Origin of the sequence: Variovorax sp. 770b2 (genome assembly GCF_900115685.1) — a bacterium.
Taxonomy (GTDB): domain Bacteria; phylum Pseudomonadota; class Gammaproteobacteria; order Burkholderiales; family Burkholderiaceae_C; genus Variovorax.
Window position 1 is genome coordinate 1 of sequence record NZ_FOXJ01000012.1, and the last position, 56,936, is coordinate 56,936.

Consider the following 56,936-nt stretch of genomic DNA (forward strand, 5'->3'; position numbering starts at 1 on the left):
AGCTGCTCGAGCTGCGCGGCCGCGGTGCAGCCGCTGCGCGCTGCGCTTGCCTTCCTGATCAGGCGTGTCGTTGCACGCGGTGGCGCTCGCCGCGCGGCGGTGTGGTCCGCGATCGGCCGCCCCGTCCGGGCTCCCGCTCCCCTGACTCCTCTCGCTTCTTTCCGGTGACTTTGCTGCGCGCTGTCCCGAGACCGGCTGCGCCTGCAAGGGGGTGTTCATAACGCGGCCGCGTTACGAATTCTTCCTCCCTTGCTCTCCTGCCATCGCTTCGCTCCCGTTCACCGGGCGACAGGACTCAGGGGAACGGCGGCAGGGCTGAAAGGCAGGCCGATTGCGATCCACACCCTCATTGAGGGGCTTCTGGATCTTGGGGCCCGGCAGTTTTTGAAACACCACAGGAGGAATGAAATGAACGCACTCGCAAAGATGATCGCCCCGAACACCGCCGCAATATCGGTCGCGCTTTCGACGGGACGGGACGTATCCATGACACTGGATCGTCTGTACATCGCCGACGACAACATGACGACCAGACGCGATCCGGATTGGGTTCGCTCTCTGGCCGCGATGATCGAGGCGCAAGGGCTGATGCATCGGCTGTCGATCACGATGGATGCGGAGGGTCGGGGCGCTGTTCATGCGGGCGGTAACCGCTTGCTTGCGCTGCAGTGGCTTCAAGGCCAAGGCAAGCTGGCCGAGGATGAGCCAGTCGAATGCAAGGAGTACGAGGATGCCGAGCGTGCTGTTGCGCTCAGCCTTACGGAAAACCTCGGGCGCATCCAGCACCACCCGGCCGATGAGTTCATCGCGTTTGCCAAGCTCGCCAAGCAAGGCAGGTCGGTTGCGCAGATCGCCACGGCGATGGGGGTTTCGACGCTGACCGTGGAGCGCCGTCTTGCGCTGGGCAAGCTGGCTCCGCGATTCATCACGCTTCTGCGCGATGGCGGAGCGACTCTCGACCAGTTGAAGGCCTTGAGCCTGAGCGATGACCACAAGCAGCAGATCGCCGTGTGGGACTCCTTGGGGGAGCACGGGCGGAGCGCGTATTGCATCAAGGAGCGGATCGTGCGGGCTGCGGTCAGCGCGACAAGCAGGTTCGGGCGGTTCGTCGGCGTCGAAGCCTATGTGGCTGCGGGTGGCGTGATGCGCGAAGACCTGTTTGCGAACGACGGCGAGTGCTGGCTACACGACGGTGCCCTTGTACAGCGGCTCGCCGACGAGAAGCTGGCCGAAGCTGTGGCCGGGGAAAAGGCTGCTGGCTGGTTGTGGGTGGAGGCAAAGCCGACAGTGGCTTACTTCGAACCGGATCGTTTCGAGCGGGAGCGCGCGAAGTCGCGCAAGCCGAGCGCAGAGGAAGCGATGTGGATCCAGACGTGGACCACGCTGCACGACGACGCGCGCGAGATGGTTCGCGCTCTGGATGCCGAGTGGCGCAAGACGCCGAGCGGCTCTTCCGAAGAAACCGAAGCTGCGCGGCGGATGAACGATGCGCAGGTCGATGCGAAGAACGTCGCAGAGATTCTTTCTGCGCTGCATGCTTCTCTCGCTCAATGGTCCGCGAAGCAGCTTGCGAGTCGCGGCGTCGTGGTGTCGGTCAGCGCGGCCGGTGATATCGAGTACGCGCGCGGCCTGATGCGCCCCGAGGACAGGAAGGCGATCGAGAAAGCGAAGATCGCGGCCCTCAAGGAATCCGGCAAGCCGATTCCTGCGAGCTTGCAGGCGAGCGCCAATGCAAGTGAGGATGGCCGTGCGGATGGACGTACGAATGGACGCGCGGATGGACGTGTAAAGGGCGAACGTGCGGCAATCTCCGAACGCCTGATGCTTGACCTGAGCGCGCACCGGACAGCGGCGATGCAGGCCTCGTTGGTGGACAACTCGCATGTGGCGCTTGCACTGGTGGTGCATACGATGGCGGTGCCGGTTTTTTCGTCGCAGTCGTACTTGCAGACGCCCTTGAAGCTCCGAATGGATTTGACCAGGCACTCCGCTTTGACCAGCCGTGCGTCCGAGTACGACGCCTGCCCTGCCGCTGTCGCGCTGGCTGTAGCGTTGGAGCAATGGGGTGATCGGGTGCCCGGTGGCGAACCCGTCGTGATCTTCCGGTGGCTGCTGGCTCAGGACACGGGGGTGCTGCTCGATCTGCTGGCGTTCTGTGCGGCGAGCGGTCTGGACGCGATGCATGGCCGTGAGCGCCCCGGCTACGACATGAGCGATGCGTTGGCCGATGCGCTCGAACTCGATATGGCCGACTGGTGGACTCCGACGCCTGCCAAGTTCCTCGAAAGTGTCTCGAAGGATCAACTAGTCCAAGCAGTGACGCAGGCCGAGAGCGCCGAGGCCTCAAAGCCGATGGTCACGATGAAGAAGGCCGATGCGGTGGCCTTTGCTGCGGCCAAGCTGGAGGGCAAGCGGTGGCTTCCTGCGCCACTCGCGCGCAAGGCTGCACCAGCGCAAGTGGGTAGCGAAGAGGAGGAAGAGAACGACGAGCAAAGGGAAGAGGAACAGAAGACAGGGGACGGCAACGAAAAGTGAGGCAGCGAGGGCGGCGTACGCCGCCATCCTCCCCTCTCGTCCCCCTCCTCTCTTTCTCGTCATGAATCAGGTGCGCTTCATCTTCACCGACGAACTGCATGCCATCGCCTACTGGGCAACCGAAGAGTTCAGGAAGTATGCGGTCGACGTGCGGGCCGGCCCCGCCCGCCGGCCGATGACCGTCCGCACGCTCTATGTGCGCGCGAGAACGCCTGAGAGCGCCGTCGAGTGCGCAAAGCGTGCAGACTGGTTGCGCAAGCGCGGCGCGCGATACAGCGCCCGGCTCGCCGGTCCGCGCGAACTCGGGTGCGTGGCCACTGGCCATCTGCAACCCAGGTGTTGAGAGCTTGCAGCTACGATTGGGCCAACAGACTCATGCGGCAATGACACAGTCCACTTACAAACATACGAAACCCTGCGAATCGTGCCCTTGGCGCATCGACAAGGGCGCTGCGGACATTCCGGGCTTCAGTCTGCCCTTGGCGGAAAGACTCGCGGCGACCTGTCCGGATGAACGAGGCTTTGGTCCCGACTACGGTGCCCCCATGTTCGCCTGCCACCACTCGAAAGAGAACGGAGAGATTCCGTGCGCGGGCTGGCTGGCCGCGGTGGGTGAGCGACATCCAAATGTGCGAATCGCAGTGATGGAGGGTCGAATCAATCCTCGGGCGCTGGATCGCGCTCCCGACGCTCCCCAGCTTCATGAGAACTATCGGGAAGTCCTGGCCAAGTTGCGAGGTCAGTGAGTCAGCTTCGGAGCCCGTGCCATCGATTTCCGGTTCGACGACTCCTGGATTCGATCGACAGCTACAAGGAAAACAGATGGATATGTCGAGTGTCCCGAAGGCCACGAGCAAGGAGGAAGCGGCAATGGCATTGGAGGCGCATCAGTGCCTCGTCGCTGCGCTCGAGCATTCGAAGGCCGGTTACCTTCAAATCACCGTCGAGGACGGCACACGAAGGTCACCTCTCAAGATACCTGCCCGGGCGCTTCGTATCCTTGCCGATGTCTTGGATGCAATGGCGGCTGAACAAGAGCCTCCTTTTACGGAGCCGCAGGCGTGCAGCCTGACAACGGAGGAAGCTGCGATTCAAATGGAAGTCGCTCGACCTTTTGCTGGCAAAAAGCGAAGTCTCGAGACATCAGACGCACCTCCCCGTCACGCGGCACAAGAATCATCGAAGCAAGCCCTCGACGAACTCGTGAAGCTCTCCCAAAACGCAGGAATGGAACTCTAACGGGCGGCCGGTTCGACACTTTGTTGACGGGCAAGTGATTGCCGTCCTCTTTCAGCGCGCAGCGATCGTACTGATGCCCGCGCCCAACGCTGCGCACCTTCGCTATCCGCGCGAGCTGCAGCGCGCTCGAAGGTCGCTCGTATAGCTTTTGTAAGTCCCGATGCCGACCAAGGCGGCGGCAGTTGGTCCTGACATCGAAAGCGGGCAAGGATATGGACGCCTCGATTGTTAGGGTCGGTGACGTCGCCTGGCCGCCCTTGACGGCGCAACTCGGCCTGAACCTCTTCCACGAGTGCCGCGGGAACGGGCATTCCGAGTACCTTTCGAGGCACATCATCCAGCACGAGCGACCACTCATCATCGCCATGCGATTGCAATTTTCGATGTAAATGCTCACACCGAAGGTGTGTCAGCCGGGCAAGACCGAGTTCACTGAAGCGGAGCCATCGCATGGCCCGAGCCAATCGTCGGCCGTGCGCAGTGGCCATCTCGTCCTCCAGCAGGGCTTCCAGCAGGGCCCAGTCTGATGGTGAGATGCTGCCAGACCGGACTGCCTTCGGGGCCGAAGGCCGAAACCGACGAACAGTTTGCGCCGCGAACGGATTGATCTTGAGGTAAGCGTGTCGGACCCAGAACGCAAACAGGCCATGAAGGACTGTCATGGCTTGGACGATAGCCGCTGGTGCCAGCGGGCCCTCAAACGGCCGCCACCGCGGCGACCAGCGTTGAGCATGACGAGGTCCGCACCAATCAGCTGGCGGCGCACCGAGAAAGTCCCGGTACGCCTGCACGTCATCTTCATGCAGTGACGATATTGCCTTGCGACGCACGAGCACCGTCCAGAGCAGGAGGCGCTCCGCTTCCTTGCGGTAGGAGCGACTCGTGGACGCAGAACGCGGAGCGCCATCAGCGCCGCCCGTTGCTGCGTCAAGCCAGGCATCGACAGCCTCGCGGTCGCTTCGGGCAGTAAGAAGGCATTCGCCCTCCCCTTGCTCCGGCAGTCGGGGCCCCCCTGCCAGTGCGGGCGGCACTTCGAATTTCTCGTACGGTCTCAATGCCGTCCCGGACTTCACGACCTTCTCCAGCAAGTGTGCGGGCACTCGTTTGCGCTGAAGAAAGACGTGAGCGCCCACATCCATTTTTATCTCCTTTGCGTGGAGCTTGAGCCATTCAAGTACACGGACACTTTTACGGACTCCAACGCCTGGGACATGCAGCCACCACCGATCGCCATGCGCGTTGACATGCTCGACCAATTGCCCGACGTCCTTCAGGCCCGCACGTGCCATCCGGCGCGCGATGGATTCGTCCAGCCAGGACGACAAGGGGTCTGCGGCGGTCGGCGCCTGTACAACGTGTTGCTCGAGCCATCGAAGCGCTTCGAGCTGCTTGGCTACGAGCCGTTGTCTGCGACCACCTCGGCGACCCGAACTGCTTTGGCTCGAGGCGGAAGCCATGGCAGCTTGGTAGGCTTCAATCTGCTCGTCTTCCGAAAAGTCTTCCAAGCCATGCAACACGGCGAAGTCTTCCAGCGACGGGGGCGCCGAAACGTCTTTGACCAGCGCCGGTTCAAGAAGGATCAGACGGGCCAGGCCAGGTCGCTTTGCCTGCCTGGCGGCGACAGCGAACGCGTCTCGAATCCATTCGATCGTCCGCCGGACCGTTCGTGCATCACGGTGCTCACCCTCCGCGCGCATGTAGCGGTCCCAGCTGTCCTGTGCGTCAATGCCTTGCACGACGGCTCGCATGAACGCAAAGTGCCCGTGGTGCAAGTGGCGCTGAGCAGGCCGCTTCATCGCGCGCGGCGCTCCTTCATGGACAAGATGCACCTGAATTGGCATGCCTGCTGCGGCCGGGCTCGGACCCCACATCGAGGCACAAGAAGGTGGACTTGACGTTCAAAGGGGAGCATTGATCAAGTAGGCGATGCTAGGAAGGGAAGAGGTTGGTCCGACTTCTTCATTCTAGAGTTGCTTCAAATAATCATCCATGCGATTTTCTGATGAACTCGGACATGCTGAAGACGTCACCTGAATAATTAACGATATAAATCAATGACTTAGCGTCGTAATTCGGAGTTCGATTGAGGATGAACTTTCAGGGCCAAGCGATGTTCTCCGCGCTACGGCCGCTTCCCTCAGCTTCAAAGGAATGCCGCTACGCCGGCTCGATTCTCAAGCTCGCCGGCACCTTTCTGACGAGCTAAATGGCTGACGCTTGCGGACCAGGCTAGGCAGCGCGCCCACGTGGGAACTTTCTTGAGCGAGGCGAGGCTGACTGCAACGTCTGGGCCTGCGCCCATCTGGCTGTGCCGCCGTCGCCAAGTTCGACTAGACCGTGCCCGGTGCTCGGCCGCAAATCCCCCCGACGACACATCTTCGTTGAGCTGGTCGCCGACTGATCCAGTTCGACGTGCTCACTCTCCTCCGCACGAGGCGGTTTCGTGCGGCGAAGACATCATGTTGAATCGTGGCTCAGTGGGCGTTCGGCTCTTCAGTGGAGGAGTTCCCAGTCGGATTCCGCCTTTGAGAAACTTCAGCGGGTGTCGTAGGCAAAAGCAGCAGCCTTTAGGATGCAGTCCAGGAATACGAGGACCCGGACGCTTTGTGTTCGGCGTGCTTCTGTTTGGGGGGTGGTTCGGAACCACCCCCCAGCGCCGGTGCTAGAGTTCGTTTTTATTATCTGGATGGATCGACATGGCGTGGGCGCTAGAGAGTCACCAAAAAAAATGGAGCCGGTGTCTCTCCTTCTCCAGAAAGGTTCAAAGCCGCGGCGCCGTGCAGTTAGATAGGGCCGGAGAAACCGGGGCTTAGCTTGTTTGCGACCAATCCACTCCGATAGATCTTCGCGAAGATGGGGCCGGGTGGCATGCAAATGCAAAATCCTCAGAAGAAGGTCCGTATCCAAGGATCACCCGCTGAGGGGATTGCCTCCGACGAGCCCGCTGATAGTTAAAGAAGAGCGGTAGCCGCAACCTGGTCGATCCGATCGGGCCAACGGCAGACCCGCTTGGCCAAGCTAAGAGCTCAAAAACGCCGCTTTGGCGTCTCCGGACTGCATCGGGCTGTTCGAGCACCAGCGCGCAAAATTTGGGGCGAGGGCTCCGGTCGGCCCCCTACCTTCTATCCGCACCTTGACTCCCGACCAAGACAGGGGATGCATCGAACGCAGCTTTTGACCGCGTCAATCTGAAAAAAAGGGGGGTGGTTCGGAACCACCCCCCCTACTCTGTAGCCGATCCGGGCTCTACCGCCTAAAGCCCCGACATGAATTCCTGCAGCAACTGCTGAAGCTTTTTTCGCTTGGCATCTGCCAATGGAAGATGGATGCGAATGCTCGCGCGGCCATCCGCATCGAAAGTCAAGGTCGCGGCTTTTTTCCCAGCCACCTGCAGGGCATAAGGATGGGCCTGCACTTGTACGCCCTCCTGTCCGGACACCAGCGCAAGCAGCGCGTCCTTAGCCTGAAGTCGCGGACTCCTGGCAGCCAGCTCTTGGGCCCTCGCCAAAACGCCCTGCGCATCTGCTTCCAGCGCTCGATTGAGGACTGGCGCCCAGCGCAATTGAATCTCAAGGGGCGAACGAAATGCGCCGACCACAGCATCTGGCAAGCGCGCCAGTGCCAGTGATTTGCCGACATTGCTATGGTCGATTCCGAGGGCAGACGCGAGCTGCTTGTTGGAAGTGAATAGCCCGAGATCCAGAGCGCGGACGTACATCATCCCCTGCTCCCAAGGCGACAAATCCTGCCGCTCACGGTTTTCGCGCTCCATCTCGACGAACAGCGAGCGATCGTCGAGGTTGTCGACAACCGCAAGTACGGGAACGCCCAACTGACGACATGCTTCATGTCTTCGGTGACCGAAGACGATCTCATAAAGCACACCCTCGCCGGCTGGCTTGCTGCACGGTCTGATCTTGATCGGCTGAACGTTTCCGCCGGCCTCCTGGATCTCACGCTTGAGTCGGTCGAAGTCGTCACCATCGAAGCTGCTTTTGTGGCGATTCGCGTAGCGGCTTGGCGCAATGGTCGCGGGATCCAACAGGCGTGCGGCCTTGGCCCCATCCCAGCTCCGGAGATCCTGAACGACTTCGCCCAGTTCCGCCTCCAACGCGGGCACTCGCGAGGCGGCCAACCGCAGTTCCTCGTTCTCTCGCAGAAGATCAGACCGCGCATCATTGGCAAACGCCATCATCGCGCCTGGCGCAGTTTTCGGCTGCTTCGTGTCCGGGGACAGACCCGTCCCACTCGTCAGTGAAGCAAAGTCGATCTTGGATGCTTTGTCGCGCAAGCCCATATCAATCTCCTGAAGACAGCGAAACGCTTTCGGCCAACTGACGTTCCCAGACCGCCTCGATCTGTTGCTCGACCAATTCGCACATGCGATCGTAGGCATCGCGTGCACGGGCGAACGTCTTCGAGTTCACTGAGCCTCGAGGCAGGTCATACACCGTCCCGAACTCAGCGCTAGCTGTCGCAGCCACCGCCGTCTTCGGAATCTCGATAGGCAAGACTTTGTCACCGTAGCCCTCGAGCACCCATTGCCGGACCACCGAGCTGGCGGCATCGGATGCCTCGACGCGCGACAGAAGCACGTCGATGAACTCGAAGCTCTTGTTCTTGCCGCGGCTGCGAATGAGTTGGTTGCAAAGATCCGAGAACAGATCCCAGAACTGCGCGGAGCTCGCGAAGTCCAGCGCCGAAGGCGGCAACGGCATGATCACGCCATCAGCCGCCATAAGCGCGTTGATCGTCACATAGCTCAAGGAAGGTGGCGTATCGATCACGATGACGTCATAGGCTTCGCGCATAGCGTCCAGGCCTCGATCCAGCACGCGCCAGAACTCAAAGCCCGGATCCTTGGCCTGGCGCGCAGGCAGGATGAACTCGGCGCCATAAAGCAGGGGAGCGGCGCAGACGAGATCGATGTTGGGCCAATACGTTGGGCGGATCGCGTACGAGAGATTGTCTTCATCGCCGGCGAACAACGGCATGGCCGTGTTCTCCGGGTCTACCTCTGCATCGGGCAGTACACCGAACAGCGTGGTCGCCGAGCCTTGGGGATCAAGGTCCAGAAGAAGGACCCGATGGCCCCGCATTGAGAGCCCTTGCGCCAACGTCACGGCCGACGTCGTCTTCGCGACCCCGCCTTTGAAGTTGGCGACTGTAATCGTGATCCCTGCTGCGCCTTTGGGCCGGATGTGTGACGCTCTGAGGTCTCGGGACCAGGTCTGTGCTTCGGCCATAGTCCATTCGCGGCGATTTCCCTGGATATTGCCGGACGGCAGGTCACCGCGCGTTAGGCGGTATGCGATCTTTGATTTGTCGACGCCGCACAGCTCGGCCAACTGCGCACTGCTGAGAGAGGGGGCCAACTTGACTGCCGTCGGCGCCAGCATCGCGGTCCGGATGTGCTCCATCATGCCGGCGATGCGTTGTGCCTGTATCTCGATATCCTCCAGAGACTGCCGTTTAATTGTTTGTTTGATGTCCACGCGAAGAACCCTCGGAAGTTTTACTGTCGCGCGATTATGCCCACCGCCTGCGAAAAATCGAAGAATTCTTAAAACACGTCAGAAGTGACGCTTCTCTTTGGAGGGTTTGTGGATAACTTCTCCGAGTTAAAGAGAATATCTAATACCTTAAAGAAGTTAGGCGTCTGCCTCAGCGCAAAAAACTCCTTTTGCGACAAAGAGTTAGCCCAAAATCTTTAAGTACGGCGTCCGCGCTTTAACCGGATGCGTCCGTGGTTTGCTCGCATGCGTCCGCCGCTTGCTCGGAAAGTGTCTGTGCTTTGATGAACACCTCGCGCGCCTGTGCATAACTCTGATCACTAGACGTCGGCCCCACATTCAGCTCCGCAAACGGCAACCGTCCGTGATCTAACCAGCGGTTTCGCACTGACCCAGCACCTCGATATGACATGGTGTCTGTAATTTACTCGGGATCGTTCGTTCATCAGCGCCATATGTGTCCGTGCTTTACTCGCATTCAGCCGAGCACTCAGGCCAAAGTGTCCGTGGTTTACGCGCCCTAGACCGCTCATAAATCACAGCGAGGTTGAAATCTGGTGTCCAAGCATCTATGGACATATGATTGATGCATGCCGGTACCCGCAGCCAATCCCCCGATCGCAACGCCACGCCCCAGCGTGGGCGATGCACTGGAGTTGCGCAAGCCGCACGAAATGATCGTCATGGTGCCTCGTTCGGCGAGGGTGACGTTGACGGCCCGCCGCATCTATACGGTGCTGCTCCAGGTTTCTCAGGCTCGCCTGGGATCAATGGAGGCCATGCCCCTCGCAGATTTCATGTTCGAAGCGCCGCTGGCCGCGGTACTCCGTACGACTGGGTCCGATGGCGCTGACCGCACCGCCGCTAAACGCTATCTGGGGGAGATGCGAAGCCTGGAGGTGGACTGGGAGTCCACCGCGCCCGGCGACGGGGTGAAATGGCGCGGCTTTTCGATGTTGTCCGAAGTGGCGCTGGAGGTCCGCCGTGGCGAGACTTGGGTGAGCTGGTCATTTCCTCCCTCCATCATGACCGCGCTGCGCGATCCGTCGCGATGGGCGCGCATCGAACTGGACGTCTTGGCCCGGCTGAGCACGTATGCAGCCATCGCGCTTTACGAAATCTGCGTGCGCTATCGCGACAACCCCGGTGGCGTCACCAGTCGCAAACCCGTTGGCTGGTGGACCGATGCGCTGAGCAATATGCCTGGCGGCGACAAACGCGAATGGCGGAAGTTCAAGAACGAGCGCGTCAAGGAGGCGGTCGCAGAGATCAACCAGGAAACGGACCTCGAGATCGAGCTTATCGAGCATCGGCAGGGCAGGGTGGTGAGTGAGGTTCAGTTCGCCGTTCGCCGTCGGGCCAAGACCACGAACCCCGCAGGTCACGAAAAGCCGGTGGATGCCAACTTGGTGCTGCGCTGCGAGACACTCGGGATCCGCGAGATCAAGCTGGACGGCCTGATCAAGGAGTTCGGGGAAGATAGAGTGCGCGATCAACTCGATACACTGGAGCGACGCGCCGCAAAGAACTCCTTGCGTGCGGTCGATAACGCGTACTCGTACCTTCGATCCCTGTTGCGCAACGAGCGTGACCCTCAGGGCGAAGCCGCACCGGAGCCGGCCCCACCGGAAATTGCCCCGGCAACTCCTTCGCTTCCTGTTGCTGCGTCGGCAGAAGACTTGGCCGGGGAGCGGATCAGGGCGATGCGCAAAGAAATCGAAGCTCTAGACCCAGCGGAGCGGCAGGTCTGGGTAGATCGGGCCCTACAGTCGTTGGCATCGAAAAAGCTGCTGACCGCCATCGTCAGCCGCCGCGCTTCGCAGGGCGACGTGCTGCATGGGATGCTGGGTTCGATGGTGGTGCAGACGTATGCAGCTGCGACCTACGGTCCCGATTGGAATGCACAGGTAAGACCCAGCTCGCCTGTCTAAATGTCATCGCCGGCTCAGCCGTTCCGGCGAAGTCTGTATCGCAATAAGCGATACGAGGTCACGTTGACGAAGCGGCTACGGTGGCTTGAAGCACTATGGCGGCAATCACGACTGCCACGCCCGAAATGTTTTGATTCGAGCTTTCTTGCCCAGGCAGTTGTGATCTTGTTCCCGTTACCGGAACAAGGAGCGGAGCGGGGAGACGGCGAGCACGATCCGGCCGCTTTCTCGATGACTCCACGGAGCTCCTCGGTCTTCAGAGCAAATCGCACAAGGACCTCGCTGGACTGCACGGCCCAAGCGTCTGCGGTCGCAAGCATGCGTGCCGCCGGCAGGCGCATGAACTCGCTGGCTGAAAGGCCCGGATACGGCCCGATCCGACACCATATCTTCGGCTGGATATCGACGACGCCGGCCTGCGCTCGCATAAATCCGCTCCAGTCGTCAAACACTTCGGGCGTGTAGCGAATATCGAGCAAAGTCTTGCGATCGATGATCTCAGGTGCTGCGGGCCATCTGCTCCGGAGGACGGAAACACGCTTTCCACTTCCTTGGGCCTAGGACTCTCATCGAAGGACGCCTTAAACGCCGCTGCTGTGGCGCTGTGAGCTGCCGCCGCTACGAAAACGAAGCATCCCCAGTATGCGGCGAACACATCTTGATGTCACGAGAGGTGTCGTTGGTACGTATACGCTAGTGCGCTCCGACGGACACCATGACCTGCATCGGGCCGGCTTTCTCGAAAAACATCGTCATCTCGTAGCTGCGGCCCCATTGCAGCGGCACCTTCAGGTTGCGCAGCACCATGTGCGGACGGTCCTTGCCGAAGTCCAGCTTGTCGGCCGGCGCGAAGTCGATGCTCTTGATCGCCTTGGCCGAGGGCGCGTCGCTGCTGCGGAAATCCACCATCTCGGCGTAGGGCGTGCTGACGCGCACCAGCCGGTCCTTGCTGCGCACGCTTTCCATGGTGAAGTAGATCGGCGCGGACGCCAGCTGGCCTTCCTCTGTGGCATCGGCCCAGGGATGGATCAGCGTGAAGTCCAGGCCGTAGTACTCGTGCGTCGACGCGGCGATCGGCGAGAGCACAAGCGTCAGCAGGAGGACGCGCCGCATGGCGGAAGCGATGCGAAAGAAGCGCGGAGTAGGTGTCATGGGATCGGGAATGAAAGAAGAGAGGAGGCTCTCGACGCCTCAGTTCGAGAACGACATCGCATAGCCCCAGGCATCGAGCCGGTGCGGCATGGCGTTGAAGGCGAGCGTGCTGCGTGTCGCGCCGCGGTTCACCGGCACCTCGTGCAGCAGGTAGCTCGGAAACAGCAGCAGGTCGCCCGCGGACGGCGTCGGGCCGATCCATCGTTCGGCGTTGAAGGGCCCGGTGGCGCTGCGCGGGTTGGCGTTGCTGAACACGTAGTCGCGCCCGCCCAGGCTTCGGACGAAGGCCGTGTTGCTCGCCGGCTCGCAGTCGCTTAGGTACAGGATGCCCGACGCAAAGCTGTTGGCGTGGTTGTGCACCGCCTGCTGGCCCCCGGCCTGCATCACGTTGAGCCACATCTCCTTCAGGCGCCACTGCAGCGCCTCGCCAAAGAGCAGCGTGCCGAATTCGCGCAACGGCGCATCCAGGCGCTGCGCCACGTCGCGCAGCAGCGGCGCGTCCTCCGGCGACAGCAGGCGGCTGTGCGCGAGCGCCTCGGAGCGGTGGTTCGCCTGCGAGAGGTCCTCGCCGAGCTGCGCGAGCACCTCGGTGACCAGCGCTGCGTCCAGGCATCCCTCGACACGCATCACCGGCGTCGGAAAGAGCTCGAAGACCTGCGCGCGCGGCGGCGTCTGTGTGGGCTCGGTCATGGCGCCGGTCAGCCCGCGATCGCGACGATGCGCGAGATCGTCCAGAAGCTGGCCAGCGCGCCGATGCCGTAGAGCGCCGGCCGCTTCACGGCGAGCGCGAACGCATGGCGCCGCAGCAGCACGACGAGGCCCCAGGCCAGCGCCACCACCAGCAGCTGTCCGGCTTCCACGCCGAGGTTGAAGCTCAGCAGCGCCAGCGGAATGTTCTGCTGCGGCAGGCCGATGTCCTTCAGTGCGCCTGCAAAGCCCAGGCCGTGGATCAGCCCGAACAGGAAGGCGACGAGCGCGGGCCAGCGGCGGCTCCAGGTCTGCCGGCCGTGCAGCGCCTCGGCGGCGACCAGCACGATCGACAGCGCGATGGTCGCCTCCACTGGCGGCGAGCGCAGCGTGAGCCAGCCCAGCGCGCTGGCCGCGAGCGTGAAGCTGTGCGCCAGCGTGAAGGCCGAGATCGTGCCGATGAGCCGCTTGTTCAGCCCGACCAAGAAGAGCAGGCCGATGACGAACAGCAGGTGGTCGATGCCGCTCAGGATATGCTCCACGCCCAGGATGCCATACACCTTGGCCAGCTCCAGGCTGCCGCGTTCGTCGCGCGCGCCGCCGAAGAGCTGCACGGCGGGTTGCGAGCCGCTGAGCGTGTGCACGCTCTGCCGGCCGTCGCGCCAGTAGATGCGCACGAGCGCGGCCGAATACGCCTTGCCCACGCCATCGACCGACAGCGTGCCCGCCATCGGCCCCGCGCACTGCACGGTCTGCGCGTCGCCCACGCAGCCTTGCGGCCAGGTCGGCGTGAGTTCCTCGGAGACGGGCCGGCTCTTGCCCGGCGCGCCCCATGCCCAGACGAACTGGCCCGTGGTGGCCTCGCGCATCGTCATCTCGGCGATGCTCATCTCGTGCGCGCCGGCACCGGCCGCGTGCCAGCCGACGGCCAGCGCGAACAGCGCGCGCAGCGCCAGGCGCCAGAGCGCTGTTGCCGTTGCCGTTGCCGTCATGGCTTCTCGCCCTCCGTGCGGACGGCGTACTTCTTGCCCATCTCGCGCACCGCGTCGGAGGTGAGCTGCGCCATCGTGTCGTCCTTCCAGTCCTGGTGCACCGAATCCTTCATCTCGTCGAACTTGGCCGTCGTGCCCGGCTTGACGGCTTCGACGCGGACCACGCGCAGGCCCGCGGTGCTCGCCACGGCCTGCCATTCGCCGGGCTTGAGCTGCGTCAACTTGTCGGCGAACTCGCTGCCGTAGCTCTCCACCAGGTTCGTGCGCGGGCGGTCCTTGAAGACGCGCAGGTCGCTCTGCGTGTCGCTCCTGGCCGTGCCGTTCAGGGCGGCGGCGAAGGTCTCCAGCGTCTCGGGCGTGCTGTCGCCGACGACCACCGCTTCCATGAAGTCGAAGCGGGCCGGCGTGTCGTAGCGGTCGCGGCGGGCCTCGAACCAGGCGCGCAGCCCGGGCTCGTCGATGGGCGGCAGGGCGAGCCCGCTGCGCGCGATGCTCATGGCCTTGAAGATCACGCGCTCGCGGATCGTGCTGTCGCCGCGGTCCAGCCCGAGCGAGAGGCCTTCGCGGTAGAGCACCTCGTTGTCGACCCAGCGGTCGACGAGCTTCTTCATGTCGCCGGACGTCGGCTCGCGCTTCATGCCGGCCACGAAGATCTCGCGCACCTCCTTCTGCACGTCGGCACCCACGGTGATGGTCTGCGGGTCTTCGCGGCGGGCATTGAGCAGGTGGTCGGCGCCGAACAGCAGCAGGCCGAGAACGAGGAAGTGAAGCAACGGCTCGCGTGCAGCGCGTTTCAGGGCGTTGGAAAGGTCCATGGGTGGCGGTCAGGCTGAAAGTGAAAAGGGTCGGAAGGCCGTGCGAGCGATGTGCTCAGGGCGCCGGTGCGGTGGTGCGCGAGGCATGGGCGCAGGTGGCGCCCATGCCGTCGAGTGCGGTGGCGATGGCCAGTGCGCGTTGCGGGTCGCTGTCGCGCAGGGCCCGCGCCATGGCCACCAGCGGCTCGCAGGCGGGCCGGAATTCGGGGCTTGCGCGCAGCAGGTCCAGCAACGGCGCCTGCACGCGCCGCAGCATCTCGCCCGGGTCGGCGGCGGGCCGTACGGTGGCGCCGAAATCCAGGTAGCGGCGGCGCGCGGCCCAGTAGGCCTGCATGCGGTCGGCCTCCGGACCTTGTGGCGTGCGCAGCAGCTCGGCGGCGCGGGGCTGCAGTTCGTCCAGCAGCTGCAGCAGCCGCTCGCGCGGCGTCGATGGCGGCGCGTAGGTGGCCCACGGCGCCTGGTGCACGACCACCGGGCGGTCGTCGGTGTTGGCGGTGGCACTGCGGGCGAAGCGCGCGAGCGTCGCGGGGCCGGCCAGCACGCTGCCGACCACGGCGAACTCATCTTCGAAGCGCGCGGCGGCCAGCTGCGGCGAGCCGGCCAATCGCGCGAGCCGGGTGCGCACGGCCGTCAGGTCGATGGTCGGCTCGTCGGGCCGTGCGATCAGGCCGAGCACGGGCGTGTCCAGGCTGTTGCTGGCCAGCACCGCGATCCCGTCCGGGTACACGGCAAGGAAGGCCGCGACGATGCTGCGCAGCGTGTCCAGGTCCATCTGGTGCAGCGCGAGCCATTGGCAGAACACGCCACCGGGTGCCAAGCGCGCGCGGACGGCCGCGAACTGCTCCTCGGTGTACAGCGCGCCGGCCCCGCTGCGCGCGGGATGGAACAGGTCGGCCACGATCACGTCGTAGCGCGCACCGGAGGCCTGCACGAAGCGCCGCGCATCGGCCGGCACGGTGTGCACAGGCTGCAGCGGCACCGGCGCGGCGGGAAACTTCGCGAACAGTTCGGCGGCGGCGATCACCTCGGGCAGCAGTTCCACCGCATGCACCTGCAGGCCCGGCTCCTGCGCCGCGGCCGAGGCCGTGAAGCCGGTGCCCAACCCGAGGAACAGCGCCTGCCGCGGCGGCGCCGTGTGCAACAGCAGCGGCAGTTGCGCCAGCCGCCACTCGACCAGGCCGCTGGCGCTGCTGCCTTCCTGCGCGCGGTTGTTGATGCGCAGGCGCGCCACGCCGTCGGCGTCGGCCACCACGCTGACCGCGGCCATCACGCCGTCGCGGTAGCTCAGCACGCGGCCGCCGTCGGGCACGTCGACGAAGCGCAGGTTCGCGCCCCACAGCGCCGCGGCGCAGGCGCCCGCGGCGACCAGCAGGTTCTGCGGGCGCCGCCAGCGCGCGGGCGATTGCAGCAGCAGGTAGCCGGCGACCATCAGGGCCAGGCCGGCCGGCGCGCCGACCGCCGGAATGAGCCACACGCCGACCAGCGCGGGCGCGACGGCCGCGCCTGCGGTGTTGAGCGCCAGCGCGCGTCCGAGCGGACGGCCGCCGGACTGCGCCTCGATGCACAGGTGCGTGAACAGCGCGCCCATCACCAGCGTCGGCGCCCACATGGCGGCCGCGGCCGCGAGCGCTTCGCCCGCCAGCGCGCCGGTTGCGCCCGGACCCGTCCAGCGGGCGGGCCAGGCGCACAGCACGTCGGCCCCGCCCAGCGCCAGGCCCGACAGCAGCACCGCAGCGGCCAGCGCGAAGAGCAACTGGTCGCGTAGCTGGCGCGCATCGTCCGCGCGATGGGCCAGACGTTGGTAGATCGCGGCGCCCGCGGCCGTGCCGAGCAGGTACATGGCCAGCAGCAGGGCGTAGCTGTAGACGGTGCTCTCGGTGACCTGGCTGAGCACGCGCACGGCGAGCACCTCGTAACCGATGCCGAGCACGCCAGTGGCCGCCAGCAGGGTCGACACGCGAGGGCTGGCGGCCGCCCGCGCTGGTGCCCGTGCGGATGCGGATATTGACGTCTCGGGCGCCACCGGTGCATCGCGCCAGAGCCACCACGACAGCGCCGCGCACACCGCGTTCGCCGCGGCGCACAAGAGCGCGGTGCGCAGCAACCCGCCGTGCGGAATCGCGACGAACACCGCCAGCACCAGGCCGAGGACCGCGCCGAAGGTGTTGGCCGCATAGAGTCCGCCGAGGGGGCTGCGGGCGGCGCTCAACTGGCGCTCGAGCGCGGGCAGGGTGGCGCCCATCGCCGCGCTGGCGGGCAGCAGCAGGATGAACGGAAAAAGGAAGGCGACCGTCCAGTGCCGAAGCACCGACGGTTCGGGGCCGATCAGCAGCGCCGTCGCGTGGATCAGCGAAGGCATGGCCACCGTGAGGACGAGGCCCCATGCCAGCAGCAGCACTTCGCAGCCGGCGTACCAGCGCCCGGGCCAGCGGCTGCGTGCCAGCGTTCGGCCCAGCGCCTGCGCGCCGAGCGCCAGGCCGCCGAAGAAGGCGGCCAGCACGGCCAGCACGGCCACGATCTCGTGGCCCATGGCGGCGCCGAATTCGGCGGTCCAGACCATTTGCCACGCCAGCGCCGCGGCGCCGGACAACACCATCAGCAGGTGCGCAAGTACGCGGCCATGGAGTGCCAGGCGTGTGCCATCCGCCGGGCGGGCGGATGGCTGTATTTCAGGGAGGCCGTGGGGCACGGCGCTCCGGATTTCTTCTGACATGGATCTGCACCAGGGACCGTCCCGCCGCACGAGGCAACAGACAGACAGGCACGGCGGACACACCGTGCCTGCCGTGCCGATCGGGGACGGACCGCGGCCGCTTACTTGATGCCTGCGACCTTGACGGTGTTCACGACTTCGATGAACACCGGGTTGCTGTAGAACCAGAGATCGGACCAGCCGGCGACGTCATGGCTCGAGTACTTCGTGCCCGACAGCGTGCGCATGTGGGTCGGGCAGGCGGCGTCCGAGCAGGCGATCTTGCCCGGCTGGGTGCCGTCGAACGGGTTCGAGGTGAAGTCCAGCAGCGGGTTGCCGTCGGCATCGGTCTCAAAGGGCACCGAGGCCGGCAGGTTGCTGCCGCGCAGGCGGAAGTACTGCGAGGCCTTGGCGGCCGGAACGACGTAGCTCATCATGCGCGTGCCGTCGGGCAGGGCCGTCCAGTTGGTGCCGTTGAACACCTTGGCGACCTTGGCCGTCTTGTTGGTGGCGGCCTTCGAGCCCAGCGTGCCGGCGTAGTTCGCCGTGTCGGCCGGATCGACCATGCCGGTCACCATCCCGTTGATCACGTCCACGTGGTCCAGCACCGGCGCATTGAGCGGTTGCGTGACGTTGACCTGCTTGAGCGACGGGTTCGGGAACGAATACGGCGAGTTGTTGGTGCCTTGCGGATCGCGCAGCACCACCGTCACCACCAGGTCGGCACCGGGGCGCACGACCAGCTTCTCGCCCATGGTCGCGCAGCCGTTGATGCGCACGTCGCCGTTGGCCGACGTGGCGTTCTGGCCGGCCTTCTCGAAGAGGGCGCTGCCCGCGCTTCGCGGCAGGCCCGGGTTGGCGGCGCACACCGTGAACGACAGGCGGTCGATCAGCTGGCCGTTGGACACGAAACTGTTGCCGCTGCGCAGGCCGTCGATGATGCCGTTGGCCGTGAGGTTGTTGCTGCCCTTGCGCACCATCACGTAGTCGCGGGTGTACTCGCCGGGGAAGAAGTCGGCGGTGCTCTCGCGCTGGTCGGCGCCGAAGCTGCCGCGGTTGTGATAGTCGGAGCTCGCGAAGAAGAACCAGTTGCGGCCTTCGCCGAGCAGCGCATCCCACACGCCGCCCACGATCGCGGCGTAGACGCCCGAGCCGCCGTAAGTGCCGCCGCCCACCGCACTGGTGGTGTAGCTGCCGCGGTTGCCTTCGGCCTGGTGACCGGGCATCGACTCGAAACCGAAGGCGACCTTCGGTGCAGCGTTGTTGAAGTTGCGCAGGTGCTCGATGTTGAAGCCGTTGCTGCCGGTCGGGTTGTAGGCGCCCGCGCGTTCCAGGTGGGCCGGAACGAAGTAGCTGGAGGTCGGCGCCTTCTCGTTCATCCACTTGATGCCTTCGACCGTCTTCAGGTGGCCGAGGTTGGGCGTGGCGCTGCTGTTGCTGCCGGTGATCTTGCGGGCGGTCGCGTCCAGGAGGTTGTTGTTGTTGCTGCCGCTCACGGTGCAATCCCACTGGTTCTCCGCGCCGCGGCTGGTGTCGCTGTCGCTGCGGTCGAAGCAGTACTCGTACTGCGCCTGCAGCGCGGCATTGCCGCCGGCGGCGGTCGAGGGCCAGGGCAGCTGGCCCGGCAGCACGTTGGTCGACACGTGCTCGTGGCCCGGCGCGTTCTGCTCCACGCCGATCCAGATCGGCTTGTTGCGGGCGCGGCTCTCGGCCTCGATCACCGGATATTGGTATTCCTTGATTTCCTGCCAGCGCCACATCGCCTTGGGCGTGGCGGCGCCGTCACCCTTGATGCCGGCGCGGCCGTTGGGGAGCGTGGCTTCCCAGGTCATGTTGGGGCCCTTGCCAGTGTTGGCCGGTTGACCGCCGCTCGGGTAGGTGTTGGGCGGATAGGGGCCGGTCCCGCTGTTGGTCAGGCCCAGGCCTGGTGCCACCGGCTCGAACGGGTCTTCGGCCATCGTGCAGTTGCGCGTGCTGCTGCCGCCGTGGTCGGCCTGGACGAACCAGTCCAGGCCGAAGGTCTTGGCCGACTTGTCGACCAGCTTCTGCACCGACAGCGCGCCGTCCGAGCAGGTCGTGTGGTTGTGGAAGTCGCCGGCGACGTAGGTGCCGCTCGCCTTGGTGTCCGCGCGGTCGGCGGCTTGGGCGAGGCTGAAGGGAATCGCGGCAATGCTGGCCAGCGCGACCAGCGCAAGTTCGCGTCGGGGGAAAGGAGTCTTCATGAAAGGAATTTCCGTGTTCGTTCGTAGTGGAGGCAGCCGGACTCAGGCCTGCTTCTGGTTGCCGAGCAGGCGGAACTTGCCGCCGACGTACGACAGCTGCGTGGTGAAGGTCACCGCGGTGGTGTCGACATCCGAGTTGGTCAGCGTGGCGGTCAGCGTGCACACGTTGGCCGCATTGCAGCCGGTGATCGTGACCGCCGAGAGCTTCACGGACGGGAAGGACGACAGCTCCATCGAGAAGAGCAGGAGGGCCGCGGCTTCCTGCGTCAGGGCGTCGCGCACCTGCGGCTTGGCGTAGCCGGCATCCAGGAACGTGTCGTCGAAGTTGTCGAGGAAGGCGGTGTTGGTCAGGCCCGCGTAGCTGTTGAGCGCGGCCAGGCCGCTGCCGTAGTCGGTGGCGAATGCCGCCGCCTGCTGGGCGGTGTCGGTCGAGCCGCCTGCGCCGCCTCCCGCGCCGCCGGTGGGGGGCGGGAAGAAGAAGGCCTGGCCGCCGCCGTCACTGCCGCCACCACAGGCGGCGAGGACGGCCAGCAGGCTGCTGGCGAGCAAGAATCGAAAGCGCTGACGTGAATGCATGGCGAATGCCTTTCTCTTTTCTGAGCTGAGTTGTTGAAGGGCTGTGTTTTTTCGGGGCGCGTACGTCCCGTCACCGAAAAGTTCACTTTATTTTTCGGTTGTTACGTCCCCGTGAATTTGAGGGCTCGAAGCTTTCTTTTTTGAAAGCTTCAAAAACCGCACAGTCGCAACGCAGGCGGTGCGCAGGCACGCATCGCCGGTGCGGCGATGGATGCGCAAGGCAGTTGGCCGCCGTCCCGGGGGTCAGCGTCGCCCTGCGACGACTAAAAGATCCAGCGTGCGCTGAGCCGGGCGCTGCGCGGCTCCATCGGATGCACGTGCCGGCCGTCGATGCCCTCGCCGCAGGCACCGCCGGCGATCTCGCCTGCCGTGCACGAGGCATAGGCGTATTCGATGTCATTGCCCTTCTTGCCGGCGACGTTGAAGACGTCCAGGCCGAGCGTGAGCCGCGGATTGACGGCGAAGCGAATGCCCAGGTTGAGCAGCGTCGCAGCCTTCGAGCGTTCGGTGTTGCGCGTGTCCAGCGCACGCGGGCCCAGGTAGCGAAGCCGCAGCGACGCGGTGAGCGGGCCTTCGGTGTACGTGACGCCGGCGGCCAGCACCTTCTCGACCGCGTTGTCGATGTGGTTGCCTTCGCCCTCGGGCGCGCGCCCCTTGAAACGTGCGCGCGACACCGCGCCGTCCAGCTCCATGCGCCAGGCGCGGGCGAGCTTCCAGCGCAGCGTCGCCTCGATGCCGCGGCGGCTGCTCGCGCGCCCGGGCTCGGTGGTGCCGGCGTCGCCGACATACACGAGCTCGGAGTCCAGCCGGAGTTGCCACAGCGCCACCGTCGCGGTGAAGTTCTCGTCGGGCTGGAAGCGCCAGCCCACCTCCGCGCCCCGTCCCTTGACCAGCGCCGGCACGCGGTCGGCGGCCGTGCCGCTGGCCGGGTCGATGGCGATGGCGATGGTCGCGCCGCGCACGTCGTTGCTGTGAAAGCCCACGCCCGCGTTCAGGTACAGCTCGTGCTGCGGCGTCAGCGCGAAGGCCAGCCCGGCCTTGGGGCTCGCGATCGCGTCATGCCCCTTGCCGCTGTTGACCGCGCCATAGGTGGGCTCCCGCCCATCGATGCGGTAGCGCAGCATGTCGCCGCGCACGCCCGCGTAGCCGCGCAACCGGTCGGTGAAATACACCAGCTGCTGGCCGTACACGGAGACAAGATCCTGCGAGACCTTGTCGTTGCGCACCGTCGCAAGCCGCTCGCGGGCCTGCGTGTTGTAGAGGCCCACCTCCGAGATCCGGTCGCCGCGCCAGCTCGCGCCCCAGCTCAGGACGCCGTCCAGGCCGCCGAACTTCGTGGGCATCGTGCGGGCTGCCTGCGCGCCGAAGATGCGCCGGCGGTCGGTCTGCTCGAACTGGTCGCCGTGGACCGGGTTGTTCAGGAAATAGGTGAAGTCCGAGAAGAGGTCGAAGCGGTAGTCGATCGCATAGGCGCTGAGCGTCGTCTCGCCCTCCGGCCCCTTGTCGAACCACTTGCCCGACAGGCTCACGCGCTGGGTATTGCCGCCGTCGGTGGGGTTGAGCGAGCCGAAGCGCGAGAGCTCGCCGCTGTCGATCAGGCGCCCCGGCACCTGGTCGGTCGCGATCCAGCGGCTCTTGTAGGCCATGCCGGTGAGGCTGAAGCCGCGCGTGGGCGAGCCTTGCGAGTAGCGCGCCACGGCGCTCACTTTGCGCAGGTTCTCGGGCACGTCCCAGGGGCCGTCGTTGCCCTCGATCTCGATGGCGCCCAGCCAGGTCTGGTCCTCGCGGGTGCGCGAGCCCGCGGCCAGCAGGCGCTTGAAGTTGCGGGCGCCGAGCGTGACTTCGGCAAAGGGCGCGTCCAGCACGCTGACGTAGTCGAGCGACGCACTGCCCGCGAGCGAGAAGTCGCCGCCCTCGGCGAAGTACGGCCCCTTGCGGTAGCGCACGCCCGAGACGAGTTCGGGGATGAGGAAGTTCAGGTCGGCATAGCCCTGGCCGTGTCCGTGCGTGGGCATGTTCACCGGCATGCCGTCGACGGTGACGGCGAAATCGGTGCCGTGGTCCAGGTTGAAGCCGCGCAGGAAATACTGGTTGGCCTTGCCGTCGCCCGAGTGCTGCGTGGCGACCACGCCGGGCACCGCCTCGACGATGTCGCCCGGGCGCAGCTTGGGCCGGGCCTGGAACGACGCGCGCTCCACCGCGCCCTCGCTGGCGCTGTCGGCCGTGCCTACGACGGCTTCGCGCGGCCCATGAACCTCGATCTCCTGCAAATGACTTTCCTGCGCGCAAGCCGCGCCGGCGGCGAAGACCACCCCCAGCAGCAGCGGTCGCCGAAGTGGCTGTCCGACCCTCATCTGAAACCTTGTTTTATGCGAACTCCCTCAGATCTTTGACGAGATGAGTGACACAGCAATGACATGTCGGATCGAAGTCAAGCAGCGAGGAAGGCAGGCGCTCCGCATAAACACAAATGAGCCAGATGTGCACCCGAAGACATGGGGTGGGGCGCTAGTTCATCATCGAGGCACGGGTGTCTGACGCGACGCCGATGTGTGAGTTGCGCGCCCTTTGGAAAGGCGGTCGTTCCCGAGATGTAGAAGATGCAAGCATCATCGTCGGGCGCACCGAAACTCGCCGTGGCTTGCAGGTAGATCGGCCGCTGACCGGGGACGTCTAGCTTTGAGAAACCTGGCGCGTACAGCGTTGGACTGGGTTGTCCGCCTCCTCGATGCAGACGCACCGCGAAGTGTCTTTTTCCGTCGCTGCCGAGAAAAACGCCACGGACAGGTTTGACGATCGCGGCAAGTTGCTCAGCGATTCACTGGCGCGTCGGGCGCCGAAGTCGTGAGTCCGTAGAACTCGTGCAGTTTGGCGGCGAGCAGCTGCTTGTCGGGCAGCTGTGTCTGGTATTGCGCCACGAGCGCTGGTGACAGGGTGCGGCTCAACGCGTACTCGACAACTTCGTTGTCCTTGGATGCGCAGAGCAAGACGCCGATAGCGGGGTTCTCATGGGACTTGCGGACATCGCGATCAAGCGCCTCCAGGTAGAAGTTCAGCTTGCCAAGGTGCTCGGGCTCGAATCGCTCGACCTTGAGCTCGATGGCCACAAGGCAGTTCAGCCCGCGATGGAAAAACAGCAAATCCAGTGCGAAGTCTCGTCCGCCCACCTGCAGCGGAAATTCCGAGCCGACGAAGCAAAAATCCCTTCCCAACTCAATCAGGAAAGTGCGCAGTTGGGCCAGCAAGCCCCGGTGGAGGTCCGCTTCCGTGTGCGCGGCAGGCAAGTCCAGAAATTCGAGTGCGTAAGCGTCCTTAAACAGGTCTGCTCCCGCCTGCCCATGAAGTTGTGTCACCGCCGGTGACACCCGAGCGGGGGTCAACACGGCCTGCTCGAAAGCCGCCAGGCGAAACTGCCGCTCGAGTTCGCGTTTGCCCCAGCGCTCCTGCACGGCCAAGCGCAGATAGAACTCGCGTTCTTCGGCACGCTTGGCCTGGGTCAGGATGATCAGATTGTGTGTCCACGGCAGTTGTGTCACCAGCGGTGTCACTTTCTCGTCCCCGCGATAGACCTCGTAGAACTGGCGCATCCGAAACAGATTGCGACGCGTGAACCCGCGCTGGCCCGGCAGCGTGCGCGCAAGATGCTCTGCCAAGCGGTCAACAACGCCTTCCCCCCAGACCGCTGCCTCAATCTTGGCGCTGATGTAGCGCCCGATTTTCCAATACAGTGCCACCAATTCGGTGTTGACCGCCTGGTAAGCGCGCTGGCGCGCCTGTTCGATGAGATCCACGACTTCTGCGAAGGTCGCCTCGACGGTCTGCAGGCCGGCGGGCGATGGCGACGAGGTGGAAGGCTTTCGATGGGACGGCATGCCTGCAGCCTACCAAACGTTGCCGGTGCATGCGCTTGCTTTCATGCAGGCGCGATGCCAAGGATGGGCGCGTCCGATATCAGCTGTCTCTGTTTGCCGTTTCGCCCAGTTGCCAGCGCCGATCGCGCTGGCCTATGTGTGCGAAGGAAAGGGTCCGCAAAGGCGCCCGCAGAGTTGCCCGGCGACGGCAGTTGTCGCTCGCCATCCCTTCTAGATGAGCTTGAGGACGGCATGTCAGGAAAGGCGGAGCAACTGCAACCTGTTGCGCGAGAATCGACGGGGGTCGTCTCGCGTGGTCACCTCCTCATCTTCGCGCGGCAGATTCCGGTTGAGCAACGGCACCATGGCTTGCGAAGCGAAGATGCTCAGTACGACTATCCCGACAGCGATCGAGAAAAGCGGTGTCCTCGAAGGTGCGCTCACGCGCAAAGGCGTTGTCGCTGGAATGGGAAGCGGTCGTGTGCATCGGAGTCCGTCGAAGTCGTGGCCACGGCGCTGAATGCCGATGTCCAAACAGTCTGGCCGTGCACGCAAGCGCCGGCATCAGAGTGGGACCTGACTACCCGTGGCTGCCGATAGCCAGGCAGGCTCGCTCATGCTCCCATTTCCCCTAACCCGCAGTTCCGGGAAAATGATGCACTGAGATCGCGCGCCATCGGGTCGATCACGGCGTCGCCCCAGCCACGCGCAGTGCGGTTAATGACCGCGCGCCGTCAATACGGCGCTTTAGATCGTCAACGAAGTTGGCATATTCGAACAGGGCGGAAGTGGAAAGGGTGACCAGAAAAATAAGCTGTCTTTCCCGTACGGTGGCGAGCGGACTGAACGCTGGTTGAGCGCGGGTTCTCTCAACATCCGATAGCGTCAGCGATCTCAAGGCCTTGCTTGCCAATCCCCACGTCGTCCTGTACTCGCGGAGCATCTAGTGCAGGGTCGGTAGCGTACTAGCCAGGCCAAAGCCTACGACGATCGATAGAAGCACCACGACAGCGACCACTATCGCCAAGCCCAGGATGTTCTGACTCGAGCTTTCTTGTCCGGGCAGTTGCGGCCGTGCTCCGGCTACTGGCTCAAGGAGCGGAGCGGGGGAGGGCGGGGTCGATCTGGCCGCTTCCTCGATGACTCTACGAAGTTCCTCGGTCTTCAAAGCAAATCGCGCAAGCACCTCGTTGGACTGCGCGGCCCAAGCGTCTGCGGTCGCAAGCATGCGTGCGTGCGCTGCCTCGCTTGCAGCTGTAACCGCTGCAGCGGCTCGCGCAGATTCCTCTTGCAGGACCATTCGGTTCAACTCGACGAGCACGAAAACAGGATCGTCCTGGTCGATCTTAAGGCCCGTACGCTCAAAAATAACTGCTGCCAGCCCCTTGCGATCGTCCGCGGACTCCATCAAAAGTCGAGTTCGGTCAGTTGCATGAACAGCTCACGTTGAATGGTGCGCAACCGCTGCTTGGACATGATCGAAAAGCGCGGATCCGCATCGACTTGCTCGAAGGTCAGCCGCTGCGCGGCCATAGCTTCCACATCCCGGCCGAAAGTGTCGGGATTGCGCCGGGGGATGCGCACCACGCCCCGGACCTTGGAGGCGTTTTCTTTGTAGGCCCTCATCTCGGCGAAGTTCTTGCCATCTCTTTCGATCGGGCCGAAAAATTCGTTCACCCATACGACCATGTCACTTCCCTCCGCCATGTTCCTCCCCAGCGCGTTGAAACCACTCATGGTGTCGACAAGCGCCTGGCCACCGGTGACGACTGTATGTATGAAGATCTGCCGGCCAGCTCCCCGAAGCATTGAGAACGCCTGATTCTCAACAAGGTAGTTCGAAAGAGGAAGAAAACTCGACGACCCGTTGTCGATCACGAAGGTGCCGCTCTCTGTGAGCAGGCGTTCCATGAGCTCATCGAACCGGCGCTCGTTCACACGCGGTCCATCGAGCAGCGAAACAGGCGAAACATTCAAACCTGCGTAGCCGCAGAACGTCTGATTATTCGGATCGGTGTCGATACAGGTCGTCGGTGTGTCTCGAACCGAATTCAAAAACTGCGCGAGGAAAGCACTGCACAAGGATTTTCCGACGCCGCCTTTGCCTTGCAACATGAGGTGAACTGAGGCAGCTGGAGCGAGCTCGCTCGACCGTTCTTCGATCAAAACAAATTCTCCTCGTCACTTTTCGAGGGAGAGCCGGCAAATCGCATTCCCGTTGGAGCACTCAATTTCTGAAGCAGATTCGCCTTCACCGGTGCCTCGCTAGAGCTTCCGTGCCCGCCCTCGCTTCGTGACGTGTTGAGCGCTGTTGATTCCCTCTCCCTCCGACGGCGTCGAGCGCGGGCCAGGTCGTTGCTGAGCTCTTGGACGGTACACCGGTAGCCCAAGGCCTGAAGGTCGGCCACGATGACCGAGCGTCGCACTCCCAAGCCAAGACGCTGCTCGAGTTCGTTCAGGTGCTCGCGTATCCACCCTGCACGGCTCTGTTGCTCTTTCATTTATCTTCATTGCATTTGAGGGGTGGAAACTTTAGCGCTCGATGACAAAAACGTTTGCCCACAAATTGGCGAACATCGAAGAAATTCGAAAAATTATTTGATTCAGGTATGCTTATCACATAGGCAAATGATGATCAATTTTTGTAAATTAGAAGGGATAAGCAAAATATAAAATTGCTAATGCAGGATAGGCGGCCGCCGGTATTTGTAGCTACAAACGACACGCTTGACGGCGTGATGGATGTTCGGCAAAACATAGGCAAATGATCATCAGGAAGGAAACGGATGAGTCGAGACATCCTTCGTGTCGACGGAGTGACGACGGAAGTGAAGAAGCGCCTGCAGGCGTCTGCTGATCGCCTGTACGGATCTCCCAGCGCATCTCTCTTGGTGCGCGCATTGATCGCCGAGCACTTGTCAAGATCTGAGTCTGCTAGGCCGCCGATCTCCCCATTCGACGCTTCCGAAACTCAGCGGGTTGAAATTCGACTGCCTAAGTCAGCTCATACACGAATCCTGGAGATTGCAGAATCTCGGTTCTCAAGGCCGAGCTATTACTTGATCAGTGTGGTGCTTGCGCATCTTGCTCAACCCCAATTGCAAGGTGATGAGATCGAAACACTTCGACGGTCCAACTACGAACTCTCCAAGATCGGCACCAACTTGAATCAGATCGCACGAGCGTTCAACGTCTTGGTGAAGATGGGGGAGGGCGGGACTCCGCCAGAGGTAGGGAAACGTCTTGCAGCGCTGCGACGAGAAATCACGGCCCACACTTCAAAGGTGCTTCGCGTCTTGAATGCAGGCACCGCGGTATGGGAAGCCAGATCTCAGAGGAAGAGCGGCTCGATGCGGAAAAATAGAAGTCGGTCACGTCAAACTGATGAGAGCTGATAGTCCCCAGGTGTCATACGAGGCTATCTACCGCAGCCTTGCTATTCAACGTGTGACTTCTTGAAGAATGTCTGTTAGCGGCACGCATCCGTCACTTGCTCCGGTGTTCGGCTATGAAGGGCGTAGCCGCATCGGATGAATGTGCATGTCCTCCAAAGGCAGTGTCTAACTCGTTTACGACTCGACGCTCATGCGTTCGAGTTGCCAGCCGTGTCTTCCGGCTGGTCGTGCTTACAGATAGCGATCGCCTACACAGACCCGGATGAATCGCGCTTGAATCGCATTAACTCGGCACGCCCGAGCGGAGTGATCCGCAAGACGATGGCGACCTGTCCACCGGGATTGCCCGTCGCTGGTGGCAACGTTGCTTCTATGAGTTGGGCGGCGGCCAAGACGGCTGCGCGATGGATGTCATGTTCGGCGTGGAGCGCCAAGGGGAAAGAGGCTTCTTCGATGCGCAGAAGCAGGTCCATGGGCATATGTACTCTCAGTCGTCGCGGTTCTTTGATGTCGGTCTTCGCAGTTCAGACGCCTCAATCTACCTCGTTAAGCGGCTTGAGCCAATCCACCGCTGCCTCATCGGGTGGCATCGCTCGCAGGCGTTCGTCGCGCCACAGATCTCGGGCGGCATCCTCAAGCTCGAGAGGGTCGACGGTATGCCACTGCTGCTGCAGCCGGTGCGCGCAAGCTGCAATCCAGAGGGTTGCGGGCACGTTTTCCATGCCACAATATTACTGTATATTTATACAGTGTACTGCGAAGTGTTTGGATATCTGTTCGAAGGCAAAGAGCTTCCCTCGAAGGAGGAGGTGAAGTACACGCGACGAGTGGGGGAGTTGGTCTACATGGCGTGTATCCATGATCCTCGCCAGGTCGTAGTTCGATGATCGCGATGCTTCTCTCAGACGATTGCGACAGCCACGTGATTCCGCTGCTGAATCGCGCCTGCATGCTTGAAGTTCGAGGAGGATTTTTCATCGATGGCGTCGAGATCAATCCGCGCGGCCGGGGAGCGAGAGCATCAAGTCGGACAACTATCCGCAGCGCTGTTTTGCCGGCCCATTGTGCGACTTCCCGCCACTGACCCGAAGGGGGCGCGTGTGGAAGCACTTCGACATGGGCAAATGATCGCCAAGGCGCTGCAGCGTTGGCCAACACGACGCGGCGGTGCCGATTCCCGCGGACATGCCTAGCTTTTGCCTAACTCGAGAGAGGAGATGAGCCATGGACCAGACCGAACTTTTCTTCCCACGGCCAGCGTCGCAAGTGCTGGTCGAAATCACTCGGCAGGACTTGCCCGAGGCAGATGAGCCCTTCCGCTTCGAGGAGATCGAAGCGGAGCCTCGAGTCGCATACAGGGTGCGGCTTATGGACTACCCAACAGCTGATGCTGCCAAGGTTGCCGAGCAGCGCTTCCGGCGGGAGCTCGATCGCCAACTAGCTGTGAAGCTCCAATAGGTTGTATCCGGTGTTCATCCGGATTGGGTTTGAGAGACTGGAAGTCGCCAAACACCCAATCCACTCAGGACGCCCAACCGGATGAACACCCATAAGCATGCCCGACTTACCTTTGCCCGCCGAATCGAGATGGTCAAGCAGATGACTCTGGAAGGCGTGGATGCCGTGCGAGCCGCAGCCGTGCACGGCGTCACTGCGCCAACGGCCAGGAAGTGGCTCGGTCGCTACTTGGCAGGCGGAGAAGCCGCCTTGGCCGATGCATCCTCCAGGCCCATGCGCTCTCCCAGAGCCATCGATGCAGGCAAGGCCTTGCTCATCGTCGAGCTGCGCAAACGTCGAATGCTGCAGGCTCGCATCGCTCGCAGTGTGGGCGTCTCGGAGTCCACGGTCAGCCGCGTTCTGGCGCGGGCGGGCATGTCCAAGTTGATCGACCTGCAGCCCCTCGAAGCTGTCGTGCGCTATGAGCACGAGGCTCCCGGCGATCTGCTGCACATTGACACCAAGAAGCTCGGACGCATCGTGCGGCCCAGTCACCGCGTCACAGGCAACCGGCGCGACTCGGTCGATGGCGCAGGCTGGGAGACGCTGTTCGTGGCCATCGATGATCACGCGAGACTGGCGTTCACCGCCATGCATCCCGACGAGAAGCAGGCGCAGGCAGTCCTGTTCCTGCGCAACGCGGTGGCTTATTACGCCCGCTTGGGCATCACCGTGCAGCGACTGCTGACGGACAACGGTTCGGCGTTCCGCTCGCGTGAGTTCAGAGCGACCTGCATCGAACTCGGGATCAAGCACAGCTTCACGCGGCCTTACCGGCCGCAGACCAACGGCAAGGCCGAGAGATTCACCCAGTCCGCGTTGCGTGAGTGGGCCTACGGCTGGACCTACCAGAACTCAGCCCATCGAACCGTTGCCTTGGCAAGCTGGCAGCACCACTACAACTGGCATCGCCCGCACAGCGGCATCGGAGGCCTCGCACCGATGTCCAGACTCAACTCGTCAAGAAACAACCTCTTGACGCTTCACAACTAGCGGGCGATGTGCTGGCGGCGCTGCGCGCGTTCCAGAACGCGAGCGAGTCAGGCGAAAGCGATTTGACGAAGGCAGAGATTGCATTGGCCAAGCGTTGGGCAAAGGCCTATGACGCGGCCAGGACGTCAGGTTTTCGTGATCTCGGAGATGCGGACGAAGCGTTCTTCGACGTGCGGTCGGTTTGAGCGGTGCACGGTTCCTCCAAGCGATCGCTCCATTGGGCGGCGTGGCGTCTGCCAGGTGAGTTCTTCCTGGGCTCTCCTGCGTCCGGCATGCGCGGGCCACATTGAGTCCTGTGTACGGATCATTGAGCGCAGGACGCAGTCGGGCTGGCTGCGTTGAGGATCCGAGTTGCATCAAATAAGACGACCGGTATCGTTTCACAGAACTCCCGCATGGACTTCATTTCGGCTTCACCTTGGTCACAGACACTGCCTCTCGACAGTGGTTTGGCGCTGGTAGAGGCCAGGGAGAAAAAAGCCGCTCAGGGAAACTGCCTCGATGCTGGCCACTGTCGCTTCTCATACCCGAATTGCCGGCAAAATACCGGCCCGGCAACAGAGCGGCACAATACGGTTATGCCAAACATAGCCTCTATCCTTAAAGCCGAGATCTCCCGCGTTGCTCGCAAAGAAGTGCGTGCCGAGATAGAAACGCTCAAAAAAGCATCCGTGGCGCATCGTGCGTCCATTGCCGAGTTGCGTCGCCAAGTTGGTGCGCTCGAGAAGGAATTGCGTCGTGTCGCAAAGGGAACGACGCGGGCCGCTCCAGCAGCTGATTCGGACAATGAAACCGAAGCGGGCACGAAGCGCCGATTCAGCGCGACCAGGCTGGCGGCACACCGTGCAAAGCTTGGGCTGTCTGCTGCGATTTACGGACAGCTGGTCGGCGTGTCCGGTCAGACGATCTATCACTGGGAGCAAGGCAAGGCACGTCCACGGGCGGTGCAACTAGAAAGCCTCGCGGCAGTGCGAGAGCTCGGTGCACGCGAAGTTGCGGAGCGCCTCAGCGCGTGATCATGTAGTGCAACGTGGCACGCGGTTGCTTATCGGAAGCGGGATTTCCCGCGTTCTTCGGCAATGTGCTGCAACGCAGCTTCGAGCATCGGCCAGTTGGCGAAAAAGTAGACCCTGTCCGCCTCGTCCCACTTGCCGCCGAACTCTTCGAGGACCTTCGCGAATCCCGAAAGGCTGCCGAGCAAGGCCGCCTTCGTGCGATCGCCGGGCTCAACGAGCTCACCGACGACGCAGCCGAGTTTGGCGGCCAGGGTTTGGGCGCGTTCGGTGCCGTGAGGAGGGGGGAGAAACATTCCTTAGATTTTCGCTCAGAGCGCAGGCAGAGGTCATTGCCGCGTCTTGGTGGCTTGTTATGCCTCCTTGACGCTTCACATGTCTGCCGCTTCTGCAAAATGTCAGTCGACGTAGTAAGTCTCTGGGAGGTTGAGGAACCTGGATTTATGTTACTCGAGTGGAAAGATGGCGCGTTGCGTTGCTGAGGTCAACCGCTGCCCTTGCCTGCGTCAGCGGAAGCGCGAGCCACGTTGATGTTCGCTGTGTTCCAAAACGAATATGGGCACGTTGCGGCCCGCGCGAGGCTACGCTCGATTGCGCCGGGCAGGAAGTGTGGTGGCCTGTTGCAACGAGGCCTGCACCAAGTCACCTGGGGTATATCCAAAGGTTCTCCGAAACCAGCGCGTGAAGTGTGCCTGGTCGGCAAACCCGCAATCGGCCGCCACCGCAGCGACCGACTCACCCCTCCAACTTCGAGTTCGCAGCCTACGACGAGGCGATGCCGGCCTGGCGTTTCATCGATCTCACATCGCATGTCGAATATCTGAGCGGTGTGATCGACAGGACCATTCGCAAGGAGATGCACAGCCAGGCCGCGTTCTTTCGCGCACACGACCAGGCGCGACAGGCATTGAAGGAGGTCATCGAAGGTCCCGACGCGCACCCGGACACAATAATCCGTTCGGTTCGCGAGAACGAAGGGCGACTGGGCAACAAGTTGCGTGGACAGTTCCCCCAGCTTGAGGTGCCGGGTGTCTGGGAGCAGGTCTCGCGCGTCGTCGACGAGGCCTTCGTGGTTTCAGGCTAATCGTCCCGTACTCTCCAGCCAGGCCGACGGACATCGTCGCGCGGGTCCTCGCGCAGCAAATTGGAGACAAGCTAGGTCAACCGATCGTCATCGAGAACCGTCCCGGAGCGTCGGGCTCCATCGGCTCTCAGGCTTGATTCCACACGTCATGATGGCCCGCCCCGACTTGGAGGCGAGCACCGAGCCGGAGGTCGCAGCGTTGGCTCGGAAGCGCCGGTTGACCTACGTTTCCTGGGACACAGGAAGTGCGGGGCATCTTGCTACTGTGATGTTCATGAAGACCACCGGACTGCCTGCCGAGAGCGGGCTGCACGTCCCCTATCCAGGCGCTACGCTCGCCGCACAGGCGGTGCTTGCGAGCCAGGGGGATTTGATCTTTGCGTCCGTGCCCATGGTCGTTGCCCAAGGTGGACGGCTCAAGTCGATTGCGCTCATTCATCCCAAGCGGGTCGAGGCCGTCCCAAACATTCCCACGCTCCCCGAGCAAGGCGTCAAGGTGAACATGGAATGGCAGTTCTGGATGGGCATGCTAGCGCCGCCCAGCACCCCGGATGCCGTCGTGGACGTCTTGCAAGCCAGTCCATCGAGGCGATGGGGTCCCAGGAAGTGAAGACCCGGCTCGCGGGCCTGGGCGTGGTTCCTGAATCGGTGATGTCGCCCAAGGCGCACGCGAAATACTACGCGAATGAGATCACTGCGTGGGCAAGATCATTCATGAAACCGGGGTCAGCCTCGACTGAGAAGCGGTAGGAAGGATTTAGATTGCGCGCTATTTGTCGACGAAGGATTGCGCGCGTCAGAGCCAACGTGCTCAAGTCGAGGTCTTGAGCTGATTGACAGGCTTCATTGGCGCCGTCCGTCGCTTCTTGCCCCGAGCGCTTTCGCTGGCTGAGGGAGCGTGCTCGCTAGGGCTCGAGCCTTGGCTCGGGCGAGCAGCCTGCTTGGCGCGCGGTTCGCGCGCGCGAACAAGTAAGCCGTTGTGCATGAGATCGTAAGCCTCTGCCATCGCTTCCTCGAAAGTCAGACCAGCCTCGGCCAGAAACTCTGCTCGGCGCAGTCGCATCGCCGCCCCAAGGCCGATCTCAGTGGCCACCATGGCATTGTGTGCGTTGTAGTAGCCTTTCTCGATTCCTGCCTCGAGGATTGCCCTTCCGCCTTCCGCCCTCTTGCGCTGATAGGCATCGAACAGTTCGCTGCCTTCTTCAGTAGCTTCGAGATCGCGCAGAAACGCGGTGCTGAGTTTGACCGCTGTTTCCACGCCGGCCATCGCATGCGCGACGATGACGCGCGCCGGATCATCTTCCGCTGCTGCGGCGCGCTCGCCGCGGGTCAACCCTTCTTCGAAATGGCGTCGTGCCACGGCGAAAAGTAGCCCTTGCTTGCTCTCTGCGATGTCGTAAAGGCGCCGTCTGGAACATTGAAGGCGCGACGCGATCTCCCCGACACCAAGTTGGGCAATGCCCTCTTCCAGAAGCAGGTCGCTCAGTTCCTGCATGAACTCGCCGTCGGTGCGTCTTCTAGCCATGTTTTCCGATGGGTGCTGGGCCCTAACCAATTCGGGGCGACGGTGCCGCGCTTGCGACGCATCTAAGCAGGCGATCTCACCCACCGCTGCGTCGCACGCGCCCTGTCATCAAGATGATAGTTGGTCTCCCGTTTGAAGCTCATTGCGGTACCATAATGATTGACTTGGTACCTAAACAGCGATCTAATTGATCGAGGCGTTCGACACCGAATGAGGTCGTCGGCAGACATCGATGGAGACAGCATTGGACGGCCCGGTGGGCGAAGAAGGCGCCGTTTACAAGTGGCAGTGCGTGTCGCAGACGACGCGCACTGGCATGGCTGTCTCTCTGCTTTTGGCTTCATCTGCAGAGCGAGTTCAAACATGGAAAACACGTACATCGTCGGCGCCGGCATGACGCCCTTTGGCAAACTGCTGAGTCTGAGCGTCAAGGATCTGACCCACCAAGCAGTAGAGGGTGCGCTCAGCGACGCGGGCATCGGAAAGGAAGCGGTCGAAGGCGCGTTTTTCGGGAACGTGACGCAGGGCCACATGGAGGGCCAGCAGATGATCCGCGGGCAAATTGCCTTGCGCGCAATGGGCATCGAACGCATCCCGGTCGTGAATATTGAGAACGCTTGCGCGACCAGCAGCACCGCCTTGAATCTCGCTGCTGCCTTCGTGCAGTCCGGTCAAGGCGACGTGGCACTCGCTATCGGCGTCGAGAAGATGTACTCGAAGGATCGCGCACGGATGCTCTCCGTCTTTGACAGCGGTTGGGACATCTCCGAGGTGGAGGAAAGCAAGAAGCGCCTGCTCCAGTTCGACCAAGGGATGGAGATTCCCGAAGGCAGTACGTCTTCGCAACCCTACAGCGTCTTCCTGGACATCTACGGTGCCAGCGCACGCGAGCACATGAAGCGGTATGGGACCACACAGCGTCAGGTTGCGGCGGTCGCAGCCAAAAACCACGTGCACTCCCAGCACAACGAGCGCGCACAGTACAGAGAAGCTATGACGATCGAGCAAGTGCTCGGTGCTCCACCCATCACATATCCGTTGACGATGCCGATGTGTTCGCCGATTTCTGACGGCGCTGCGGCGGTCGTGGTGTGCAACGAAGCTGGCTTGAAGAAGCTTGGCATCAACCGCAGCAGAGCGATCCGGATCCTTGCCTCGATTATCCAGACCGGTTCGGATCGTGACCACAGCGACCGCGCCGGCGCATGCACAACGCTTGCCGCTAGGCGGGCCTACGAGCGCGCAGGCATCGCGCCGTCGGATGTTTCAGTCGCGGAAGTGCACGACGCCACGGCTTTCGGTGAAATTGTGCAGACGGAGAACTTGGGCTTCTGTGCCTTTGGCGATGGAGGGCGAATCGCCGAGCATGGTGACACGGCCATCGGTGGCCGCATCCCAGTGAATCCCTCAGGCGGCCTTGAGTCCAAGGGGCATCCGATCGGTGCGACCGGCCTTGGTCAGGTCTTCGAACTGGTGGCTCAATTGCGTGGTGAAGCGGGCAAACGGCAGGTCGAGGGCGCGCGTATTGCGCTCTCCGAGAACGGCGGCGGTCTGATTGGCCTTGAGGAGGCCGTGGCCTGCGTCACGATCCTCGGCCGCTGAGCGGCGCGGGACTGAGCAGGTTGCACGAGGGCACACACACGCTATCGGTGCCCGCGGGGCGTCGCAACTCCACCACTTTAGGGAAACATGACCATCGAGCTTCCGCATCTCGCCCGACTGATCTGCGACCGGGCCGCCTCGACAGACGGGGCACCGCTTATTACTTTTGTCTCGTTGCTTGCCGACGGGGACTACGCGACGACGACTCGCAGCTACAAGAGCCTTTGGTCGAATGGGCAGCGCCTTGCGCGCGCCATGGCGGTGCAGGGGATGAAGTCTGGCGATCGATTCGCACTTTTGATGCAAAACCAGGCCGAGTTCGTCGATGCAATGGTCGCTTCCGCCATTCTCGGTACGGTGCTTGTCCCGATCGATCCGCGCACGAAGGGCAACAAGCTTCAATACATGCTCGACTCAGTGGCCTGCAAGGGCGCCATCGTCGGCGCGTACGTGCTGGGCACTTTTGAAGAAATCCGTCCCCAGCTCAAGTCATTGGAGTGGACCTGGGTTGTCGGGCAAGTTGCGACTCGCCCCAGTTTGGCTGGGGCCAACGCTCGCTGGCTGGACGAATGCCTAACTGCGCAAGGCGAGGAAATTGCGATCGCGAACGAGGACGTCGATGTCACGATGCAGCTCGTCTTCACTTCGGGAACGACCGGCGATCCAAAAGCGATCGTCGGGTCGTACAGAAAGTACGCATCCATCGGACAACTGGCCCCCGCAATGGGCATCAGGAGCGTCTCTGATCGCATGTACACCGGCCTGTCACTGACTCATTCGAACGCGCAAGCCATCACCCTGAGCGGCACGCTGCACAACGGCATCCCGACGGTCATATCTCAAACCTTCAGCAAGAGCCGGCTGTGGTCCATCGTCCGAGACTTCGGATGTACCACGTTGAATCTGCTGGGTGGCATGTTCAACGCCATCTATAGCGAAATGCCATCCGTGCGAGATGCTGATAACCCCATTCGGATCGTTATCGGCTCCGGCGTCGGCAAGACCTTGTGGGGGCCCTTCGAAGAGCGGTTCGGCCTGAAGATCCTTGAGATTTACGGAACTGCCGAAGGCGGTTGCATCATCAAGCCTCCAGGCGTGGGACCGATAGGCAGCATTGGCAAAGCTATTCCCGGTCTCATCGCCCATATCTTTGATGAGGACGACAAAGAGTGCCCTCCAAATGAACCGGGAGAGATTGTCTTCGAGACGGCGGATGGAGATAGTCTCTCCGTGACGTATCTGGGCAACGAAAAAGCGTCGGAGGAAAAGACCCGTGGAGGACTTCTGCGCTCCGGTGACATTGGCTACCGCGACGAAGAGGGCTGGTACTTCTTCATGCACCGCAAAGGTGGCGAACTTCGCCGTAACGGCGAATTCATAGCGCCAGGGTTCGTGGAAAAGGAAATCGCAGAGCACGCCGACGTCACCGACGTGTTCGTCTACGGAGTATTGAGCGCAAACAGCACACCAGGGGAAAAAGACCTCGTGGCGGCAATCGTGCCGCGACCCGGTTGTACCTGGCGAGCCGAAGAGATTTTTGATTGGTGTGCCTCGCGGCTCGAGCGCAATAGCATTCCAAGCTATCTGCAGGTCGTGGACGAGATCCCCAAAACAGCATCGGAGAAGCCGATTGAGCGGCTCCTCGCCCAATCCTTCGATGTGAGCGCGTCAAACGTGTTCCGACAGGTAGCAGCAATCTGATTCAGCGCGGCACGCGAGAGCGGCTGACCCCCGGTGCCCAAAATTATTCAAACAAGGTTTTTATATGAGCAAGTTATTAGGCACTGTCAGGCAGGTCGGTTACGTGGTGCACGACATCGAAAAGGCGATGCAGCACTGGATTAATATAGGTGTCGGACCCTGGTTTTATGTCGAGGACGTCAAGTCCACTGAATACACTTACTACGGCAATGCGTCTTCCATTCCGAAGCTCAGCATCGCGCTGGCCAACTCGGGTGATGTTCAGATCGAGTTGATTCAGCAGCGCAACGACGCTCCGTCGCTCTATAGGGATTCGCTCGAGCGAAACGGGGAATGCGCGCAGCACGTGGCCTACTGGACCGCTGATCATTTTCAGGCGATTTGCAAGCATTTCCTCGATCGGGGCTTCGTCGAAGGACACGCAGGGCGAATGGGAGCAAAGAGTGGCCCGTACGCGTACTTTGTTCACCCTGAACTGCGCAGCGCGATGTACGAGGTGTCGGAGATCTCGGGCATGAAGGCAATGTTCTTCGATCAGATTCGTGCTGCTGCGACAACCTGGGACGGGAAGGATCCAATCCGCAAGCTCTGAACGCAAAACGCCTCGGACGCCATGGCGGAATCCCGTCGCATCTCAGGAACCCGCTTCATGCAGGCAATCTACCTGCGCATCTTTTTTCCAGTATTAGCAGGACGGCATCAACAATGAGAAGACTCGAAAGCAAGGTGTGCCTGTTGATGGGCGGCGCAAGCTCCGTTGGGCCAGATCTTCCAAGCAATGGCGAGGCAGTCGCCCTTGCATTCGCTCGAGAGGGCGCGAAGCTCGGCGTGGTTGATGTTCGATTGGACGCAGCCAGGGCAACTGTTGGAAAGAATGGAGACGCTGGTGGCGAAGCAATCGTGATACAGGCTGATGCCAGTTGTCATGAGCAGGTTAGGGAGGCGAAGGCCACGACTTTGAGCCCGAGTGGCCCAAGCTGGTCATCCAGATGGTCGACCCCGCGACCAACAGCTTGCTGCTGCTATACGACGACGCGCAGAGCATCTACGACAAGCGGCGTGGCAAGCCCTTCAGCTTCAAGAGCGTTGGGGTGCAGGCCCAGGGCCGCACGACGATCCTTAAGATCAACTAGCGCAACACCCGGCAGATCATCTAGACGGCGAGTGCGATGGCGACCGAGCTTCTGCAGCCCCAGGAAAAAGACGACTACGGGGTTCCGCTCGTGCAGCCAATGAACTGCGGCCGGGAGGGGCGGGAGCCGATTGTGATCGACCTGCCGAGCACGCGGGCGCAGGCCGACTGGATCGCGGAACTCATGGCCAGCGCACACAACGAAGGGCACGCCTGGGGCGACATGGCGGTGCTATGCCGGAGTTGGGCGCTGATGGATGAATGCGCCAGAGCTTTGGAACGTCGTCGCTTGCCGCACAAGGTGCGCAAGGACGCGCACGACTTCGACCTCGCCGCGGACACCATCAAGGTGATGACTCTTCACGCAAGCAAGGGGCTGGAGCTTTCGGTGGTCGCGGTCATGGGGGCGAGCCAGACTGTGATGGGCTACAAGGTGGCCGCGAAGGAACACGATGCGCTGGAAGAGATGCGATTGTTCTATGTCAGTGCCACGCGCGCGGCGTCGCGGCTCATGATCGCCAACGTCATTCAGCAGTGACCAAGACCTACCTGCTGATCGATCTACAGAGCCGGCAACCCGCGCCGGAATACGTCTCGTCACGGATTGGGGAGAACGGCGAGGCCTGGATCTTCTACGGTGAACAGGAGATTGGTCTGCTCGCGAATACATGGAACTGGGCGACTGAGTTTCTCTCGTTGACATTTCCAAGCCCGGCAAGAGCTCGCTTGATTTCCACTTGGTGCTCTATTTAGGCCAACTGGTCGGCCGGCATGAGCGAGGGGCACGCTTTTTGATCGCCGCGGCCGATGGAGACTACGCCCCTGCGATCGTTCACGCTCGATCGAAGGGGCGACAGGTCGAGTGTGTGGAAGTCTTGAGGCCAGTGCCAATACAAGCTAATCGATGCCACTTCGACAGGCGCCTTCGTTGCAAACCCCGACTGCGTTGCGTCCTCTGGCGGCGAGGCAACTGAATCCACACCTCTTGGCCAGGTTCCGAGAAGTCGAAGTCGGTCGATCAGATTTTTGCCGAGATGCACAAAGACTTTGTTGAAGCAGGAAAGCCAAGGACTTTGAACGCTCTTGGAAAGAGAATCCAGTGGCTTTGGTCCCGAGCTAGTGCCTGAAAATGTTGCCGATGTGATGGCCGCATTGGTGACGATGGCGTGACCAAGATGCTGCGCACCACGTTCGCATTCAGGTTGAACAGCCTCGCGATTGCCGCGTAAGACGCACTAGGTCGCCGGCACGCCTGCAGGACCTCGGCCTCGAACTGTTCGCTGTGCTTGCGATGGGTCGCCCGCTTAACACTGCCAGACTTGCGCCTAGTTGGCTGCCTGGAATCATCGGAGCGGCCGCAGGGTGCTCGAGCGGCAGGCTTCGCGTGAGCCAGGTGCTACTCATCTTCTTGGGCCAACCCTGTAAAAGGCCACGCAGCAAGGAAATGTCCTGATCCACCCAGATGGCAGGGCAATACATGCAGCGACTTCCGTCCGGGCGTTCGATCTCGAGCACCACGATGGTTTCACGGTACTGCGCCAGTACCGGATCCAGCAATTCGTGGCCGTCGGTGGTGAGAACCTCAAAGCGCGCTTGGCTATCGGCGTGCTCGACTGGCTGGCTGCCCGGCAGGATCCAAGCGACGCCTTGTAAGAGCGAGCCGGTGGCCTCCGGGGACGAGAGGGGCCGTAGCGTGTCTTGTGTGTGTGTGGTGCGACCGTGGAAGGTGCTCGCAATCAGCCTGTCGGCAAACAGGGCGAGGCCGGCAATCATGCATGTGGGTGCCCAGAGCATTCGCACCCCGGAACTCATGTGCTTTCTTTTCACCAACGGCATCTCTCGCCTCAATGACGAGTTGACGGCGCTTCCGCGCATTGGCCCCTTTCAATGCGTTGCATCTGTTGCAAAGTAACCGCCGGCGTAGGGTATCGCCGTACTTTTGTATTAAGCCTAACCTTCTTCCTCGGTCAGAGAAAATGGAGAGAGAAGAATGTTTTCCCAACTACTGGACTCGCGGTCTGCCCAGGTCATTGAGCTCGGCCGGATACGGCAAGCCAATCCACGCGATCTGCGCACCGACTATCACGTCAGGCCTGCCGACCCAGCCAAATTCAGCATCGATCGCATCGGGCAGCTGAAGCATGACTTCCACGAGCATCCGCTGCTGCAGTTGTCGGCGCTTGCGGATTTGGCCAAATACCTCGCGCCTCGAAACCAGTGCCGCTTCGTACGGCCGGGTATCACGCAGGCGTCGAGCTTCGAGCATGACCCAAGGGATCCCCAGGGCAAGAGCATCGACGAGGTGTTCGAACGCATCCATGAGCCGAAGTCGTGGGTGGCGCTCTACAACATCGAGGCGCATCCGGTCTACGCTGCGTTGCTGGAACAGATCATCAACACCGTGCGGCCGAACATCGAGCGCGAGCAGCCGGGCATCTTCCTGGTCACCGGTTTCATCTTCTTGTCGGCGCCGCCCTCGGTCACGCCATTTCACATCGATCGTGAAAACAACTTCTGGCTGCAATTGCATGGCCGCAAAACCATGAGCGTGTGGGATCGCACCGATCGTTCGGTCGTGGGCGCCTCGGCCATCGAAGACTTCATCGTCGGCCAGACGCTCGAAGGGGTGCGCCTTAAAGACGAGCACCGCGAACGCAGTCATGACTTCGAAACGGCGCCGGGCGACGGCATCTACTTTCCGAGCACTTCGCCGCACATGACGCGGTCCGACCCGGACTGGGTCAAGTCTGATGACGGCGTCTCGGTTTCTCTCGGGGTCACGTTCTTCACGTCGGTCACCAGGCGCCACGCCCAAGTACACCACTTCAACAGGTTCCTGCGCAGGACACTGAAGCTCTCGCCAGCCGAACCTGGTAGCTCGGTCTTGCGGGACAGTTTGAAGGCGCCGCTGGGGCATGTGCTCGGCGCTACACGCTACAAGCTCTTCCGCAAGTCGGAGCCGCCCGGCTCCTACTGATCCAAGAAGGCAACGGAGCCGCTTCCCGCAGCCGGCTCGCGAATATCGGCCGAGTAGGCGTGTTCTTGTGCGTGCAGCAAACGCCACTATCCGACCAGGGGCGCGGACACGCGGTCGAGCTCCTCCATTGCATCCGTGGGCAACTCCAGCATCTGGGCAGCCAGGTTCTCACACAGATGCCCGACCGACGAGGTCCCCGGGATGAGCAGGATGTTGGATGATCTGCGCAGGGCCAGGCCAGCGCCACCTGCATTGGGGTAGTGCCAAGGCGCTGGGCGATGTCGGACAGTGCGGAGGACTGAAGCGGAGTGAATCCGCCGAGCGGGAAGAATGGAACATACGCAATTCCATCTTTCGCCAGATCGTCGATCAGCGCGTCGTCGTTGCGATGCACGAGGTTGTACTGGTTCTGCACGCAGGCAATGCGGCAGATCTCGCGTCCCTGCGCGACCTGTGCAGACGTGACGTTGCTAAGCCCAATGTGGCGCACCAGGCCCTGGCGTTGAAGATCGGCCAGCGCGGTGAGCAGTGCTTCGATCGATCCCTCGGCTGGACCGTGCGCGTCGAACATGATCCGCAGGTTCACCACCTCCAACACATTCAGTCCAAGGTTGCGCAGGTTGTCGTGCACCGCCTGCGTGAGCTCGGCGGCAGAGAACGCCGGCAGCCAGCCGCCAGTGTCGGAGCGCTTCGCCCCGATCTTGGTGACGATGACGAGGTCCTTTGCATAGGGCGCGAGTGCCTCGCGGATGATCTGGTTGGTGATGTGCGGGCCGTAGAAGTCGCTGGTGTCGATGTGATTTACCCCGCCGGCGAGTGCCTCGCGCAACACGGCCACTGCCGCATTCCGGTCCCTGGGCGGGCCGAGCACGCCGGGGCCGGCGAGCTGCATGGCGCCGTAGCCGAGCCGTTGGCGGCGCGGTCGCCGAGGGTGAATGTGCTGTCGATCTGGTTGCCGGGCATGATGCTTTTCCTCGTGTGCTGTAGAGATGAAAGGGTGGGTGAAGGCATCACAGCACGTCGTTGCTCGCATGACGGCGTCGCACGTTTCTACACAGCCTCGGCCCGAAGCGGAAGTAGCATGTTCTCCAAAGCTGCCGTTGAATTCAGCTTAGGTAGCCACCGCCAAGAACACCCAGCATCGTTGAAACCTGACAACCTCAACGCCTCTCAAAGTCGTAATCAAAGACAAGACCATGGGTGCCCCCATCTGGATCAACAACAACAAGGACCTTTGGATCAGCAATGGGATGAAAGACGCCTTTTGCAGAGTGCTTACGACGGTCGCTACTCTTGAAGGCCACGATGTCATGGCCGTCTATACAGATGCACCGGGCGTGGCAGGCACCTACGGAGTCTCCGGTTTGGGTATTGATCTCGACGAGTTCAATGCCTATCTCGGTGGATCGGAGGGCGTACGACGCCACCTTGATGTCTGTCGCGCACGATTGCCAGAAGTCGCCGAGTCCTGCGGCCTGACGCCGACGCACGCCGGGTACATGTTGAATTTGTTCGCGTGGGCAGCGCACATCATGGATGGACACCCGCTCCCCACGAGCTGTAACTACTACCAGGATTGGCCATCCGGCATCGGGGGCTGACGCTAAAACACCGCTCGCAGCCGTCGATTACCGTAGATGAGCCGAGCCCCACAGACGGCCGCTTCTGGGCCGCATTCTGCCGCGCCGGTTCAGGCCTCAACGGGTTCGAAGTAGACGGCCGACCTGGTCTGCAGCGGTCATTGGAAAGATTTCCCAGGAAGCGTGTTGGCCGTCGATGCCGAGTTGACGCTTGCAGATGGTGCGGCCTTCGGCAAGGTCCAGAGCTACTTCCAGCGTCCAGTCGTTGGACGCGTCGTCTTCTTTCGCCATGCGGACGGTGGCGAAGCCATCTGTGGTGCCTTTGGCGATGGTGGTCACATGGCCGTCGATCTGCCGCTGTCCCAATCGCAAGGTTACCGGACCGTCAAGCCAGAAATCCTCGGGCACGGCATTGGCGAAGGGCCAGGGGGCGTACAGACCCGAAGAAACGATCGAGATCACCTCGACCGTGCCATGCGCTCCTTGCATCGACAAGCTGGAGACGCTCGACATGTGGCGATCGCCGGAAAGCAGGATGACCTGACGTGTGGGCGCATCGCGCAGCAGCTCGAGGAGGTCGAACTGCGACCGCGGATATCCGTTCCAGTCGTCGAGCTCCACGCATTCGGCCGTGGCGCCGAACACGGCACGTCGCTGAAGCGGCAGCATGGCCACCGAGGAGACGATGAATAAGGGCTGGTCGCCTGGCACATTGGCCAGCAGGGTCTTCAATTCCACGGCGTCGAATGCCTTGTTGATGAGTGCCTCGGCGACGGGCTTGGCCTTTGCACTGGCACGCAACGTCCTCGGCTGCCGAAGGCTTCGGGTGTCCAGCATGAGGAATGGAAAGCCGCCCGCGGCCAGGCCGTAACTCAGTGACCCGTTCGCGAGGCCCGCGCCTTGCCATGTGTGCTGGTTGCTGCGGTATGCGTGAAGAGCTTCCCGCTCCAGGTCCGTCGTCGTCGGGCGAGGCTCCCAACCGTCCTCGACCTCGTGATCGTCCAGCATGGGATAGGTCGGGAGCCGGCGGGTCAGGGCGCGCCAGGCCTGGAGCCCGAAGCCTTGCACGTACGCCCGGTTCACATCATCCACGCCGGCTTGGTAGAGCCCGGCTCGCTCGTCGACATAGACCTGGTCGCCCACGAGCAGGAGCAGTTGCGGGCGTCGGTCCGGGGCTGCCGCATCGATGTGATCGACCAGGCGTTTGCACGACGCCTGCGCTGGGTCGCTGTCCAGCAGGCCCGGCGGATACTGGCAACTGGCGATCGCGAAATTCAGCACCATGGCCTGATCGAAAGGCAACATGGCCGCGCCGATCCATGCCGGGTCGAGCCGTACTACGGCGGCGTCGATGTTCCTGGCGTCGAGGCTGCCTTGCACCGGGTCCGGCCGTACGGTCAGGCGTTCCCGGACCCTCCGCTCGATCTCGGGGTCGTCGGGTCCCATGGCGGGCAGGTCGAAGAGGCCGTCGACGATCTTCCACATCGCAACATCGATGCTTCGTTGGTCCGGCAAGTCGTTGTGCAGCGTCACGACAGCGAAACCGTCGTAGTCGGCCAGCCGGTCAGGCCGCAGCAGGACCTGCAGCGCTTCGGCGCGGAGTTTGTCGTTCGTCGTGCTCTCGCCCACCATCTTGTCGAAGCTGAAGGTCCAGCCGCTCGCGCCCCGCTTGGCCGGCACGTAGAAGACGGCCAGCGAGTTCGCGCGCGCTGGCGGCGGTGCGATGGCGATCCGGCAACGCAGCCGTGCGGCCGCACCGGTGCCCTTGCGGTCCGCGCGGCCCAGTACCGGTCCTCGCCATGGCCATTCGGCGCGGTACTCGGGCGGCTCGTCCTGCGTGACGGGCGCGGCGAGGTTCTTGAACTCGTCGAGGAAGCGGACGATGCCAGGGAAGATGTCGCGACCTGCGTTCTCGCCGATGAGGCAGTCCTGGTGTCCGTATTCGGCCAGCACCATCAGCTGCTGGCGGCGGCTGGTACTGAATCGCAGCAGATCGCCAGGCGTCGTCGGCGGTGGCTCGCGCCAGTCCTTCTTCTTGGAGAAGACTCCGCGCAGCAGGACGAAGCTGTCCCAGGCACCTTTCCAGTCGAAGACGGCGTTCTGCCTTCCATGTACGAGCAGCACCGGGAATGCGAACTGCCTGGCCAGGGACTCTTGCGTGACCACCGTGTTCATGCCCTCGGCGTCGGTGAGCAGCTGCTCGCGGGCGAAGTGACTCACCTGCGCGAGTCCCTTGGCCGTGACCCATCCGTAGATGTCTGCCAGTGATCGCAGCGTCTTGGGTCCGATGTTCTTCAGGCGCATCGTCTGGCCGAAGATGCCGTCGGCGCGGTGGCGCACGGCAGCGAATTCCGATGCATCGACGGTGGGGTTCGCGTGCGCGTCGCCATCGCCATCGGGGTACGGAAAAGTCGTCAGCGCGGCGTCGACCAGGAAGGTTGCGGGCGAGCGCTCCGCGGCCACGTCGAACTGCTCGACGCCGATGAACTGCTGCAGGTAGCTGGCCAGGTAGCCGCGGAACCGGTTCATCGGGCTTGCGCGCAGCAGGGGTCCTACCTGCGACAGAACCACGGCGCCGATCGATTCGTGCAGCGTCCGGTTGCGAAGGCTCTCGACGCAGAACATGGCGGATCCGATGCAATGCGCCACGACATCGACGCGGGCGTCTTTCGAATCCCGCCTGACTTGCGCGATGGCCGCGGGAATGTCCAGTTTCGCGACTTCCTCGAAGGACCAGTACTTGCGCTGCTCCAGGCCGATGCTCGTGCGCAGGTCCAGCACCCACACGTGCCGGCGCGCCTCCAGCAGCGTCTGCACCAGATTGCGAGGGATGCTCGGATGGGCGAACGTCGAGCCGCTCGCGCCGTACCCGTGGATCAGGAGCACGGGCCTGAGGGCGGCATCGGGCGATTCCGGCATTTCGGGTGTGTAGTGCGCCAGCTGGCAGTGAGCCGGAGGTTCGCTGCCGGCCGGGGCCGGGGCCGGGTTGGGGACGTCGTGCACGTCGCTCACATCGGGGATGACCGCGCCGACCTTTCCGGGTTTGCGCCCGTCCGATTTGGGCTGGTCGGGCAGCGGCGGAGGGAGGAAGTTCACCAGATGGATCCGGAGGATCACGCGCAGCAGCCAGAGGGCGAGTTCGGCGAGGTCGCCCAGGGCATTGGGTGCATCCTGTTGCTTTGAGATGGTGAGCAACGGCTTCATCTGCTCGACGAAGTAGTCGAGGTCCACATGCAGGCGTCCCAGGTGCTCCATGTGCCCCAGGGGGCCACGACTGTGCAGATGAAGCTCGCCCTCGCTGAGCTGGCGCCATGGATTGCCGCGGTCGCCGGCGATGAGTTCAAGGCGCTTGGTCAACTCGAGCGTCTGGCCTGGTTGGAGCGGTGCCTGCGGCGATGCCGCGACGACCGTCCAGGTGTAGCGGAGCAACCTGACTTCCCCGAAATGCGAAGCGAGCCGCCGCAGTAGTGTGCGGGTGCAGATCGTTTCGTTCAGGTCGAAATCGAGAGCGGCCTTGACCTTGTCACGGACCAGATCCTTCACGCGCCGCACGCGCTGTCTCGGTAGCGATGCCTCGCGCGGCAGCAGCGACACGGTTCCTTCGCATCGCACCGTCGTGGACTTGCCGTCTGCCGTCGTGAGCCGAAGCTCGACCGAGGGCTGGACGAGGCGTCTTCGAAGATGCCGCAGGTCTGGGATGTCTGCGGGCGCGAAGGCCACGTCCGCCTCCAATGCGAAGGGGGTCTTGTCGATCACGATGTCGCCGCACAGGCGCTCGACAATGGTCACGCTGGTCGGTTTGGGAGGGGACGCCTGCGACCTGTCCCGACGCACAGGCCGTGGCACGGGCTGCGGGGTGGGGCTGCCGCGCATGCGCAGCTTCCAGCTCTTGGCGAGGACCGGCAAGGCACGCTCTGCAAGCGCTGCGATCGTCAATGCGGGATTGATGCCCAATGAGGTCGGAACGATCGAGCCGTCCAGCACGGCCAAGCCGTCCAGGTAGGTCGATGCGCTGCCGGTCTCCGCATATACCCGGCCGTGTGAATCGACAACACCGTCGCCTCCGGGCTCGCTCATTGGGCAGCCTCCCAGCGGATGCACCGTTGTCGCCCCGAGTCTCAGATCGCCCAGTTCCCCAAGCTCTGGCAGCGGCTTCCACAGCGGGTTGGGCAGGACTCTGCCGCCCAGGCCTCCCAATCCCCGATGCGCCTCCCGCAAGGCAGCCATCTGCTGTTCGAACACGGCGGCCTGGGCGACGTTTCCCCAATCGATCCGCGTTCGGCCGTCGGTGAGCAGGTCGTCGTGCGCGGCCAGCGCGATCTTTCCTTGCGCGCCGTCGTCGCCCATCATCCCGTACACCGAGGTGTGGTCCAGCGCATGGCCGTTCACCGCCATTGGGTCGATGCCGCCCGCATGTTCGTCGTGGGTCGTTCCATCGAATTCCGGCAGCGAATGGAGGGCGTCCATCGTCGTGACGACCTCCCCGAAAAGTCGCCGCAGCGGCGCCGGTATGCCGAATTCCTCGATGACGATTGGCAGGCCGGTCGTCGCCTTGCGCAGCAGGCCGGTGATGGTGGGGCCGACGTCGCGATCTTTCGGGGGCTCGCTTTCCATCGCACTCGCGTGCGCGGGCTTGTTCTGGCGGTGCGCCACGGCGATGAGGTCGCCGTTGGTGGAAAAGCGTGTTCCCAGGCCGGCCGCGCGGATGGGTAGCGCGGCCGATTGCGAACGCAGCAGGAGTTCGGTGGACCCCAGGGCGCCCGCGGCAAGGATGACCTGGCGCGCACGCACGGTGTAGGGCCGGTCGCGGTCGGCGCGTGTCTTGGCCGTGTCGGTGAGGAAGAAGTCCACTGCGTAGCCGTCCGGCACCGTCATGAGCCGGTGCGCCGTTGCACCGCAGAAGAGGCGGGCTCCGTTGGCCTGTGCGAGGGCAAGGTAGTTGGTGTCCAGGGACTTCTTCGCGCGGTGATTGCAGCCTGTCACGCAATCCCCGCACCTCAGGCACGCATGCATGTCGACGCCCGCTGGCGTAGTGCGGCTTTCGAAGTCGATGGCCAGCCAGGCCTTGCGGCGCTCGTGGGCCACCATCTGGTGCCCGGCACGCAGCAGTGAATCGAGTTTCGGGACGCTGCCGGGCATCTGCTCGGGTGCCAGCATCGTCTTCGCGGCGCGGTACCCGTCCTCGAGCGCGCCGACCCGAAAATCCTTGGGCCAGTGCGGGTCCATGAAGGCGTCCGTCGAGGGCTCCTCCATGACGGCCGCGTTGATGAGCGAGCCGCCGCCGAGCCCGTTGCCGAGCACGACGTTGACGTTGCCCAGGCGCAGGTCGAAAAGGCCGGTGGGGCGGCCGCGGGCGGGGCTTCCATCCTGTTTGGAGAAGCGCACGTGGACCGGCATTTCGGCGAAGGTGCCCGGAAACTCTCCCGGAAGGTACTCGTTGCCGCGCTCCAGCACATAGACCCGGATCGCTTCGCCGCTGGCTTCGGAGGTGGCGCCCGCCAGCCGGGCGGCGGCGACTGCGCCCCCGTAGCCGCTGCCAATGATCAGGACGTCGCAGTGGAAGGCCGTGGGGTCCTGTTCGATTTCCTCGATGAGCACCTCGGCGCCGGAGGACAACCAACGATCGTGGGCTTGAACGGTCATCGCACGCTCCTTGCCGGCATATGCGCCGGCGGTTGTTCACTGTCTGGCGGAGATCGCTGCGGCGAGGGCGCCGCCCAGGGTAGGTGAGTCCACCGGTTTGCGCAGCAGCATCAATCCTTGCTGGTCGGCGGCGGTGACCAGCGCCTCGTCGCGATCCGCACTGACCATCACCACGGCCAGGTCGGGCTGCGCATCGCGAAGGCGCGCGATTGCCGCAAATCCGTCGGCACCGTTGCCGAGGCGGAAATCGATCACGGCGGCATCGCAGGGGCTGCTGCGAATCGCATCCGTGGCCTCGTCAAGGGTGGATGCGGCGAACGCGCGGCATCCCATGGCGCCCAAGGCGTTGACGTAGGCGCCGCGCACCATCGCATCGTCGTCCAGCACCAGGACTCGTCGTCCCGCCAGGCTCCAGCGCGACTCGGGGACATCGTCGAGGTCGTGTGTTGCGGCAGCCAGCGGCAGGGTGATCCGGAAGGTGCTGCCCACGCCTGGGGCCGAGTCCAGGTGGATCGGTACCTGGAGCAGTTCGACCATGCGCCGCACGATGCCCAGGCCGAGGCCATGGCCTGCTGGCGCCGGTGTGCCTGCGTGCTGCACACGAACCAGGTCCTCGAAGATCACGGCGTGGTGTTCGGTCGCGATGCCCAGGCCCGTGTCGCGGATGGCGATCTCGACATCGGCTGCGCGGGCTGAAGCGGTCAGGTCGACACGGCCGCCGCGCGGCGTGAACTTGATCGCGTTGTCGACCAGGTTGGCGAGGATGCGCCGCAGCAGGTCGGGATCGGACACGACGGCGATGCCATCGGGGCATTGCAGGGCGAGGCCCACGCCCTCGTCCTGTGCGCGGGCGGTGAAGCTCGCCGTTATCGCGGTGAGCAGCCGATCCAGTTGCACGCGGCGCGGCTGCGCGAGCACGACGCCGGCGTCCAGCTTGGAGACATCGAGCAGGGCGTCGAGCATGGAGCACAACTGCGCAAGGCTTGCGTCCAGCACGTCGGATACTTCGCGCGCCTCCTGGCCCATGGAGAGGCTGCGCAGGGCTCCTGCGTTGAGGGTTAGGGCTTGCAGGGGCTGTCTCAGGTCGTGGCTTGCGGCCGCGAGGAATCTGCTTTTGTCGTGGTTGGCCTTGACTGCGGTGTCGCGTGCGATTGCCAGTTGCGCGCGTTCGTGTTCGAGGCTTTTGGCCAACTCCTCGTTCTCCTGGCGGATGAGAAAGGATTCCTCGAAGGTCTGCAGGTTGCGCCGGGCGAAGCGGATCTGCACGCCGAAGAACATAAGCACCAATGCCGCGACACCCAGGCCTAGCCAGGTGCCCGAGAGCAGCCACATGAATGCGGTGGGAATGAACAGAAAGCCCGCGTAGGCGAGGAAGGCGCGCATCACGGTCGAGCTGGTCGACACGGCGCCGGCACCCCATGACACGAGGATCATGGTGAGGACTGCATCGAGCAGGGGTTCCAGCCATCCCATGAAGAGAGCCGCGGATCCGTTGCAGGCGCCGATGAGGAGGTTCCAGCGCACCACTGCCGTGAGCCGGCGGCGAATGGGGCGGTTGCGATCGGCGACCAGTCGCGCGAGGGCTTTGGCGCGAACTTCGCGGCTGACGATGACGGCGGTCACCCATGCGAGCGCGGCGATCGGATGCACGGAGTTCCAGACGATGGCCACGACGATGGTGGCCGTGAGGACGATCTGCCAGCGCAGGCCCAGGGCCTGCTCTGCCACCACCTGCAGCCGCCTTTCGTTGAGCTCCAGCGCAGCGGAGGCCGACACGGATGGGGATGCAGCGGCGTTCATGGGTTGTCCAGTGCGGCGGCAGCCTGGGCATCGAACACGCGGCACAGCGCATCCGTGCGGTTGCGCGCACCCAGGGCGCGGTAGACCATGGACAGGTGCACTTTCACGGTGCCTTCGGCGATCTGCAGTTGGCGTGCGATCAGCTTGACCGGGGTGCCGCGGATGGCCAATGCGAGGACCTGGCGCTGGCGGGGCGACAACTCGACGCGAAGGAAGCGGGCGAGATCCTCGCGGGGAAGTTCATCGGCTTGCCGGGCGCGTGTGACGTCGTCCGACAGGACGAACTCCGCGGGCAGGTAGATGCGGTGGCGCAGCACCACGCGCAGGGCCGCCTCCATGTCTTGGAGCCGGTAGGACTTCGGGATGAATCCGGCGGCTCCGGCTTCGATGATCTCCCGCACACGCGCAGGCGTGGTTTCGGCCGACTGCATGCACACGGGCGTGCCTTCGAAGTGGTTTCTGACCGCCCGTAGCGCCTCCAGGCCGGACACCGTGGGGAGGTGGTAGTCCAGGAGGATCAGGTCGAAATCCGCTGCATCGAACAGGCAGGCTGTCTCGACGTCGCGCGTGGCTTGAAAGGTGAAGGGCTCATCGGGTGCGAGATCGGCAGCGACCTGCTCCAGGAGCCGGCTGGTGCCGTTCCACACGATCTCATGGTCATCCACCAGCAGTATTCGCATGACTCACTCCTGCGACAGCGGGGATGCAGGCTAGCCCAAGGACTTCTGAAAAGCGAGAACTTCCGACTAAACCTTCGGCCTAGGCCGGGTGGCGCAGCTTGGTGGATGGAGGGGCCTAGGTCATTTCCAGGCCCAGCGTGCAATGGCGGGTTGGCGCTGCGCTTGAGACAGTTCTTCCCATGCCGAGACGATCGGTTGACAGCAGTGAGGACGCCGGCGCCCACCGCATCTGCTGTCTTCATCATGGGGTGCCGTCAGGAGTGAATCATGAATGCAACTCGGATCTGCCAGGGCCTGTGCGCGACCACCTTCGCGCTGTTGAGCCTTTCTGCTGCAAGCCAGTCCAACACCGGAAATGCATCGGCCGACTACGGCGTGATGCTCGGAGAGGACAGCGGTTCGTTCTTTCTGTCTCGCCAGGCGCCGACGGCGCCGGTGGCTGTTGCGGATGTGCGCGGCGAAACGCTGCGCGCTGCGCTCACGGGCGAACTGCAGGCCTTCGTGTCGGAAGACAGCGGCTCGCAGTGGATGGCCCGCAATGCGCAGCCCGGCGTGCTCACGCGCGCCCAGGTGATGTCGGAACTCCAGCAGGAGGGACGTGGGTTCGGCGTCGGCTGGGCCTTCGCGGAAGACAGCGGGTCGTTCAGGCTGTCTGCTGCGCGTCAGCCGGCGGTGGGGGTCTTCCAGCAGTCTGCCCAGACTGATGATTGAGCGGCGTTGGTCGGTCTGCTGTTGGGTGCTTGTTGGTGTGCAGTCATGCGGCTGATGAGCGGCGGTAGGTGAGGGTGGCTCTTTCGCGTGAGAGGGGTGGGTTGTGTGATCGCATCCCGCCCCTCGACGAGCTGTTGGTTGCCAGTCTCTGGTGTTTTGCGTCGCTGGCGTGGCCAGCCGCTGTGTCGTGCTGCGCATCGATTCTGCGCAGGTGCTTGTCTCGACCCGTTTGGGCTTCCGTCGCTGACGCCTTCGCACCCTGGGGTGCTGCGCCCTTCAGTTGCTTTCTGGGAGGTGGCTAGCTAGCTACGCGATAAAGAGAGGTTTGAGCGGGGGCAGTGCTGGCATTGGCGCGCGCGGCCTGGTTGGCGAGACAAGACGGGTTGATTGGTGTCATGGGGTTGACTCCTAGTGGATCGTCAACGAAAGCGTCTAGAGTCCAGCTCAAACAAATAAGCAATGGCAATTGGTGGACGAAGAAAAGAAGAGCGGTCGTAGAGGCCGAGCTGTGACTGTGGAGGGAAGGCGCGTCGATGAGTCCGCGCTGGATGCGATGCATCGACTGTTGGGCCGGCTTGTGCATGCCTATGCGAGGCTTGATCACTTTGTTGGTCTGCAGCTCAAGTGGCTTGGCGACTATCGGTCGCAACCGGTCGAGCACCTCCTTGGAAGGACCATCCGTTTCGACAGACGTCTTCAACGGCTCAAGAAGCTTGCGATCGAGACGTGGGGTCACACGGATGCGGCAGTTGCCGTTCAGTTCCGAGAATGGTTCGTGGCGGTCGAGCGCGCTCAGAAGCAGCGCAATACCTTCGCTCACGGGCGTTGGGGTGAACTCCGAACCGGCACAGACTCGATCCAGTTTGTAGAGCTGACCTTCGAGACGGATGCCGCGAAGGTGAGGCCCGAGGTCACGGTTTCACTTGCGGAGCTGGGGTCGTTGGTGAGCGAGGTCGAACGTCTGTCTGGGAGCTTCATGGCGCTCCAGAAGAAGTTCGAAACGAGGGCTCGCTACAGGAAGGACTGGGAAGACTCGAATCCCACTGCGTATGCCAACTGGGTGGCCTATCAGGCGACGCTCAAGGCTTAGGGCGGGCCGCTTCAGTAGGCGCAGCTTTGACTAGCCTCAAGAGGCGAGCAAAGTTCTCTTGGTCATCGTCACTCTTCCATCGATTAATGAAGCGTGCGACAACTTGGAGGTTACCGGGCTCGTAGTGCTTGCTGGAGTCAATACGGTCCAGGGACGGCGCAAAATCCGGATCGTCTCCGCCCACGTTCAACTTCACTCCCGAGAGAACACAGTGCTCCGACGTCCAAAGCACTTCCAAATGCGCCTGGAGTTGCTCTGCTGACGCAAAGCGCACCTTTTTTTCCTTGGCGATAGTGGTTTGCTCCAAGCCGGATTGATCACGAGCTGCGAATGCCATCCTGACCATGTGCGCGATCGATCTGGCGCGTTCATTTGCGGGGCTGGGAAGCGTCGGAAGTGGCGCCGTCGGCTCGTCGGCGACCGCGGCCCCGGCTGACGCCCAAGGCGCCTGCGAGGGCCGTTTCAAAACCTCTGCCATGAATCGCCTGAGAAACACTTGCGCCTGCGGCAGCTTCAAGCCGATGCGAAACACGTCCCCTTCGTAACTTCCATAGTGCGGCGTGTGCTCGCGATGATCGAGTTCGCCTCGCACCGTCTCAAGCCAATTCAACGCAGCGCCGGCCAGGCCGTCAGGAACAATGCGCGCTGGCGCAATGGCGATCTCGACGTCGTTGGCTTCGTTGTGGACGTTCCTAAACAGTGAGATCGCCCATTCTTTCCGAGTGTTGAGAAGCTCGACGCCCTTGACCAAGCGCGGATCCGATAAGGTTCCGCGGTTTCGATAAAACCTGGTGTACCCGATTGGGAACAGTTCCTTCACGATCTCATCGAGCTGTTGTTCATCTATCTCCATTTCTTCTCTCCTCAGTAATGATCGCCACAGACTTTGCTGCGCCAAGTTTCGAGTGAAGGTTCATTGTGCGGATCGGCGGCGAAGCAATCTGGACGCTTCTGGCTCGCCTCGTGTGCAAAGTGCCAGTTGCGAATGGAACCGCGGCGGGCGACGAGCGATGCTCCGCATACGGCTCCCCGTGACAGGTCATCCGCAAATTTCAGCGCGCCTCCAGCATCGAAGCCGGCAAAAAATTGAAAGGCCGCTCACCGCTCTTCCTTTCGAATTCGATCTTCTCGATGCCTGTGCATTTGTGAAAGTTGCCCCGAAGGTTGAGGTGGGACCCGCTCGCTATTCGCCGTTGAAACTCTTCCAGAGTTCAGTGGTGGTCAACCATGGATTGATAACGCTGGCCGCGAGTGTGAGCGTATCGGAGTCAGTTACTTCGGCGAGCAGCTTGTGTTTCTGGCCCGAGTTGTCGAAGAGGTAGGCCCGGTGGGCAACCTCGCACGCCCGCGTCAGCAAGGCTATGGATTTGTAGTAGCGCTCGATCACCTTCTCAGGTGGGACGTAGTGTCCGTTCTGCTCGTAACGTCGGTTCACGCGATCAATATTGATGAGCGGGTCGTCCGTGGCCACGAAGTAGAGGTATACGCGGTAGCCACGCTCACGCGCCTTGCGCATGAATTCGATCTTTGAGTCATGAGACATCACCGTCTCGAAGGTGAATGTCTGCCCTTCTTCTAGAAGCTCCTGTCGCACGGCATCTGCGAGTGCGGCGGCCAAGTACGAGTTGTACGGGCCTGGCACCCATAGTCTCATGTCGGCATCAAGCGTCATGCCCGCGAGCAACACGGGCATGAGCAGCTTTTTTTCCAGGCCGAATGTCTGAAGGCTCTTTTTGATACGCTCCAGAACCCCTGCGCCTTCACCTTGGATGCCCAGATCGCGCAAGTTCAAGAAACCTTGAGTCGTCTTGAGGTCCTTCTCCATTTCGTCGGCGTTGACGAACGCGCCAATCCATTGCGGTTTGAGTTCGGGCTTGATGGTGCTCTTGCCGGAGCCGTTGGGGCCGGCAAGCACGCGAAGACGAGGCTGCGCTGCAGGCAACGCTGCCTTGGCATGAGCCACGGCCTACTTGACGCGCTTAAGAACGGTTCCTGGCTTCACGCGCTTGCCTATGGGCAGGCTCATGAGCACCGTGATGCTGCCGTCGCTTCTGCGCTCGACGACCTGTCCAGTGCTCGTCTTCACTGTGACACCGCCAGTCTGTTTCAAGGTCTTTCGGTACGCTTCAAAGCCCGCCTTCGCCGCAAGTTCGGGAATGCGGCGCTCGGCGTTTCGCATTCCCCGTTCCGTGAGGGTAGGGATGGCACGTGCAGACGTTGTGGGCCGATCAGACATAGACCTCAGTTTACAGCGGCACGATGAATACCGCCCCGCATTGGCATTTGAGAGTGATTCCCTGCTTCATCGGTGAGACAGGTTCGACCCCGGCACCGCCGGCAAGGCGGTCTGACCAACCAGGCGCAACGACATGCCTATCTGCTGCTCGATGCGAGAGGCTTCGGCCTTGAGCATCTCCTCCAAAGCCCTGGCGTCGAGGCTCATGCCGGTGTCCGGATGGTCCCAATTGCGGCTCCTGGACACGGTTAACGATGATTACCGAGGAGTCAACTGACGGGACCTGAAGATGCCGTTGTGATTCAATCTTCGCTCTCCCGGTCAGCCGTTTCCTCGTGAACCATGGGCTCGAAGGTGTTTCCGCGAGCATGCTTTCGCAGTCGCCGCTTGGGCGCGCTGAACGAACAGGCCGATCAGCGCCACCACTCTCCACACTGTCACGGCGAACGGCGTCGGGTGTCGTCCGTGGCCCCCAAGGCGGCCAGCACAGCTGCCAACTCGGTGTCGCCGGGGAGGGCGCCATACTCGAGGTTCGTCGACGTGCTGCTCTTCGGAAGAGGCACATCGGGCACCACGCCTTCGGATGCCCACGAGACCCCCGCCGGCGATTCCATGTAGCCGGTCTTGATGCGCATTGCCGCGCCGGATGGCAGTGCCGTCATGGTGTCGATGCCGGCCAGCCCGAAAGTAGCTTGGCCAAACACTCGCGCCTGGCGTGTTTCTCGCAGGACCTGGGCCAGAGCCTCGGCACCCGAGCCTGTCCGGTCATCGACCAGGATGGCCAGCGGCAGTCGGTGCAGCAGCCCGTCCGCGTGATCGCTGCCTTGGTCGGTATCGGCTTTGGCGTAGTCCGCTGGTGTCGCTCGGTACAGTCGCCCCGGAGGCCCGGATCGTTCGATCACCCGCATGATGGGGGTGCCCTCGGGCGTCCACAGCGCGGCGAGTGCGACCACCGACTCCAGGAGACCGCCCGGACAACCACGCAGGTCCAGGATCACCCGCCTTAGCCGCTCCGGGCTCTGGCGCTCCAGTCGAGCAACGTCGGCAAGGAGGTCGCGGCGCGTCTCCTGGCGAAATTGCGTGAGCCGCAGCCAGAGCACACCAGGCGCCGGCAAGCCCACCCTCGTGGTCAACACCCTGATCGGCTCGCGCTTGATGGAAAAGTGAATCGGTTCGGCAACCCCCGGACGGCGAGCCTGAAGGTCCAGAAAGCTGCCCGCTTCACCCCGCATGGATCGCACCGCATCCATCAGCGGTACCCCGAGCGTCGATCGGTTGGCTATGGAAAAGATCAGGTCGCCTGGCAACAGTCCGGCACGCTCGGCAGGCGAGCCACGGATGGGGGACACGATCTCGACCTCGCCGTTGCGGCTGGCAGATTGACGCAGTTCCAGCCCGATGCCCACGAAATCGCTAGGGCCCGCCTGCGTTCGCCGCCACGCCTCGGGCGTGTAGTAGGTCGATCCTGGGTCCAGGCTCCCCACCGCCACCTGAAGGCAAGTTTCCAGTGCGGCGTCCAATATGTTCGATGCGTCAGGTGCAACTGCTTGTCGGCAGGGCGCCTGCAGTTCCGCGTCGGTGATTGGTGACGCGCGGCGCTCCATCACCTTGTCGCGCATATCGCGCCACTGAGGAGTCGCGAAGAGCCGGTCGTGCAGCGTGTCCTGGCCCCAGGCCTGCGTGATCGTGCCGCTCAGTGCCAGTGTTACTGCCAGCGCGAAGGCGGTAGTCCGAAGCAGATTCCTCACGGCGCTCGGCTTCGTCTGACCATCAACTGGATGGCAGAACTGGGGCGCATGTTTTTCATGGTGTGTATGCAAGGTCGCAAGCTCCTCTCCTGGCCGTATTCTGTCGTAGCGCTGACGAGGCGAATATCGGGTGTGTTGTTATTTGAGTTGCGACTCTGAGGTGAGGTGTTCCGAACTCGCGCACTCCAGCAGGACGGAAGTGGTCTGCGTCGGGGGGGTGTCCCATTCCGCCGTTCCTCGACGGGCTGTTGGTTGCCAGTCGCGGGAGCTTTGCGTCGGGCGTCCTCTCAGTGCCAATGCAGAAGCGGGCCTGTCCAGACTGTT

At 62.8% G+C, this 56,936-nt stretch carries 52 protein-coding genes and 1 pseudogene; 23 read left to right on the top strand and 30 right to left on the bottom strand.

The window, feature by feature from the left end; genetic code table 11:
- Positions 1-408: 408 nt before the first annotated feature.
- The 4 genes from BM133_RS33250 to BM133_RS33260 all read left to right on the top strand — a co-directional run bounded on the left by BM133_RS33250 (position 409) and on the right by BM133_RS33260 (position 3,774).
- Complete coding sequence (locus tag BM133_RS33250; RefSeq protein ID WP_143100285.1) at positions 409-2,535, top strand: ParB/RepB/Spo0J family partition protein; 2,127 nt, start codon at positions 409-411, stop codon at positions 2,533-2,535.
- Between the two features lie 61 nt (positions 2,536-2,596).
- A complete protein-coding gene (locus BM133_RS33255; RefSeq protein ID WP_093443651.1) occupies positions 2,597-2,878 on the top strand; it encodes a hypothetical protein in 282 nt (93 codons plus the stop codon).
- A gap of 40 nt (positions 2,879-2,918) precedes the next feature.
- Entirely contained in the window at positions 2,919-3,281 is a 363-nt protein-coding gene (locus tag BM133_RS35000; protein ID WP_143100286.1) for a DUF6283 family protein, read from the top strand.
- Between the two features lie 76 nt (positions 3,282-3,357).
- Entirely contained in the window at positions 3,358-3,774 is a 417-nt protein-coding gene (locus BM133_RS33260) for a hypothetical protein (RefSeq protein ID WP_093443653.1), read from the top strand.
- Here the strand turns inward: BM133_RS33260 and BM133_RS33265 are convergent.
- The 3 genes from BM133_RS33265 to BM133_RS33275 all read right to left on the bottom strand — a co-directional run bounded on the left by BM133_RS33265 (position 3,771) and on the right by BM133_RS33275 (position 9,269).
- A complete protein-coding gene (locus BM133_RS33265) occupies positions 3,771-5,615 on the bottom strand; it encodes a phage integrase family protein (RefSeq protein WP_177225027.1) in 1,845 nt (614 codons plus the stop codon). The genes BM133_RS33260 and BM133_RS33265 overlap by 4 nt on opposite strands.
- Before the next feature lie 1,412 nt (positions 5,616-7,027).
- The gene (locus BM133_RS33270) at positions 7,028-8,071 is read right to left on the bottom strand and encodes a ParB/RepB/Spo0J family partition protein (RefSeq protein ID WP_177225028.1); all 1,044 of its coding nucleotides are present in this window, start codon (positions 8,069-8,071) and stop codon (positions 7,028-7,030) included.
- 1 nt (position 8,072) lies between these two features.
- The gene (locus BM133_RS33275; RefSeq protein WP_256219436.1) at positions 8,073-9,269 is read right to left on the bottom strand and encodes a ParA family protein; all 1,197 of its coding nucleotides are present in this window, start codon (positions 9,267-9,269) and stop codon (positions 8,073-8,075) included.
- A gap of 656 nt (positions 9,270-9,925) precedes the next feature.
- Between BM133_RS33275 and BM133_RS33280 the strand changes: the two genes are divergently transcribed.
- Complete coding sequence (locus BM133_RS33280) at positions 9,926-11,218, top strand: replication initiation protein (RefSeq protein ID WP_177225029.1); 1,293 nt, start codon at positions 9,926-9,928, stop codon at positions 11,216-11,218.
- Between the two features lie 693 nt (positions 11,219-11,911).
- Here BM133_RS33280 and BM133_RS33285 read toward each other — a convergent pair.
- From BM133_RS33285 to BM133_RS33340, 11 genes are all read right to left on the bottom strand, one after another.
- Positions 11,912-12,370 carry a copper chaperone PCu(A)C domain-containing protein gene (locus BM133_RS33285; RefSeq protein WP_093443661.1) on the bottom strand — a complete coding sequence of 153 codons (459 nt, stop codon included), beginning with the start codon at positions 12,368-12,370 and terminating at the stop codon, positions 11,912-11,914.
- A gap of 39 nt (positions 12,371-12,409) precedes the next feature.
- Positions 12,410-13,060 (bottom strand): TIGR02466 family protein, encoded by a 651-nt coding sequence (locus tag BM133_RS33290; RefSeq protein ID WP_093443663.1) that lies wholly within the window; start codon positions 13,058-13,060, stop codon positions 12,410-12,412.
- Positions 13,061-13,068: 8 nt separating this feature from the next.
- Positions 13,069-14,049, bottom strand: coding sequence for a HupE/UreJ family protein (locus tag BM133_RS33295; RefSeq protein WP_093443665.1), 981 nt, complete (start codon positions 14,047-14,049; stop codon positions 13,069-13,071).
- Positions 14,046-14,864, bottom strand: a complete 819-nt coding sequence (locus BM133_RS33300; RefSeq protein WP_093443667.1) for a peptidyl-prolyl cis-trans isomerase — start codon at positions 14,862-14,864, stop codon at positions 14,046-14,048. Before BM133_RS33300 ends, BM133_RS33295 begins: the two co-directional genes overlap by 4 nt.
- A gap of 55 nt (positions 14,865-14,919) precedes the next feature.
- Entirely contained in the window at positions 14,920-17,553 is a 2,634-nt protein-coding gene (locus tag BM133_RS33305; RefSeq protein ID WP_143100287.1) for a fused MFS/spermidine synthase, read from the bottom strand.
- A gap of 125 nt (positions 17,554-17,678) precedes the next feature.
- Entirely contained in the window at positions 17,679-19,778 is a 2,100-nt protein-coding gene (locus BM133_RS33310; protein WP_093443671.1) for a hypothetical protein, read from the bottom strand.
- A 42-nt stretch (positions 19,779-19,820) separates the two neighbouring features.
- Complete coding sequence (locus BM133_RS33315) at positions 19,821-20,354, bottom strand: hypothetical protein (RefSeq protein WP_143100288.1); 534 nt, start codon at positions 20,352-20,354, stop codon at positions 19,821-19,823.
- A gap of 263 nt (positions 20,355-20,617) precedes the next feature.
- On the bottom strand, positions 20,618-22,708 hold the full coding sequence (locus tag BM133_RS33320; protein WP_093443675.1) for a TonB-dependent receptor: 2,091 nt from the start codon (positions 22,706-22,708) through the stop codon (positions 20,618-20,620).
- A 456-nt stretch (positions 22,709-23,164) separates the two neighbouring features.
- Complete coding sequence (locus BM133_RS33325) at positions 23,165-24,226, bottom strand: PDDEXK nuclease domain-containing protein (RefSeq protein WP_093443677.1); 1,062 nt, start codon at positions 24,224-24,226, stop codon at positions 23,165-23,167.
- 664 nt (positions 24,227-24,890) lie between these two features.
- A complete protein-coding gene (locus BM133_RS33330) occupies positions 24,891-25,118 on the bottom strand; it encodes a hypothetical protein (protein ID WP_143100289.1) in 228 nt (75 codons plus the stop codon).
- A 494-nt stretch (positions 25,119-25,612) separates the two neighbouring features.
- Complete coding sequence (locus BM133_RS33340; protein ID WP_256219437.1) at positions 25,613-26,371, bottom strand: P-loop NTPase family protein; 759 nt, start codon at positions 26,369-26,371, stop codon at positions 25,613-25,615.
- Positions 26,372-26,991: 620 nt separating this feature from the next.
- On the opposite strand from BM133_RS33340, the gene mobC reads away from it, so the two are divergent.
- Positions 26,992-27,600: a plasmid mobilization relaxosome protein MobC gene (gene mobC / locus BM133_RS33345; protein ID WP_093443685.1), complete on the top strand. Its 609-nt coding sequence runs from the start codon at positions 26,992-26,994 to the stop codon at positions 27,598-27,600.
- A gap of 248 nt (positions 27,601-27,848) precedes the next feature.
- Here the strand turns inward: mobC and BM133_RS33350 are convergent, their stop codons facing one another.
- Complete coding sequence (locus tag BM133_RS33350) at positions 27,849-28,073, bottom strand: hypothetical protein (RefSeq protein WP_256219438.1); 225 nt, start codon at positions 28,071-28,073, stop codon at positions 27,849-27,851.
- Positions 28,074-28,133: 60 nt separating this feature from the next.
- On the bottom strand, positions 28,134-28,322 hold the full coding sequence (locus BM133_RS33355; protein WP_093443689.1) for a hypothetical protein: 189 nt from the start codon (positions 28,320-28,322) through the stop codon (positions 28,134-28,136).
- 502 nt (positions 28,323-28,824) lie between these two features.
- Between BM133_RS33355 and BM133_RS33365 the strand changes: the two genes are divergently transcribed.
- The 4 genes from BM133_RS33365 to BM133_RS33380 all read left to right on the top strand — a co-directional run bounded on the left by BM133_RS33365 (position 28,825) and on the right by BM133_RS33380 (position 31,106).
- Complete coding sequence (locus tag BM133_RS33365; RefSeq protein ID WP_093443691.1) at positions 28,825-29,058, top strand: hypothetical protein; 234 nt, start codon at positions 28,825-28,827, stop codon at positions 29,056-29,058.
- Between the two features lie 81 nt (positions 29,059-29,139).
- Complete coding sequence (locus tag BM133_RS33370; RefSeq protein WP_093443693.1) at positions 29,140-30,090, top strand: IS481 family transposase; 951 nt, start codon at positions 29,140-29,142, stop codon at positions 30,088-30,090.
- A gap of 8 nt (positions 30,091-30,098) precedes the next feature.
- Positions 30,099-30,275, top strand: coding sequence for a hypothetical protein (locus tag BM133_RS33375; RefSeq protein WP_256219439.1), 177 nt, complete (start codon positions 30,099-30,101; stop codon positions 30,273-30,275).
- A 393-nt stretch (positions 30,276-30,668) separates the two neighbouring features.
- A complete protein-coding gene (locus tag BM133_RS33380; protein ID WP_093443695.1) occupies positions 30,669-31,106 on the top strand; it encodes a helix-turn-helix domain-containing protein in 438 nt (145 codons plus the stop codon).
- 29 nt (positions 31,107-31,135) lie between these two features.
- Here BM133_RS33380 and BM133_RS33385 read toward each other — a convergent pair whose 3' ends face one another.
- A complete protein-coding gene (locus tag BM133_RS33385) occupies positions 31,136-31,399 on the bottom strand; it encodes a hypothetical protein (RefSeq protein ID WP_093443697.1) in 264 nt (87 codons plus the stop codon).
- Positions 31,400-31,684: 285 nt separating this feature from the next.
- Positions 31,685-31,864: a helix-turn-helix domain-containing protein gene (locus tag BM133_RS33390; RefSeq protein WP_093443699.1), complete on the bottom strand. Its 180-nt coding sequence runs from the start codon at positions 31,862-31,864 to the stop codon at positions 31,685-31,687.
- 14 nt (positions 31,865-31,878) lie between these two features.
- Here BM133_RS33390 and BM133_RS33395 point away from each other — a divergent pair, with 14 nt between their 5' ends.
- From BM133_RS33395 to BM133_RS33405, 3 genes are read left to right on the top strand one after another with little or no spacing between them, the layout of a single operon-like run.
- Entirely contained in the window at positions 31,879-32,187 is a 309-nt protein-coding gene (locus BM133_RS33395) for a hypothetical protein (RefSeq protein ID WP_093443701.1), read from the top strand.
- 32 nt (positions 32,188-32,219) lie between these two features.
- Complete coding sequence (locus BM133_RS35850; protein WP_371286383.1) at positions 32,220-32,324, top strand: tripartite tricarboxylate transporter substrate-binding protein; 105 nt, start codon at positions 32,220-32,222, stop codon at positions 32,322-32,324.
- 14 nt (positions 32,325-32,338) lie between these two features.
- A complete protein-coding gene (locus tag BM133_RS33405; RefSeq protein WP_177225030.1) occupies positions 32,339-32,797 on the top strand; it encodes a Bug family tripartite tricarboxylate transporter substrate binding protein in 459 nt (152 codons plus the stop codon).
- 201 nt (positions 32,798-32,998) lie between these two features.
- On the opposite strand, the gene BM133_RS33410 is transcribed toward BM133_RS33405, so the two are convergent.
- Positions 32,999-33,712: a TetR/AcrR family transcriptional regulator gene (locus tag BM133_RS33410; protein WP_093443705.1), complete on the bottom strand. Its 714-nt coding sequence runs from the start codon at positions 33,710-33,712 to the stop codon at positions 32,999-33,001.
- A gap of 363 nt (positions 33,713-34,075) precedes the next feature.
- On the opposite strand from BM133_RS33410, the gene BM133_RS33415 reads away from it, so the two are divergent.
- The 3 genes from BM133_RS33415 (at position 34,076) to BM133_RS33425 (ending at position 37,607) form a co-directional block, all read left to right on the top strand.
- Positions 34,076-35,314, top strand: a complete 1,239-nt coding sequence (locus BM133_RS33415) for a thiolase family protein (RefSeq protein ID WP_093443707.1) — start codon at positions 34,076-34,078, stop codon at positions 35,312-35,314.
- A gap of 87 nt (positions 35,315-35,401) precedes the next feature.
- Positions 35,402-37,015, top strand: a complete 1,614-nt coding sequence (locus BM133_RS33420; RefSeq protein WP_093443709.1) for an AMP-binding protein — start codon at positions 35,402-35,404, stop codon at positions 37,013-37,015.
- Positions 37,016-37,079: 64 nt separating this feature from the next.
- The gene (locus tag BM133_RS33425) at positions 37,080-37,607 is read left to right on the top strand and encodes a VOC family protein (RefSeq protein WP_093443711.1); all 528 of its coding nucleotides are present in this window, start codon (positions 37,080-37,082) and stop codon (positions 37,605-37,607) included.
- A gap of 107 nt (positions 37,608-37,714) precedes the next feature.
- Here BM133_RS33425 and BM133_RS35390 read toward each other — a convergent pair whose 3' ends face one another.
- Positions 37,715-37,942 (bottom strand): hypothetical protein, encoded by a 228-nt coding sequence (locus BM133_RS35390; protein ID WP_143100290.1) that lies wholly within the window; start codon positions 37,940-37,942, stop codon positions 37,715-37,717.
- A 242-nt stretch (positions 37,943-38,184) separates the two neighbouring features.
- On the opposite strand from BM133_RS35390, the gene BM133_RS33430 reads away from it, so the two are divergent.
- Genes BM133_RS33430 through BM133_RS35855 form a run of 3 tightly spaced genes read left to right on the top strand, consistent with a single transcriptional unit; the run spans position 38,185 to position 39,121 of the window.
- On the top strand, positions 38,185-38,685 hold the full coding sequence (locus tag BM133_RS33430) for a 3'-5' exonuclease (RefSeq protein ID WP_371286381.1): 501 nt from the start codon (positions 38,185-38,187) through the stop codon (positions 38,683-38,685).
- The gene (locus BM133_RS35015) at positions 38,682-38,900 is read left to right on the top strand and encodes a hypothetical protein (RefSeq protein ID WP_143100291.1); all 219 of its coding nucleotides are present in this window, start codon (positions 38,682-38,684) and stop codon (positions 38,898-38,900) included. Before BM133_RS33430 ends, BM133_RS35015 begins: the two co-directional genes overlap by 4 nt.
- A complete protein-coding gene (locus BM133_RS35855; RefSeq protein WP_371286384.1) occupies positions 38,888-39,121 on the top strand; it encodes a hypothetical protein in 234 nt (77 codons plus the stop codon). The genes BM133_RS35015 and BM133_RS35855 overlap by 13 nt, the downstream gene beginning before the upstream one ends.
- Before the next feature lie 223 nt (positions 39,122-39,344).
- Here BM133_RS35855 and BM133_RS35670 read toward each other — a convergent pair whose 3' ends face one another.
- On the bottom strand, positions 39,345-40,022 hold the full coding sequence (locus BM133_RS35670) for an acetoacetate decarboxylase family protein (protein WP_371286382.1): 678 nt from the start codon (positions 40,020-40,022) through the stop codon (positions 39,345-39,347).
- A gap of 115 nt (positions 40,023-40,137) precedes the next feature.
- Here BM133_RS35670 and BM133_RS33445 point away from each other — a divergent pair, with 115 nt between their 5' ends.
- On the top strand, positions 40,138-41,124 hold the full coding sequence (locus tag BM133_RS33445; RefSeq protein ID WP_143100292.1) for a JmjC domain-containing protein: 987 nt from the start codon (positions 40,138-40,140) through the stop codon (positions 41,122-41,124).
- An 86-nt stretch (positions 41,125-41,210) separates the two neighbouring features.
- Here BM133_RS33445 and BM133_RS33450 read toward each other — a convergent pair.
- Positions 41,211-42,061 (bottom strand): annotated as a pseudogene (locus tag BM133_RS33450) (aldo/keto reductase family oxidoreductase).
- Positions 42,062-42,320: 259 nt separating this feature from the next.
- On the opposite strand from BM133_RS33450, the gene BM133_RS33455 reads away from it, so the two are divergent.
- Entirely contained in the window at positions 42,321-42,725 is a 405-nt protein-coding gene (locus tag BM133_RS33455) for a hypothetical protein (RefSeq protein ID WP_093443717.1), read from the top strand.
- 96 nt (positions 42,726-42,821) lie between these two features.
- Here BM133_RS33455 and BM133_RS33460 read toward each other — a convergent pair whose 3' ends face one another.
- From BM133_RS33460 to BM133_RS33470, 3 genes are read right to left on the bottom strand one after another with little or no spacing between them, the layout of a single operon-like run.
- Positions 42,822-48,347: an alpha/beta fold hydrolase gene (locus BM133_RS33460; RefSeq protein WP_093443719.1), complete on the bottom strand. Its 5,526-nt coding sequence runs from the start codon at positions 48,345-48,347 to the stop codon at positions 42,822-42,824.
- 36 nt (positions 48,348-48,383) lie between these two features.
- Complete coding sequence (locus BM133_RS33465; RefSeq protein WP_093443721.1) at positions 48,384-50,147, bottom strand: hybrid sensor histidine kinase/response regulator; 1,764 nt, start codon at positions 50,145-50,147, stop codon at positions 48,384-48,386.
- Positions 50,144-50,827: a response regulator gene (locus BM133_RS33470; RefSeq protein ID WP_093443723.1), complete on the bottom strand. Its 684-nt coding sequence runs from the start codon at positions 50,825-50,827 to the stop codon at positions 50,144-50,146. The genes BM133_RS33465 and BM133_RS33470 overlap by 4 nt, the downstream gene beginning before the upstream one ends.
- Before the next feature lie 267 nt (positions 50,828-51,094).
- On the opposite strand from BM133_RS33470, the gene BM133_RS33475 reads away from it, so the two are divergent.
- The gene (locus tag BM133_RS33475; protein ID WP_093443725.1) at positions 51,095-51,538 is read left to right on the top strand and encodes a hypothetical protein; all 444 of its coding nucleotides are present in this window, start codon (positions 51,095-51,097) and stop codon (positions 51,536-51,538) included.
- A 469-nt stretch (positions 51,539-52,007) separates the two neighbouring features.
- Entirely contained in the window at positions 52,008-52,628 is a 621-nt protein-coding gene (locus BM133_RS33480) for a hypothetical protein (protein WP_143100293.1), read from the top strand.
- Here the strand turns inward: BM133_RS33480 and BM133_RS33485 are convergent.
- From BM133_RS33485 to BM133_RS33500, 5 genes are all read right to left on the bottom strand, one after another.
- Positions 52,618-53,481: a hypothetical protein gene (locus BM133_RS33485; protein WP_093443729.1), complete on the bottom strand. Its 864-nt coding sequence runs from the start codon at positions 53,479-53,481 to the stop codon at positions 52,618-52,620. The genes BM133_RS33480 and BM133_RS33485 overlap by 11 nt on opposite strands.
- Positions 53,482-53,811: 330 nt before the next feature.
- Entirely contained in the window at positions 53,812-54,591 is a 780-nt protein-coding gene (locus tag BM133_RS33490) for an ATPase (protein WP_093443731.1), read from the bottom strand.
- Positions 54,592-54,594: 3 nt separating this feature from the next.
- The gene (locus BM133_RS33495; RefSeq protein ID WP_093443733.1) at positions 54,595-54,807 is read right to left on the bottom strand and encodes a hypothetical protein; all 213 of its coding nucleotides are present in this window, start codon (positions 54,805-54,807) and stop codon (positions 54,595-54,597) included.
- Between the two features lie 123 nt (positions 54,808-54,930).
- The gene (locus BM133_RS35325) at positions 54,931-55,071 is read right to left on the bottom strand and encodes a hypothetical protein (protein WP_177225031.1); all 141 of its coding nucleotides are present in this window, start codon (positions 55,069-55,071) and stop codon (positions 54,931-54,933) included.
- A gap of 230 nt (positions 55,072-55,301) precedes the next feature.
- Positions 55,302-56,684 carry a S41 family peptidase gene (locus BM133_RS33500; RefSeq protein WP_143100294.1) on the bottom strand — a complete coding sequence of 461 codons (1,383 nt, stop codon included), beginning with the start codon at positions 56,682-56,684 and terminating at the stop codon, positions 55,302-55,304.
- Positions 56,685-56,936: the final 252 nt, after the last annotated feature.

Excerpts from the sequence above, each read along its gene's own strand:
- BM133_RS33250 (WP_143100285.1), top strand. The coding sequence starts at position 409 with ATGAACGCACTCGCAAAGATGATCGCCCCGAACACCGCCGCAATATCG.
- BM133_RS33255 (WP_093443651.1), top strand. The coding sequence starts at position 2,597 with ATGAATCAGGTGCGCTTCATCTTCACCGACGAACTGCATGCCATCGCC.
- BM133_RS35000 (WP_143100286.1), top strand. The coding sequence starts at position 2,919 with ATGACACAGTCCACTTACAAACATACGAAACCCTGCGAATCGTGCCCT.
- BM133_RS33260 (WP_093443653.1), top strand. The coding sequence starts at position 3,358 with ATGGATATGTCGAGTGTCCCGAAGGCCACGAGCAAGGAGGAAGCGGCA.
- BM133_RS33265 (WP_177225027.1), bottom strand. The coding sequence starts at position 5,615 with ATGCCAATTCAGGTGCATCTTGTCCATGAAGGAGCGCCGCGCGCGATG.
- BM133_RS33270 (WP_177225028.1), bottom strand. The coding sequence starts at position 8,071 with ATGGGCTTGCGCGACAAAGCATCCAAGATCGACTTTGCTTCACTGACG.
- BM133_RS33285 (WP_093443661.1), bottom strand. The coding sequence starts at position 12,370 with ATGACACCTACTCCGCGCTTCTTTCGCATCGCTTCCGCCATGCGGCGC.
- BM133_RS33290 (WP_093443663.1), bottom strand. The coding sequence starts at position 13,060 with ATGACCGAGCCCACACAGACGCCGCCGCGCGCGCAGGTCTTCGAGCTC.
- BM133_RS33295 (WP_093443665.1), bottom strand. The coding sequence starts at position 14,049 with ATGACGGCAACGGCAACGGCAACAGCGCTCTGGCGCCTGGCGCTGCGC.
- BM133_RS33300 (WP_093443667.1), bottom strand. The coding sequence starts at position 14,864 with ATGGACCTTTCCAACGCCCTGAAACGCGCTGCACGCGAGCCGTTGCTT.
- BM133_RS33310 (WP_093443671.1), bottom strand. The coding sequence starts at position 19,778 with ATGAAGACTCCTTTCCCCCGACGCGAACTTGCGCTGGTCGCGCTGGCC.
- BM133_RS33315 (WP_143100288.1), bottom strand. The coding sequence starts at position 20,354 with ATGCATTCACGTCAGCGCTTTCGATTCTTGCTCGCCAGCAGCCTGCTG.
- BM133_RS33320 (WP_093443675.1), bottom strand. The coding sequence starts at position 22,708 with ATGAGGGTCGGACAGCCACTTCGGCGACCGCTGCTGCTGGGGGTGGTC.
- BM133_RS33325 (WP_093443677.1), bottom strand. The coding sequence starts at position 24,226 with ATGCCGTCCCATCGAAAGCCTTCCACCTCGTCGCCATCGCCCGCCGGC.
- mobC (WP_093443685.1), top strand. The coding sequence starts at position 26,992 with ATGAGTCGAGACATCCTTCGTGTCGACGGAGTGACGACGGAAGTGAAG.
- BM133_RS33350 (WP_256219438.1), bottom strand. The coding sequence starts at position 28,073 with ATGGACCTGCTTCTGCGCATCGAAGAAGCCTCTTTCCCCTTGGCGCTC.
- BM133_RS33355 (WP_093443689.1), bottom strand. The coding sequence starts at position 28,322 with ATGGAAAACGTGCCCGCAACCCTCTGGATTGCAGCTTGCGCGCACCGG.
- BM133_RS33365 (WP_093443691.1), top strand. The coding sequence starts at position 28,825 with ATGGACCAGACCGAACTTTTCTTCCCACGGCCAGCGTCGCAAGTGCTG.
- BM133_RS33370 (WP_093443693.1), top strand. The coding sequence starts at position 29,140 with ATGAACACCCATAAGCATGCCCGACTTACCTTTGCCCGCCGAATCGAG.
- BM133_RS33380 (WP_093443695.1), top strand. The coding sequence starts at position 30,669 with ATGCCAAACATAGCCTCTATCCTTAAAGCCGAGATCTCCCGCGTTGCT.
- BM133_RS33385 (WP_093443697.1), bottom strand. The coding sequence starts at position 31,399 with ATGTTTCTCCCCCCTCCTCACGGCACCGAACGCGCCCAAACCCTGGCC.
- BM133_RS33395 (WP_093443701.1), top strand. The coding sequence starts at position 31,879 with ATGCCGGCCTGGCGTTTCATCGATCTCACATCGCATGTCGAATATCTG.
- BM133_RS33405 (WP_177225030.1), top strand. The coding sequence starts at position 32,339 with ATGGCCCGCCCCGACTTGGAGGCGAGCACCGAGCCGGAGGTCGCAGCG.
- BM133_RS33410 (WP_093443705.1), bottom strand. The coding sequence starts at position 33,712 with ATGGCTAGAAGACGCACCGACGGCGAGTTCATGCAGGAACTGAGCGAC.
- BM133_RS33415 (WP_093443707.1), top strand. The coding sequence starts at position 34,076 with ATGGAAAACACGTACATCGTCGGCGCCGGCATGACGCCCTTTGGCAAA.
- BM133_RS33420 (WP_093443709.1), top strand. The coding sequence starts at position 35,402 with ATGACCATCGAGCTTCCGCATCTCGCCCGACTGATCTGCGACCGGGCC.
- BM133_RS33425 (WP_093443711.1), top strand. The coding sequence starts at position 37,080 with ATGAGCAAGTTATTAGGCACTGTCAGGCAGGTCGGTTACGTGGTGCAC.
- BM133_RS35390 (WP_143100290.1), bottom strand. The coding sequence starts at position 37,942 with ATGACAACTGGCATCAGCCTGTATCACGATTGCTTCGCCACCAGCGTC.
- BM133_RS33430 (WP_371286381.1), top strand. The coding sequence starts at position 38,185 with ATGGCGACCGAGCTTCTGCAGCCCCAGGAAAAAGACGACTACGGGGTT.
- BM133_RS35670 (WP_371286382.1), bottom strand. The coding sequence starts at position 40,022 with ATGCGCGGAAGCGCCGTCAACTCGTCATTGAGGCGAGAGATGCCGTTG.
- BM133_RS33445 (WP_143100292.1), top strand. The coding sequence starts at position 40,138 with ATGTTTTCCCAACTACTGGACTCGCGGTCTGCCCAGGTCATTGAGCTC.
- BM133_RS33455 (WP_093443717.1), top strand. The coding sequence starts at position 42,321 with ATGGGTGCCCCCATCTGGATCAACAACAACAAGGACCTTTGGATCAGC.
- BM133_RS33460 (WP_093443719.1), bottom strand. The coding sequence starts at position 48,347 with ATGACCGTTCAAGCCCACGATCGTTGGTTGTCCTCCGGCGCCGAGGTG.
- BM133_RS33465 (WP_093443721.1), bottom strand. The coding sequence starts at position 50,147 with ATGAACGCCGCTGCATCCCCATCCGTGTCGGCCTCCGCTGCGCTGGAG.
- BM133_RS33470 (WP_093443723.1), bottom strand. The coding sequence starts at position 50,827 with ATGCGAATACTGCTGGTGGATGACCATGAGATCGTGTGGAACGGCACC.
- BM133_RS33475 (WP_093443725.1), top strand. The coding sequence starts at position 51,095 with ATGAATGCAACTCGGATCTGCCAGGGCCTGTGCGCGACCACCTTCGCG.
- BM133_RS33485 (WP_093443729.1), bottom strand. The coding sequence starts at position 53,481 with ATGGAGATAGATGAACAACAGCTCGATGAGATCGTGAAGGAACTGTTC.
- BM133_RS33495 (WP_093443733.1), bottom strand. The coding sequence starts at position 54,807 with ATGCGAAACGCCGAGCGCCGCATTCCCGAACTTGCGGCGAAGGCGGGC.
- BM133_RS35325 (WP_177225031.1), bottom strand. The coding sequence starts at position 55,071 with ATGAGCCTCGACGCCAGGGCTTTGGAGGAGATGCTCAAGGCCGAAGCC.